Annotated in this window: 42 protein-coding genes (1 of these 42 only partly in view); 19 read left to right on the top strand and 23 right to left on the bottom strand. The window is 70.3% G+C overall.

Going from position 1 to position 44,981, the window contains the following annotated elements:
• Positions 1–47 precede the first annotated feature (47 nt).
• The 4 genes from NGF19_RS24545 to NGF19_RS24530 all read left to right on the top strand — a co-directional run bounded on the left by NGF19_RS24545 (position 48) and on the right by NGF19_RS24530 (position 4,035).
• Entirely contained in the window at positions 48–1,259 is a 1,212-nt protein-coding gene (locus NGF19_RS24545) for a pyridoxal phosphate-dependent aminotransferase (RefSeq protein WP_252427480.1), read from the top strand.
• 122 nt (positions 1,260–1,381) lie between these two features.
• Entirely contained in the window at positions 1,382–1,807 is a 426-nt protein-coding gene (locus NGF19_RS24540; RefSeq protein ID WP_252427463.1) for an SCO4983 family protein, read from the top strand.
• 342 nt (positions 1,808–2,149) lie between these two features.
• A complete protein-coding gene (locus NGF19_RS24535) occupies positions 2,150–2,764 on the top strand; it encodes a tetratricopeptide repeat protein (RefSeq protein ID WP_252427462.1) in 615 nt (204 codons plus the stop codon).
• The gene (locus tag NGF19_RS24530; RefSeq protein ID WP_252427461.1) at positions 2,761–4,035 is read left to right on the top strand and encodes a glycosyltransferase; all 1,275 of its coding nucleotides are present in this window, start codon (positions 2,761–2,763) and stop codon (positions 4,033–4,035) included. The genes NGF19_RS24535 and NGF19_RS24530 overlap by 4 nt, the downstream gene beginning before the upstream one ends.
• Positions 4,036–4,096: 61 nt before the next feature.
• Here NGF19_RS24530 and rfbD read toward each other — a convergent pair whose 3' ends face one another.
• The 6 genes from rfbD to NGF19_RS24500 form a co-directional block, all read right to left on the bottom strand.
• On the bottom strand, positions 4,097–5,077 hold the full coding sequence (gene rfbD / locus NGF19_RS24525; RefSeq protein WP_252427459.1) for a dTDP-4-dehydrorhamnose reductase: 981 nt from the start codon (positions 5,075–5,077) through the stop codon (positions 4,097–4,099).
• Positions 5,077–6,048, bottom strand: a complete 972-nt coding sequence (gene rfbB, locus NGF19_RS24520; protein ID WP_252427458.1) for a dTDP-glucose 4,6-dehydratase — start codon at positions 6,046–6,048, stop codon at positions 5,077–5,079. The genes rfbD and rfbB overlap by 1 nt, the downstream gene beginning before the upstream one ends.
• A 157-nt stretch (positions 6,049–6,205) precedes the next feature.
• Entirely contained in the window at positions 6,206–6,763 is a 558-nt protein-coding gene (locus NGF19_RS24515) for a hypothetical protein (protein ID WP_252427457.1), read from the bottom strand.
• Between the two features lie 273 nt (positions 6,764–7,036).
• The gene (locus NGF19_RS24510) at positions 7,037–7,636 is read right to left on the bottom strand and encodes a dTDP-4-dehydrorhamnose 3,5-epimerase family protein (RefSeq protein WP_252427455.1); all 600 of its coding nucleotides are present in this window, start codon (positions 7,634–7,636) and stop codon (positions 7,037–7,039) included.
• Positions 7,633–8,580, bottom strand: coding sequence for a glucose-1-phosphate thymidylyltransferase RfbA (rfbA, locus tag NGF19_RS24505; protein ID WP_252427453.1), 948 nt, complete (start codon positions 8,578–8,580; stop codon positions 7,633–7,635). Before rfbA ends, NGF19_RS24510 begins: the two co-directional genes overlap by 4 nt.
• 209 nt (positions 8,581–8,789) lie before the next feature.
• Complete coding sequence (locus NGF19_RS24500) at positions 8,790–10,622, bottom strand: phosphoenolpyruvate carboxykinase (GTP) (RefSeq protein WP_252427451.1); 1,833 nt, start codon at positions 10,620–10,622, stop codon at positions 8,790–8,792.
• Between the two features lie 320 nt (positions 10,623–10,942).
• Here NGF19_RS24500 and trhA point away from each other — a divergent pair, with 320 nt between their 5' ends.
• From trhA to NGF19_RS24480, 4 genes are all read left to right on the top strand, one after another.
• Complete coding sequence (gene trhA, locus NGF19_RS24495) at positions 10,943–11,656, top strand: PAQR family membrane homeostasis protein TrhA (protein WP_252427449.1); 714 nt, start codon at positions 10,943–10,945, stop codon at positions 11,654–11,656.
• Between the two features lie 144 nt (positions 11,657–11,800).
• Positions 11,801–13,366, top strand: a complete 1,566-nt coding sequence (locus NGF19_RS24490; protein ID WP_252427448.1) for an MFS transporter — start codon at positions 11,801–11,803, stop codon at positions 13,364–13,366.
• Positions 13,363–14,022 (top strand): TetR/AcrR family transcriptional regulator, encoded by a 660-nt coding sequence (locus NGF19_RS24485; protein ID WP_372505781.1) that lies wholly within the window; start codon positions 13,363–13,365, stop codon positions 14,020–14,022. The genes NGF19_RS24490 and NGF19_RS24485 overlap by 4 nt, the downstream gene beginning before the upstream one ends.
• A 25-nt stretch (positions 14,023–14,047) precedes the next feature.
• Positions 14,048–14,779 (top strand): Mut7-C RNAse domain-containing protein, encoded by a 732-nt coding sequence (locus NGF19_RS24480; RefSeq protein ID WP_252427445.1) that lies wholly within the window; start codon positions 14,048–14,050, stop codon positions 14,777–14,779.
• 22 nt (positions 14,780–14,801) lie between these two features.
• Here NGF19_RS24480 and NGF19_RS24475 read toward each other — a convergent pair whose 3' ends face one another.
• On the bottom strand, positions 14,802–16,913 hold the full coding sequence (locus tag NGF19_RS24475) for a thioredoxin domain-containing protein (RefSeq protein ID WP_252427443.1): 2,112 nt from the start codon (positions 16,911–16,913) through the stop codon (positions 14,802–14,804).
• Positions 16,894–17,478: a winged helix-turn-helix domain-containing protein gene (locus NGF19_RS24470; RefSeq protein ID WP_252427442.1), complete on the bottom strand. Its 585-nt coding sequence runs from the start codon at positions 17,476–17,478 to the stop codon at positions 16,894–16,896. The genes NGF19_RS24475 and NGF19_RS24470 overlap by 20 nt, the downstream gene beginning before the upstream one ends.
• Positions 17,479–17,570: 92 nt before the next feature.
• On the opposite strand from NGF19_RS24470, the gene NGF19_RS24465 reads away from it, so the two are divergent.
• Positions 17,571–17,990, top strand: a complete 420-nt coding sequence (locus NGF19_RS24465) for a hypothetical protein (protein WP_252427440.1) — start codon at positions 17,571–17,573, stop codon at positions 17,988–17,990.
• Between the two features lie 94 nt (positions 17,991–18,084).
• Positions 18,085–21,282 (top strand): tetratricopeptide repeat protein, encoded by a 3,198-nt coding sequence (locus NGF19_RS24460; RefSeq protein WP_252427439.1) that lies wholly within the window; start codon positions 18,085–18,087, stop codon positions 21,280–21,282.
• 93 nt (positions 21,283–21,375) lie between these two features.
• On the opposite strand, the gene NGF19_RS24455 is transcribed toward NGF19_RS24460, so the two are convergent.
• Entirely contained in the window at positions 21,376–21,636 is a 261-nt protein-coding gene (locus NGF19_RS24455; RefSeq protein ID WP_252427437.1) for a hypothetical protein, read from the bottom strand.
• A gap of 12 nt (positions 21,637–21,648) precedes the next feature.
• Positions 21,649–22,521, bottom strand: a complete 873-nt coding sequence (gene mca / locus NGF19_RS24450) for a mycothiol conjugate amidase Mca (RefSeq protein ID WP_252427436.1) — start codon at positions 22,519–22,521, stop codon at positions 21,649–21,651.
• Between the two features lie 155 nt (positions 22,522–22,676).
• Here mca and NGF19_RS24445 point away from each other — a divergent pair, with 155 nt between their 5' ends.
• Both NGF19_RS24445 and greA read left to right on the top strand, forming a co-directional pair.
• Positions 22,677–23,075, top strand: coding sequence for a DUF4307 domain-containing protein (locus tag NGF19_RS24445; protein ID WP_252427434.1), 399 nt, complete (start codon positions 22,677–22,679; stop codon positions 23,073–23,075).
• 169 nt (positions 23,076–23,244) lie between these two features.
• Entirely contained in the window at positions 23,245–23,742 is a 498-nt protein-coding gene (greA, locus tag NGF19_RS24440) for a transcription elongation factor GreA (protein WP_252427433.1), read from the top strand.
• A 131-nt stretch (positions 23,743–23,873) separates the two neighbouring features.
• On the opposite strand, the gene NGF19_RS24435 is transcribed toward greA, so the two are convergent.
• The 3 genes from NGF19_RS24435 to ilvA form a co-directional block, all read right to left on the bottom strand.
• Positions 23,874–24,725 carry an ABC transporter permease gene (locus NGF19_RS24435; RefSeq protein WP_308288528.1) on the bottom strand — a complete coding sequence of 284 codons (852 nt, stop codon included), beginning with the start codon at positions 24,723–24,725 and terminating at the stop codon, positions 23,874–23,876.
• Entirely contained in the window at positions 24,722–25,738 is a 1,017-nt protein-coding gene (locus tag NGF19_RS24430) for an ATP-binding cassette domain-containing protein (RefSeq protein WP_252427432.1), read from the bottom strand. Before NGF19_RS24430 ends, NGF19_RS24435 begins: the two co-directional genes overlap by 4 nt.
• Positions 25,739–25,926: 188 nt before the next feature.
• The gene (gene ilvA, locus NGF19_RS24425; RefSeq protein WP_252427431.1) at positions 25,927–27,156 is read right to left on the bottom strand and encodes a threonine ammonia-lyase; all 1,230 of its coding nucleotides are present in this window, start codon (positions 27,154–27,156) and stop codon (positions 25,927–25,929) included.
• Positions 27,157–27,303: 147 nt separating this feature from the next.
• On the opposite strand from ilvA, the gene NGF19_RS24420 reads away from it, so the two are divergent.
• From NGF19_RS24420 to NGF19_RS24410, 3 genes are all read left to right on the top strand, one after another.
• Positions 27,304–27,828: a MarR family winged helix-turn-helix transcriptional regulator gene (locus NGF19_RS24420; RefSeq protein ID WP_252427430.1), complete on the top strand. Its 525-nt coding sequence runs from the start codon at positions 27,304–27,306 to the stop codon at positions 27,826–27,828.
• 139 nt (positions 27,829–27,967) lie between these two features.
• Entirely contained in the window at positions 27,968–28,477 is a 510-nt protein-coding gene (locus tag NGF19_RS24415; RefSeq protein WP_252427429.1) for a sigma factor-like helix-turn-helix DNA-binding protein, read from the top strand.
• Positions 28,478–28,574: 97 nt separating this feature from the next.
• Positions 28,575–28,787: a hypothetical protein gene (locus NGF19_RS24410; protein ID WP_289737114.1), complete on the top strand. Its 213-nt coding sequence runs from the start codon at positions 28,575–28,577 to the stop codon at positions 28,785–28,787.
• A gap of 31 nt (positions 28,788–28,818) precedes the next feature.
• Here NGF19_RS24410 and NGF19_RS24405 read toward each other — a convergent pair whose 3' ends face one another.
• Positions 28,819–29,973 (bottom strand): cystathionine gamma-synthase, encoded by a 1,155-nt coding sequence (locus tag NGF19_RS24405; protein WP_252427427.1) that lies wholly within the window; start codon positions 29,971–29,973, stop codon positions 28,819–28,821.
• A 175-nt stretch (positions 29,974–30,148) separates the two neighbouring features.
• Between NGF19_RS24405 and NGF19_RS24400 the strand changes: the two genes are divergently transcribed.
• Both NGF19_RS24400 and msrA read left to right on the top strand, forming a co-directional pair.
• Positions 30,149–31,267, top strand: a complete 1,119-nt coding sequence (locus NGF19_RS24400) for a hypothetical protein (protein WP_252427426.1) — start codon at positions 30,149–30,151, stop codon at positions 31,265–31,267.
• 132 nt (positions 31,268–31,399) lie between these two features.
• Positions 31,400–32,113 carry a peptide-methionine (S)-S-oxide reductase MsrA gene (gene msrA, locus NGF19_RS24395; RefSeq protein WP_252427425.1) on the top strand — a complete coding sequence of 238 codons (714 nt, stop codon included), beginning with the start codon at positions 31,400–31,402 and terminating at the stop codon, positions 32,111–32,113.
• A gap of 28 nt (positions 32,114–32,141) precedes the next feature.
• On the opposite strand, the gene NGF19_RS24390 is transcribed toward msrA, so the two are convergent.
• A complete protein-coding gene (locus NGF19_RS24390; protein WP_252427424.1) occupies positions 32,142–33,077 on the bottom strand; it encodes a DUF5996 family protein in 936 nt (311 codons plus the stop codon).
• Between the two features lie 528 nt (positions 33,078–33,605).
• Here NGF19_RS24390 and NGF19_RS24385 point away from each other — a divergent pair.
• A complete protein-coding gene (locus NGF19_RS24385; protein ID WP_252427423.1) occupies positions 33,606–34,334 on the top strand; it encodes a DUF2637 domain-containing protein in 729 nt (242 codons plus the stop codon).
• Between the two features lie 79 nt (positions 34,335–34,413).
• On the opposite strand, the gene NGF19_RS24380 is transcribed toward NGF19_RS24385, so the two are convergent.
• From NGF19_RS24380 to NGF19_RS24355, 6 genes are all read right to left on the bottom strand, one after another.
• Positions 34,414–34,800 (bottom strand): VOC family protein, encoded by a 387-nt coding sequence (locus NGF19_RS24380; protein WP_252427422.1) that lies wholly within the window; start codon positions 34,798–34,800, stop codon positions 34,414–34,416.
• A gap of 168 nt (positions 34,801–34,968) precedes the next feature.
• Positions 34,969–38,262: a S8 family peptidase gene (locus NGF19_RS24375; RefSeq protein WP_252427421.1), complete on the bottom strand. Its 3,294-nt coding sequence runs from the start codon at positions 38,260–38,262 to the stop codon at positions 34,969–34,971.
• 191 nt (positions 38,263–38,453) lie between these two features.
• The gene (locus tag NGF19_RS24370) at positions 38,454–39,137 is read right to left on the bottom strand and encodes an ABC transporter ATP-binding protein (RefSeq protein WP_252427420.1); all 684 of its coding nucleotides are present in this window, start codon (positions 39,135–39,137) and stop codon (positions 38,454–38,456) included.
• An 84-nt stretch (positions 39,138–39,221) separates the two neighbouring features.
• The gene (locus NGF19_RS24365; protein ID WP_252427419.1) at positions 39,222–40,676 is read right to left on the bottom strand and encodes an ABC transporter permease; all 1,455 of its coding nucleotides are present in this window, start codon (positions 40,674–40,676) and stop codon (positions 39,222–39,224) included.
• 174 nt (positions 40,677–40,850) lie between these two features.
• A complete protein-coding gene (locus tag NGF19_RS24360; protein WP_252427477.1) occupies positions 40,851–42,107 on the bottom strand; it encodes a L,D-transpeptidase in 1,257 nt (418 codons plus the stop codon).
• A 219-nt stretch (positions 42,108–42,326) separates the two neighbouring features.
• A complete protein-coding gene (locus NGF19_RS24355) occupies positions 42,327–42,680 on the bottom strand; it encodes a hypothetical protein (RefSeq protein WP_252427418.1) in 354 nt (117 codons plus the stop codon).
• A 120-nt stretch (positions 42,681–42,800) separates the two neighbouring features.
• On the opposite strand from NGF19_RS24355, the gene NGF19_RS24350 reads away from it, so the two are divergent.
• Positions 42,801–43,100, top strand: a complete 300-nt coding sequence (locus tag NGF19_RS24350) for a hypothetical protein (protein WP_252427417.1) — start codon at positions 42,801–42,803, stop codon at positions 43,098–43,100.
• A gap of 125 nt (positions 43,101–43,225) precedes the next feature.
• On the opposite strand, the gene hutH is transcribed toward NGF19_RS24350, so the two are convergent.
• Positions 43,226–44,767, bottom strand: coding sequence for a histidine ammonia-lyase (gene hutH, locus NGF19_RS24345; RefSeq protein WP_252427476.1), 1,542 nt, complete (start codon positions 44,765–44,767; stop codon positions 43,226–43,228).
• A gap of 122 nt (positions 44,768–44,889) precedes the next feature.
• Positions 44,890–44,981: the 3' portion of a GGDEF domain-containing protein gene (locus tag NGF19_RS24340; protein ID WP_252427416.1), read on the bottom strand. 1,048 nt of this gene lie beyond the right edge of the window; the window shows 92 of its 1,140 coding nt (coding positions 1,049–1,140); its start codon lies off the right edge, out of view — the gene reads right to left on this strand; the stop codon is at positions 44,890–44,892.

The following is a 44,981-nucleotide window of genomic DNA, read 5'->3' as shown; positions in this document are numbered from 1 at the left end:
TGCAGAACACGCGGCGCGCGGCGCCGCACGGCCGTAAGCTCACGGGCATGCAGGTGATCCAGTCCACGAAGCTCGCCAATGTCTGCTACGAGATCCGGGGCCCGGTTCTCGAGGAGGCGATGCGACTGGAGGCGGCGGGTCACCGCATCCTCAAGCTCAACACCGGCAACCCGGCCGCCTTCGGCTTCGACTGCCCGCCCGAGATCCTGGAGGACATCCTCCGCAACGTCTCCACGGCGCACGGCTACGGCGACGCCAAGGGCCTGCTCGCCGCCCGCCGGGCCGTGGTGATGCACAACCAGACCCTCGGCATCGAGACGGACGTCGAGCACGTCTTCATCGGCAACGGCGTCTCCGAGCTGATCGTGATGGCGATGCAGGGCCTGCTGGACGACGGCGACGAGGTCCTCGTACCGGCCCCGGACTACCCCCTGTGGACGGCGGCGGTCTCCCTCTCGGGCGGCACCCCCGTCCACTACCGCTGCGACGAGCAGTCGGACTGGATGCCGGACCTCGCGGACGTCGAGCGGAAGATCACCGACCGCACCAAGGCGCTCGTCGTCATCAACCCGAACAATCCGACGGGCGCGGTGTACGACGAGGCGATGCTCCGCGGCCTCACGGACATCGCGCGGCGGCACAACCTCCTGGTGTGCTCGGACGAGATCTACGACAAGATCCTCTACGACGGCGCCACGCACACCCCGACCGCGTCGGTCGCCCCGGACCTGATGACCCTGACCTTCAACGGCATGTCGAAGGCCTACCGGGTGGCGGGCTACCGGGTGGGCTGGATGTCGGTCTCGGGCCCCCGGGCGCACGCGACCTCGTACCTCGAAGGCCTGACGATCCTCGCGAACATGCGCCTGTGCGCGAACATGCCGGGGCAGCACGGCGTGGTGGCGGCGCTCAGCGGGCGCCAGTCGATCAAGGATCTGGTGCTGCCGGGCGGACGGCTGAAGGAGCAGCGGGACACGGCGCACGAGCTGCTGACCCAGATCCCTGGCGTGACCTGCGTGAAGCCGAAGGGTGCGCTGTATCTGTTCCCGCGCCTCGACCCGAAGGTCTTCAAGATCAAGGACGACCGGCAGATGGTGCTGGACCTGCTGCGCCGCGAGAAGATCATGGTCGTCCAGGGCACCGGCTTCAACTGGACGGAGCCCGACCACTTCCGGGTGGTGACCCTGCCGACAGTGAGCGACCTGACGGCGGCGATCACCCGCATCGGGCACTTCCTGGACGGCTACAGCCAGCCCTGACGCTGGTACGCAGCCCTGGCGCTCACCGCGCGCGTACGCCTCACACCGTTGCGCGACCCGGCTCAACTTTAGACGAGTTCTAAGCTAGGATGGCATCCTGTCACGGCACAGGAGGCCTTCCCATGTACGAACCGATCCGCACCAAGTCGGTCCACACCATGGCCGGCCCCACCCCCGACTTCCCGCACCGCTCACGCGAGGAGGAGCTGGACATCCAGCTCGCGGGCCATCTGGCGGCGCTGCTCACGGTGACGGACGAGCTGTGCGCACTGGCGCCCTCCCCTGATCTGCGCACCGCCGCCGAGCGGCTCGCGGAGCAGGTGGCGCGGCTGCGCGGCGAGGTGCCGCCGGTCCGCGCGACGACGGCCGCGCACGGCAGCGAGCCGCAGATCGCGGCGCTCCACCAGCGCGCCCACGCGCTCGCCGGCCGCGCCCTGGTGGTGGCGGCGTCCCGCGCGGACACCGCGGCGGCGATCCTGGCGGCGCGGCGCATGGACGCGCACACCGCCGCGCTCGCCGAGCGACGGAAGCCGATCACCACCGGCTGACCCTCCCCGAGCCGCCCCCCACGGCTCCCTTCGACGGCCCCGGTCCGCGCGCACCCGCAGCGCCGCGCGGACCGGGTGCCCTTCCACCTGCCCGGCTCGACGCCTCAACGCCCGACACGGCTCGGCCGGTTGAGGCCGGTGACCTCGGTGATACGTGCATTCGGGTGGTCTGCACGCCCAAGTGCCTGCCGCGCGGCGGCGCTTCCGGAGCGGGCTCGTAACGTCGGCGCACATGACGGTGGTTGGGCCGTCGATACCGCCGGCCTCGCCACGGTCTTCTCAGCGCCCCCACCGGTGATCAGCCGCATTCATCCATCCCCCGCACTTCCGAGATGTGACACTGTGAAACGTAGGAGATTGTGGGCAGGGCTCATCGGCTCGGCGGCGATGGCCGCGGGCGTGACCGTCTGGGCGACGCAGTCCCACTCGACAACCACCCCGGAATCCAAGCCCGCGTCGACGGTCTCGAAGGTCCGGCAGGCCGACGCGCTGCTGCAGCAGGCCCAGCGGATCCAGAACCCCAAGGAGGCGGCCGGGGCCTTCAGGCGCGTCCTCGATCTGGACCCCGACAACAAGCTCGCCTGGTACAGCCTCGGGATCATCGCGCTGAGGGACCGCAAGGCGACCGAAGCCCGCGCGGACTTCGACAAGTCGCTGAAGATCGACCCGAAGTTCGCCCCGGCCCTCTTCAGCGAGGCCGTCCTGCTGAGGGCCAGCGAACCCGAGCGCGCCATCGACCTGCTGAAGCGCACCGCCGCGGCCAATCCCAGGATGGCCCCGATCGCCGACCTGCAACTCGGGGCGCTCCTGGCGGAGAAGGGCCGTGACGACGAGGCCACGGCCGCGTTCCGTCAAGCCGTCGCGGCGGAGCCCTCGTTGGCCTCCCGGGTACCGGAACGCTTCAGGAAGTCCGTCAGCCCCTCACCGACATCGAGCCACGCAGGGAGCGCCAGATGACGTCGGCCGCGACACCGAGGTTCTCCGTCTTCACCCCCAGCCACCGGCCCCGTTTCCTCGATGAGTGCCTCACCTCCCTTCAGGCGCAGACCTGTTCGGACTGGGAGTGGATCGTCCTGCTCAACAACGGCGCCCGATGGCGGCCGGAGCAGCCCGACGACCGGGTCCGGGTGGAGATCGCGGACGAGATCCGCGGCGTCGGGGCGGCCAAGCGCCGGGCCTGTGAACTGGCGCGCGGCGAGATCCTCGTGGAACTCGACCACGACGACATCCTGGCGAAGGCGTGCCTGGCGGAACTCGGCGAGGCGTTCGACTCGAACCCGGAGGCCGTCTTCGTCTACAGCAACACCGCGCAGATCACCGAGGACGGCAAGCGGGACGACAGCCGCTTCGACGAGACCTGCGGCTGGCGCTACGAGGAGGTCGACGTCGACGGCCGTACGGTGCTCCAGGTCATCTCCCTGGAACCGACGCCGCACAACGTCTCGTACATCTGGTACGCACCCAACCATGTGCGGGCCTTCCGCAAGGACGCCTACGAGAAGACCGGCGGGTACGACGCCACGCGTACGGTCCTGGACGACCAGGATCTGATGTGCCGCCTCTTCCACCTCGGCGACTTCCACCACATCAACCGCTGTCTGTACCTCCAGCGGGTTCACTCGGCGAACACCCAGTCCGACCCGGAGATCAACGCGCACATCCAGCGCGAGACGGTCGCCCTGTACGACAAGTACATCGAGGCCAACTCCCTGGCCTGGACCGCGCGGCGCGGGCTGCTCGCGCTGGACCTCGGCGCGGCCCACCGCAAGCCGGTCGGCTACCTGGGCGTGGACCAGTATCCGGGAGAGGGCGTCGACATCGTCGCGACCCTGCCCGGGAAGCTGGATCTGCCGGACGACTCGGTCGGTGTGATCCGGGCGGTGGACTTCCTTGAGCATGTACCGGGGAAGGTGCCGCTCATCAACGAGCTGTACCGGCTGCTGGCGCCCGGCGGCATGCTGATCACACTGACGCCCAGTTCGGACGGGCGGGGCGCGTACCAGGACCCGACCCATGTCGCGTTCTACAACGAGAACTCGTTCTGGTACTACACGAACAACCAGCACCGTGCCTTCGTGCCCGAGATCAAGGCCCGGTTCCAGTCGTCGCGGCTGGTCACCTACTTCCCGACCGAGTGGCACTCCCAGAACGACATCTCGTACGTCGTCGCCAACCTCATCGCGATGAAGGACGGCGCGGCGCGGTGCGGCGGGCCGCTGCTGGTGTAGGCCCGGTCCGACAAGGCGCCCCGCGGGAACAGTCGTTCCCGCGGGGCGCCTGTGCGTGCGCTCAGGTCCGGGACGTGGACGCTGACGTGGACGCGGACGCTGACGTGGCACCCCGATCGGTGGACGCGCGCGCCGCGGTGGCCAGTGCGGCGAAGGCCGGGGTGCTCATGGCCTCGGCGAGCTGGTCCTCCCACCGGGGCAGGGGCGGGAGCCCGGCGCGCGGCCAGGCGCCGTGGCCCAGTACGCCGTACGTCGGGCGGGCGGCCGGGCGCGGGAACGCCGCCGAGCCGACCGGGCGGATCCGCTCGGGGTCGAGTCCGCCGAGCCGGAAGGCCTCACGGGCCAGGCCGTACCAGGTGGTGTGACCGGCCGCCGTGCCGTGGTAGACGCCTGCCGGTGCCTGTCCGGCGAGTGCGGCCCGGCCCAGGATCGCCATCTGCCGGGCCAGCGCGCGGGACCAGGTCGGCTGGCCGTGCTGGTCGGCGACCACGTCCAATGTCGCGTTCCGGGCGGCGAGTTCGAGCATGGTGGCCACGAAGTTGCGGCCGTGCGCGCCGTAGAGCCAGGCCGTGCGCACGATGTAGCCGGTGCGCGGGAGGAGTTCGGCCACGGCCCGCTCTCCCACCAGTTTGCTCCGCCCGTACGCGTTCACGGGTCCTGTCGGCGCGTCCTCGGGGTACGGCTGCGGGATGTCGCCCGGGAGCACGTAGTCGGTGGAGAGATGCAGCAGGAGTGCGTCGTGCTCGGCGCAGGCGCGGGCGAGATCGCGAACAGCCCTGCCGTTCACGGCCGTTGCGGCCTGCTCCGATCGCTCGGCGCCGTCGACGTCCGTCCAGGCCGCGCAGTTGACGACCACGCGCTGCCCGGCGACGGCGGCGCGCACGGCGGTCGGGTCGGTGAGGTCGAGCTGCGCACGGCTCGGTGCCGTGACCGTGGCGCCCGGGTCGGTGGCGAGTTCCTCCACCATGTCCCGGCCGAGGAGCCCACGCGCCCCGGTCACCAGCCAGTTCGTGGTCGTCTTCCTGGTCGTCTTCGTGGTCATCACAGCCCTGCCCTGCGCTTGAGCGGCTCCCACCAGGCGCGGTGCGCGCGGTACCAGGCGACCGTCTCGGCCAGCCCCTGCGCGAAGGAGACTTGCGGGACATAGCCGAGCTGTTCGCGGATCTTGCTGTCGTCCAGCGAGTAGCGCAGGTCGTGGCCCTTGCGGTCGGCCACGTACGCAACCCGGTCCCAGTCCGCCCCGGCCGCGTCGAGGAGCAGGCCGGTGAGCTTGTGGTTGCTGAGTTCGGTGCCGCCGCCGATGTGGTAGATCTCCCCGGCCCTGCCGCCGTGCAGCACCAGGTCGATGCCCCGGCAGTGGTCGGAGACATGCACCCAGTCGCGGATGTGGCGGCCGTCCCCATATAGCGGCACCGTCCGCCCGTCGAGCAGATGCGTGATGAAGAGCGGGACGACCTTCTCGGGGAACTGGTACGGCCCGTAGTTGTTGGAGCACCGGGTGACGACGACGTCCAGGCCGTGGGTGCGGTGGTAGGCGAGGGCCAGCAGATCGGCACCTGCCTTCGACGCGGAGTACGGGGAACTCGGCGCCGGTGGCCACTCCTCGGTCCAGGAGCCTTCGCCGATCGAGCCGTACACCTCGTCCGTGGAGACCTGGACGAAGCGGCCGACGCCGTGGCGGTGAGCGGCGTCGAGGAGCACCTGGGTGCCGAGCACGTTCGTACGGACGAACGGACCGGCCCCCTCGATCGACCGGTCCACATGGGACTCGGCCGCGAAGTGCACCACCGCGTCCTGCCCCGCCATCACCTGGTCGACCAGCTCCGGGTCGCAGATGTCTCCCCGGACGAAGCGATGGCCCGGGTGGTGCGCCACCGGGGCCAGGTTCTCCTCGACGCCCGAGTAGGTCAGCTTGTCCAGGACGGTGATCCGCTCCGCCGGATCCGCGCTCAGCCGTCGGCGGACGTATTCCGAACCGATGAAGCCGGCGCCGCCGGTCACGAGGATGCGCATAGCTCTCCGAGTTGTCCGTTGTCCTGCCGCCCCGCGTGCGGTGCGGGACGGACGATGATGTGTGCCGCCCGGCGCGGACCTGCCGCGCCGGGAACGCGAACGGTGCCCGCCAGACCGCAGCCCGGGGGCAGCCTGGGGGCACCGACGCTCAGGCGGCTCAGTGGCCGCAGATCACGTAGGCCTCGATCCTCGAGCCGACGGTGGTGGTGGCCTGCCACCCGAGGGCACGGTGGTCGTCGGTGCCGGGGATCGGCTTGTTCTCCACGGGGATGAATGCGATGCCGGTGCCGACCTCGTTGTATCCGCCGCCGATGGCCGTGTCACCGTCGTGGCAGTGGACGGTCGACTGCACTCCGGGCGGCCCGGTCAGGACGTAGGTGTTGGCGAAATCGGCCGACGCGCCCTGGGCGCCCTGCGGGCCCTGGGCGCCGACGCCCTCGGCGCCCTGCGGACCCTGCGGGCCCTGGGTACCGACGCCCGTCGCGCCCTGCGGGCCTTGCGGACCCTGGGGGCCCTGAGGACCCTGGGGGCCGCGGCCATGGTCCTTGCCGTGACCCCCGCCACCGCGCGCGCCGTCCGCGCCGTTCGGGCCGGGGACCGCCACAGCGCTGTCCGCGCCGGACCGCTGGATCGCGTCGGCGACGGCCGCCGCACTCGGGGCGACGTTGAGCGCCAGGGCCACCGCACCCGCCGACACCAGAGCGGCGGACCTCACGCGTGACCTACGAATCGTCTTACGGTTCACCGAAGAGCCTTTCTCCTGCACTGGGAGTGACCACGCCGCGAGTTCGCGCACGCGATGCGCGTCGCATACGTGTTCCGTCGCCGATATTGATGGCCACGGATGCGGATCAGTGTTGACGCTGCGTCATGGAATGATTACCGACAGATCCGTATTCGTGCACAGGATCACCCGTACGGCACTGAGCGGGGAAACGGGGCATCGGCCGCCTCCTCGACCGGCCCCGCCTCCACGACCCACCCCGCCTCAGCCGCCGGTCACCAGGCTTCTGCGATACGCACCGCAGCTCTCGAAGGAGGGGAGCAGGCCCTTGCGTTCGACTTCCGCCAGCGTGGGCGCCGCCGCGTCCTTGTCGGACAGGCGCGGCGCGATGCCCTCGGGCCAGGCGATCCCCAGGGCCGGGTCCAACGGGTCGATGCCGTACTCGCGTTGTGGCGCGTACCCCTGTGAACACAGGTAGACCACCGTGGAGTTGTCCTCCAGCGCCATGAAGGCGTGGCCGAGCCCTTCCGAGAGATAGACACAGCGATGCGTGATGTCGTCGAGCCGCACCGCCTCCCAGGTGCCGTACGTCGGAGAGCCGGTACGGATGTCGACCACCACATCGAGAACCGCGCCACCGACGCATGTGACGTATTTGGCCTGACCCGGCGGGACCGAGGCGAAATGGATGCCCCGGAGCGTTCCGCGCGCGGAGCGGGAGCAATTGGCCTGCTGGAGGTCGAGCCCCTGACCGACGGAATCGCGGAACCTGTCGCCCTTGAACCACTCGTGAAATCTGCCCCGGTCGTCCGCGAACACGGTGGGTGTGTCCACCCAGGCCCCTTCGATGCCCAGCGGTTTCACGTGACTGATTCCTTCCGTACGGGAGGAGAAGGGGCAGGGGAAGAGGACGGAGCCGGAGCCGGCAGTCGCATGGCAGCTCGGGAGTCCTCCAGCAGCCGCAGCAGGTAGTGGCCGTATCCGCTCTTGAGCAACGGCTGGGCCAGCGCGCGGAGTTGCTCGTCGTCGATCAGGCCCGCCCGCCAAACTGCCTCCTCGACGCAGCCGATCTTGAACCCCTGGCGTTCCTCGACCACGCGGACGAACTCCGCGGCGCGGACCATGGAGTCGAAGGTCCCGGTGTCCAACCACGCGGTGCCCCGGTCGAGTCGGGTGACCTGGAGCGTCCCGGCCTCCAGACAGGCGCGGTTGAGGTCGGTGATCTCCAACTCGCCCCGGGCGCTGGGCACCAGGCCGCGGGCGATCTCCACGACGTGGCGGTCGTAGAAGTACAGTCCGGGCACGGCGTACCGGGACCTCGGGCGGTCCGGCTTCTCCTCGACGGAGAGCGCCCGGCCCTGCGCGTCGAACTCCACCACGCCGTAGGCCGAGGGGTCGGCGACCTGGTAGGCGAAGATCCTTGCGCCCTTCACGTCGCGATGGCGGGCCAGCCGTGTGCCGAGGCCGCTTCCGTGGAAGATGTTGTCGCCCAGGATCAGCGCCACGGACGCGTCGCCGATGAAGTCCGCTCCCAGGACGAACGCGTGGGCGATGCCCTCCGGTCGCTCCTGTGCCAGATAGGAGAGACGCAGGCCCAGTTGACCGCCGTCGCCGAGCAACCGGCGGAACTGGTACTGGTCTTCGGGGGTCGTGATGATCAGGATCTCCTGGATTCCGGCCATCACGAGTGTGGAAAGCGGGTAATAGACCAGGGGCTTGTCGAAGACCGGCAGGAGTTGCTTCGACACCGAGCGGGTCAGCGGCCATAGCCGCGAGCCGGTGCCGCCGGCCAACAGAATTCCGCGCATGCCGTCACGATAGGCGAATTGCCCTTGAATGCTGGCGAATGCTACTGAATGCGGCCTGTACGGGTCACGCGAAGGAAACGCGACAGGGGCGGGGTCCCGTACTCGTTCGTACGGAACCCCGCCCCTGTCGTCTTGTCGTCACCGCGGCCGGTACTGGCGACGTCGCAGGTCAGGGCAAGTCCGACCGGCCGCGGAGCGTGCGGTGGGCGTCAGCCCAGGCGCTGCACCAGCGCGCGGTACTGGTCCCACAGCTCCTTCGGCGTGTGGTCACCGAAGGTGTTGAGGTGCTCGGGGACCAGCGCGGCCTCCTCGCGCCACACGTCCTTGTCGACGGTGAGCAGGAAGTCCAGGTCGGAGTCGGACAGGTCAAGACCGTCGGTGTCCAGAGCCTGCTTGGTCGGCAGGATGCCGATCGGGGACTCGACACCCTCGGCCTTGCCGTCCAGGCGCTCGACGATCCACTTCAGCACGCGGCTGTTCTCGCCGAATCCGGGCCAGACGAACTTGCCCTCGTCGTTCTTGCGGAACCAGTTGACGTAGTAGATCTTCGGCAGCTTGGACTGGTCCTTGTCCTTGGCCACGTCGATCCAGTGGGCCATGTAGTCGCCCATGTTGTAACCGCAGAAGGGCAGCATGGCGAACGGGTCGCGGCGCAGCTCGCCGACCTTGCCCTCGGCCGCGGCGGTCTTCTCGCTCGCCACGTTGGCGCCGAGGTAGACACCGTGGTTCCAGTCGAAGGACTCGGTCACCAGCGGGACCGCGCTGGCGCGGCGGCCACCGAAGAGGATCGCCGAGATCGGCACACCCTTCGGGTCCTCCCACTCGGGGGCGATGATCGGGCACTGCGAGGCCGGGACGGTGAAGCGGGCGTTCGGGTGGGCGGCCGGGGTCTCGGACGCGGGCGTCCAGTCGTTGCCCTTCCAGTCCGTGAGGTGGGCCGGGGCCTCCTTGGTCATGCCCTCCCACCAGACGTCGCCGTCGTCGGTGAGCGCGACGTTGGTGAAGACGGAGTTGCCCCACATCGTCTTCATGGCGTTGGCGTTGGTGTGCTCGCCGGTGCCGGGCGCGACCCCGAAGAAGCCGGCCTCGGGGTTGATCGCGTACAGCCGGCCGTCCTCGCCGAACCGCATCCAGGCGATGTCGTCACCGATCGTCTCGACCGTCCAGCCGGAGATCGTCGGCTCGAGCATGGCGAGGTTGGTCTTGCCACAGGCGCTCGGGAAGGCGGCGGCGACGTACTTCGCCTCGCCCTGCGGGGGCGTGAGCTTGAGGATCAGCATGTGCTCGGCGAGCCAGCCCTCGTCGCGCGCCATGACGGAGGCGATGCGCAGGGCGTAGCACTTCTTGCCGAGCAGGGCGTTGCCGCCGTAGCCGGAGCCGTACGACCAGATCTCGCGGTCCTCGGGGAAGTGCGAGATGTACTTGGTCTGGTTGCAGGGCCAGGGGACGTCCTCCTGGCCTTCCGCCAGCGGGGCGCCCACGGTGTGGACGGCCTTCACGAAGAAGCCGTCCTCGCCCAGCTCGTCCAGGACGGCCTGGCCCATGCGCGTCATCGTGCGCATGGACACCGCGACGTAGGCGGAGTCGGTGATCTCGACGCCGATCGCGGACAGCGGCGAGCCCAGCGGGCCCATGCAGAAGGGGACGACGTACATCGTGCGGCCCTTCATGGAGCCGCGGAAGATGCCGCCCTTGCCGTCCTTGCCCTGGAAGATCTCCCGCATCTCGGCGGGGGCCTTCCAGTGGTTGGTCGGGCCCGCGTCCTCTTCCTTCTCGGAGCAGATGAACGTCCGGTCCTCGACGCGGGCGACGTCGGACGGGTCGGAGGCCGCGTAGTAGGAGTTGGGGCGCTTGACCGGGTCGAGCTTCTTGAAGGTGCCCTTGCGGACGAGCTCCTCGCAGAGACGCTCGTATTCGGCCTCGGATCCGTCACACCAGACCACGCTGTCCGGCTGGGTCAGTTCGGCGATCTCGTTGACCCACGAGATCAGTTCCTTGTGCTGGGTGAGGACGGTCGAGGGAGCCGCGATGTCGCGCGCCACGATTGCTCCTAGAAGAGGGGTTTTTTATTGATTGCCCCGTGGGGGCCTCGACCCGGATGCTTCGTAGCCGCTCATCCGGTGCCGACTGCACTCATTTGATCATCCGCCGAAAACGCCCATCTGTCCAGGGGAGCGCACACCTGAGCAACGTGAGAATCGCCACGCCACCAGCCGTTTCCCCTTACCCGGACCACACCCGGCTTGAGGGAGTCTTTGCGTTCCACGCCCCTCGCGGACCCCAGGCATACAGGGGACGAGTCGGCCAATATCAACCGCCCCCCTGATTCGCAACTTACGACCCCGTAGGTACCATGCCCCGCATGACTGCGTCCGTCCCCGACGCGCCCACGGACTCGCCGGCAGTCGGCCGCGGTCCCGTCGCGCCCTCGCTGCCCCATCCGGCCAAGCCGAAGCTCCGCGGCTGGCTGCATCTGGGCATGTTCCCCGCCGTCCTCGTCGCGGGCCTGACCCTCACCGCCCTCGCCAACTCCACCCGCGGGCGCATCGCTTGCGGTATCTACGTCCTGACGGCCTGTCTGCTCTTCGGCGTCAGCGCGCTCTACCACCGCGGCGACTGGGGCCCGCGCATGAGCGGGGTGCTGCGCCGGCTCGACCACGCCAACATCTTCCTGATCATCGCGGGCACCTACACGCCGCTGACCCTCCTGCTCCTGCCGAGCGCGAAGGGGCAGTGGCTGCTGTGGGGCATATGGGGCGCGGCGGCGGCCGGGATCGTCTTCCGGGTCTTCTGGGTCGGCGCCCCGCGCTGGCTCTACACCCCCTGCTACATCGCGATGGGCTGGGCGGCCGTCTTCTTCCTCCCCGACTTCATGCGCGCGGGTGGGATCGCCGTCCTCGTCCTCGTCATCGTCGGCGGACTGCTCTACAGCGTGGGCGGCGTCATCTACGGGATCAAGCGCCCGAACCCGTCGCCACGCTGGTTCGGCTTCCACGAGGTCTTCCACTCCTTCACGCTCGCGGCGTTCGTCGTGCACTACGTGGGGATCTTCCTGGTGGCGTACCAGCACGCATAGCTCTCCCTCTCCCCTTCCTCCCATGGCCACGGCTGCTCGAGCCGTGGCCATTTCTCATGCGGTCCTCAACTCCCTGCCACCCTCTCACTCCTGAAGGTCACTAGTCATTGACATTCCCAATCTTTTGAGAGTTACTCTCATTTCATGGCTACTGTCACTCACGACAACGAGGAGCGGCGTGACCCGCGCCGCTGGTGGGCCTTAGGTGCCCTGATCGCGAGCATGCTCGTGCTCGGCTTCGACTCGACGATCCTCAATGTGGCGCTGCCGACGATGGCCCGTGAACTGGGCGCGTCCACAGGGCAGCAGCAGTGGATGGCCGACGCGTACGTCGTCGTGTTCGCCTCGCTGATGCTCCCGGCGGGCCTGCTCGGCGACCGGTTCGGGCGGCGCCGGATGCTGATCGCGGGGCTCGCGGTGTTCTTCGCCGGTTCCCTGGCGGGCTCCTTGGCCGGCGACGCGACCTCGGTGATCGCCGCCCGCGCGGTCATGGGCGTCGGCGCGGCGCTGGTGATGCCGCTCGCCCTGGCCGTCCTGCCCTCGCTGTTCGCACCCGACGAGCGCACCAAGGCGGTCGGCGCCGTCTCGGCCGCGTCCGCGCTGGGCATGCCGCTCGGACCGATCGTCGGCGGCTGGCTGCTCGACCACTTCTGGTGGGGCTCGGTGTTCCTGATCAACCTGCCGATGGTCGCGATCGGCGTCACCGCCGGTGTCTTCCTGCTCCCTGAGACCTGCGACCCCTCCTCGCCCAAGGTCGACGCCGTCTCGACAGCGCTCACCGCCGCCGGGCTGGGCAGCCTGATCTACGCGATCATCGAGGCCCCGAGCCGCGGCTGGGGCGACCCGCTGATCCTGGGCCTGCTCGCCGCCTCCGGGATTCTGCTCACCCTGCTCGTCCTGCGTGAACGGCGCAGCGTCCGCCCGATGCTGGACCTAGCCCTGCTCGCCCGGCGCGACCTGCTACTCAACACGCTGGCCGCGACCCTGGTGATGTTCGTGCTGTCCGGGCTGATGTTCGTGCTGCCGCAGTATCTCCAGGCGGTCCGCGGACACGACGCGTTCGCGACCGGGGTGCGGATGCTGCCGATGATGGGCGGACTGCTGATCGCCGCGCGGGGTACGGCACCGGTCGTCGCCAGGTTCGGACCGCGCCCGGTGATCAGCGCCGGGCTGACCGTGCTCGCCTTCGGCGCGTTCCTCGGCAGTCGTACGAGCGTCCACGACGGATACGGCTTCACGGCGCTGTGGCTGTCGCTCGTGGGCCTCGGCTTCGGCTTCGTGGTGGTCCCGGCGATGGACGCCGCGCTGGGCGCGCTGCCCACCGACCGGGCGGGCAGCGGGACCGGGCTGGTGAGCACCGTCCGCCAGGTGGGCAGCGCCATCGGCATAGCCGTGTTCGGCTCACTGCTGGCAGGCGCGTACACCGACCGTCTCGACACCTCCGCTCTCCCGCACGGGGCGGCGCGGGCCGCCTCCGACTCCGTGGTCGGCGCCCATGTCGTCGCCGACCGCCTCGGCGACCGGGCACTGGCCGCGTCCGCGAACACGGCGTTCCTCCACGGAATGAACCTGGTCCTGCTGGTCAGCGGCATAGCGGCACTGGTCTCCGCGCTGCTGGCAGCCGCGCTCCTGCCGCGCCGGGAATCCGCGCGGACCCGTGCCGAGAAGAACCCCGCCATGGCCAGGGCCCCCGAAGATGTCCGACAATGATGACCATGGCCGCCACCGCACACCGCTCGAACCCCGCTGCCGAACCCCGGCTGGGGCTGCGCGAGCGGAAGAAGATCAAGACTCGTATGGCGATCCGCACGGCGACGTACCGGCTGGTCGAGGAGCAGGGGTACGACGCCACCACCATCGAGCAGATCGCGGACGCGGCCGAGGTCTCCCCCTCCACGGTGTTCCGGTACTTCCCCACCAAGGAGGACATCGTCGTCACCGACGAGTACGACCCCCTCCTGGAGGAGGAGCTGCGTGCGCGCCCCGAGGGCGAGCCCCTGGTGGAGTCCCTGCGCCATGTGGTGCACCGCGCCGTCGAGCGGAGCGCGTCGGGCGAGTACGGGACGCCCGCGGAGATGCGGCTGCGCAGCCGTCTGATGGTGGAGGTGCCCGCGGTCCGCGCCCGGACGATCGAGAGCATGGCCTCGACCGGCCTGACGCTGTGCCAAGTGGTGGCCGACCGCACCGGGCGCGACCCCAGCGACCTGGAAGTGCGCGTGTACTGCATGAGCGTCGTCGCCGCCCTCACGGAAGCCTCCCGGTACTGGACCGAACACGGACAGCGAGGGCACATGGGCGACTACGTCCAGCGCGCGCTGGACGTTCTGGAGCACGGTCTCGAGCCACGGAATTCCAAGTCCCCCTGAGCCGCCCCCATGCCATCCTGACCCCGTGAACGCACCTGAGATCCACGTCGAGTTCGCCCCCGAGCTGGGGCTCTTCATCCCGCACGGACGGCGCGGGCATGCCACGAAGGTCGTCACCGACGGCGCCTCCACGCTCGGCCATGTCGTCGAGTCGCTGGGCGTGCCGCTGACCGAGGTGGGCGCGCTCCTCGTGGACGGTCGCGCCACGGCTGTCTCCCATGTACCGGCCGACGGCGAGTCCGTCGAGGTACGCCCCGTCGAACGCCCCCAGCGGGTGCCCGGCGCCCCGCTCCGCTTCCTGCTGGACGTCCACCTCGGCACCCTGGCCCGGCGGCTGCGGCTGCTCGGTGTGGACACGGCGTACGAGTCCACGGACATCGGTGACGCGGCGCTCGCCACCCGCTCGGCCGCCGAGCAGCGTGTGATGCTCAGCCGCGACCGCGGACTGCTGCGCCGCCGGGAGCTGTGGGCGGGCGCGTTCGTGTACAGCACCCGGCCGGAGGAGCAACTGACGGACATACTCGACCGGTTCGCGCCCGAGCTGAAGCCGTGGACCCGGTGCACCGCGTGCAACGGGCTGCTGCGCGACGCGACCAAGGACGAGGTCGCCGACCAGCTCGAACACGGCACGCGCCGCACCTACGACGTCTTCGCGCAGTGCCGTGACTGCGGTCGCGCGTACTGGAAGGGCGCGCACCACCAGGAGTTGGAGGCGATCGTGGAACGCGCCCTCGCGCGCGGGTCGGGCACGAGCTGAACCCCCTCCGCGGCCCGGGGATTCATCCGCTCAGCACCCTGCGGAGCTGTTCCGGATCCGTGGTCGGGGCGTCGCAGGTGAAGTGACGGCAGACGTAGGCAGTCGGTCGGCCGTCGACCAGCGGCCGGTCGGCGAGGAGCGGGAGTTCGCCGTCCTCCCCCGTGCCGACGGCCACGACCGCGCCCGGCGCGGTGCCCAGAAGGGCCGTGCGGTGCAGGGCCTTGGTGGCGGGATCGTCCAGGGCGGGGCCGACGATCGCGACCTCGCGCGGCCCGTCGAGCAGCGCCTCGGCGACGGCGAGACCCCAGCCGATGAAGCGGGGCACACGCGGCCCGACCGTCCCGACGACGCCCAACGCCCGCTCCGCGGCGGTGCGATGAGCTGCGGAGCCGGTCTGGGCGGCGTACGACAGAAGGGCTCCGGCGGCGGCGCTCCAGCCGGACGGGGTGGCGTTGTCGGTGGGGTCCTGGGGGCGGCGGATGAGCTGCTCCGCGTCGGCGGCGGTGTCGTACAGACCCCCGCTGTCGTCGGTGAACTGCGCCAGCACATGGTCGAGCAGCAGTCCGGCGAACTCCAGCCAGACGCCCTCCCCGGTCACCGAGGCGAGTGCGAGGAAGCCCTCGGCCACATCGGCGTAGTCCTCCAGCACGCCCGCGTTCGCGCCGACACGGCCGTCCTTGGACGTACGGGCGAGACGCGCGTGTTCGTCCAGATGCACGCGTACGAGGAGGTCGGCGGCGGCGATCGCGGCGTCCACGAGATCGGGGCGGTCGAAGTAGGCGCCGGTCTCGGCGAGGGCGGCGATCGCGAGGCCGTTCCAGGCCGCGACCACCTTGTCGTCACGGCCGGGGGCGGGGCGCAGGGCGCGTGCCTCGAAGAGGCGGTGCCTGATCGACTCGACCTTCTCCGCGTCGAACACGCGCTCGTGCTGCGGGAGTTGGAGGACCGAGCTGCCGTGCTCGAAGGTCCCTTCCTCGGTCACGCCGTAGTACTGCGCGGCGAGTTCGGCGTCCTGCTCCCCGAGGACCTCCACCAGACGGCGCGGCGTCCACACGTAGTACGCGCCCTCGACGGGGTGACCCGCGATGCCCTGCTGCCCGCCGGGCGCTTCTTCGCGTGACACCCCTTCACAAGGCACCCCTTCACGTGACGCCCCTTCGCGAGGCGCCTCCTCTTCGCTGTCGGCGTCGAGCGCGGAGGCGAACCCGCCTTCGTTCGTGCGCAGTTCGCGCACCATGAAGTCGGCCGTCTCCAGCGCCACCCGGCGCGCGAGATCGGAGCCGGTGGCCCGCCACAGATGCGCGTACACGCGACACAGCAGCGCGTTGTCGTAGAGCATCTTCTCGAAGTGCGGCACGACCCAGTCACGGTCGACCGAGTAGCGGGCGAACCCGCCACCGAGCTGGTCGTAGATACCGCCGCGCGCCATGCGCTCGCAGGTGTCCTGCGCCATCTGCAGGGCGCCCTCGGAGCCGGTGCGGGCATGATGGCGCAGCAGGAACTCCAACACCATGGACGGCGGGAACTTGGGCGCGCCGCCGAAGCCGCCGCGCTGCGCGTCGTACTCGCGCGTGAGGCCGAGAAGGGCCTGGGCCAGCTCCTCCTCGCCGGGCGGCCGGGTGCCGCTGTCCGCGAGTTCGCGGCCCGCGAGATCACGGACGATCTTTCCGGCGACCTCCGTCACCTCGTCCCGGCGCTCGGCCCAGGCCCGCCGCACCCCTTCGAGGACCTGTGGGAAGGACGGCATGCCCCGATGCGGCGCGGGCGGGAAGTACGTACCGAAGTAGAACGGCTCGGCGTCCGGGGTGAGGAAGACGGTCATGGGCCAACCGCCCTGTCCGGTGGCCGCCTGGACGGCCTCCATGTAGACGGCGTCGACGTCGGGACGCTCCTCGCGGTCCACCTTCACGCTGACGAAGTGCTCGTTGAGATACGCGGCGATCCCCGCGTCCTCGAAGGATTCGTGCGCCATGACATGGCACCAGTGGCAACTGCTGTATCCGACGCTCAGCAGTACGGGCACGTTCCGGCTGCGGGCCTCGGCGAAGGCCTCGGCCGACCAGGGCCACCAGTCGACGGGGTTGTCGGCGTGCTGGAGCAGATACGGGGACGTCTCATGGGCCAGTCGGTTCACCGTTCCACTCTGTCACGAGGTCGGGGACCGCGTAGAACCGCAGACTGACCGGGCGCGCCTCGTCGGGGGCCTCCTCGCGCGGATGGCCGTAGCGTTCGAGGAGCGCGTGGTAGTCGCGTACGAAGTCCAGCAGTTCCTCCTTGGTCATCCAGGTTCCGGCGCGCATGACCTGGGCCCAGCCCTCCGGGCCTCGGTACTCCTCATGGGCGCGGCGGAAGAGCGCGGTGTCCACGTCGATCTTGAGGATCGCCAACTGCTCGGCGGCGGCGTACTCCGCGGGGGTCATCGTCGCCGGGTCGGGCGTGGTGTGCTGGAAGGGCAGCGCCCGCCACCAGCGCTCCCGGCCGCCCGACTTCTCGGGGATCTCTTCGATCAGGCGCTGCTCGGCCAGCTTGCGCAGGTGGTAGCTGGTCGTGCCGGAGCTCTCGCCGAGTTCCTTGGCGAGGACCGTCGAGTTCGCCTCGCCGTGCCGGCCCACGTACTCGAGGATCCGGCGGCGCAGCGGATTTCCGAGGGACTTGTAGAGCGCCGTGCGCTCCACGCTGGTCAGTTCTTGCTCCGGCATGGCCACCACGGTACTCGCCACCCACCAGATCCCCAGAGAGATTTCTGCAGAATTCTCTTTGCAGAGAGAGTTCTGCGGTCTAGTCTGGTGCCATGCGAGCGATCGAGACTCATGAGCGGTCGGGCGCCGCCGCCGTGCGCCGCTGGACCCTGGTGGCGCTGGGCGCGGCGGCCGTGGGCCTCGTGCCCTGGATGATTCTTTTGGCCCACACGCTCCCGGCCAGCCAGGAGGTGCGGCACTGGCAGGTGGCGTGGGTGGGACTGGACGTCCTGCTGGCGGCGGGCTGCGCGGCCACGGCGGCGCTGGGATTCCGCCGTGACGGGCATGCGCGACTGACCGCCTCGGCGACGGCCGCGATCGCGGTCCTGGACGCCTGGTTCGACATAACCACCTCCCTGCCGGGCGCGGATCTCCTCCAGGCCTTCGCGTGCGCGGCGGCTGAAGTGGCCCTGGCGGGGGCATGTGTGTTCCTGGCGGTGTCGAAGAGGACAGGGGGCATGCGATGCGGGTGACATCACCGATGCCATGACGGTCGGCCGCCTCGCGCGCTCTCCCCCTCGAACGACACCGAAAGACAACGGAGTTGACGCGGGAGGGGGACGTGACATGCGGGACGGCCATCGGGTGGAGGCCGAGAAGCTGCTGGCACGGGCCGTGGAGGAGGAGGTACGCCGCTCGGGCGGTCGCACCGACGGGGCCGTGCTCCTGTCGCGGGCGCGCGGCGCGCTCGACGCCATCACACAGACAGCCACCGAGGAGTACGAGGCCTACACCCAGGCCCTCGACAAGACAGAAGCCGGCCGGCTGACGTTCGGGCAGCGCTATGCGCGCGAGGGGGCCGGAACTCCCCTGCTGACAGCGGGCGTTGCCGCGCTGGCCGCCTGTGTGGCGGACCTCGCGCTCGGTACGGGCACGGGGACGGCGCTCGGCGCGGGCGCCGCGGTCGGTGTCGTGGGCGCCGCCACCACCGTGGCGAAGGTGACCGCCTCCCATCTGCCCGCGGCCCACCGCCGGGCCGGAGCGCTCGGCCAGCCCGGCGGACCCGAGCAACTGCGCCTCCAGTGGCTGACCGCCCTGGAAGTACGCGGCATCCGCCCCTTCCTCGACCAGCAGCGCGTGATCGCCTCCTCCACGGCCCAGAAGCAGACACCGCCGCGGCTGCGCCGGGGCGACAAGAGCGCGGCGGCCCGCAGGCGCACCGTCCTGGAGCAGTCCTTCGCCCATCTCCCCGAACCCCACGGCCCGTTCGCGGGCAGACGACAGGAGCTGGGGCGGATCCGGCAGTGGGTGCGAGCGGCCCGCGCGAGCGCGGAGACCGAGCCGACCGTGGTGATCCTGCACGGCGTACCCGGCTCGGGGCGCACGACGCTCGCGATCCGCGCCGCGCACGATCTGAAGGACCACTTCCGCGGGGCGTGCGTCGTCGATCTGCGCGGCGACAGCGCCGGGGAGCCCCCACTGTCCACGCGGGACGCCCTGCTGCATCTGCTCAACCGGCTCGGCGCGCCCCGCGAACAGCTTCTGTTCCGCGAGCGCTCGGCACCGGACCAGCAGGTGGAGCGGCTGAGCGAGCTGTACCACCAGTACCTGACGGGCCTGCCGGTCACGATCGTGCTCGACGACGCCTCCGACCCCGAGCAGGTGCGCGCCCTCGTCCCCGAGCACTCCGAGAGCCTCGTCCTCGTCACCACCCGGGAGCCCCTCGACCTGCCCGGCGATCTCCCCGCGCGGGTGCACCGGCTCCCGGTCGAGGCGCTGGACGCGGCGGGCGCGGAGGAACTGCTCGGCGCGGCGGCCCAGGACGACTCGGGGCCGTACGACGCGCAGTCCGCCGACCGCGTCCGCCACCTGTGCGGCGGCCTGCCCCTGGCCCTGCGCGTGGCGGGCTCCTCCCTCGGCCCGCGCACCCCGCTCCGGCTCGCCACCGACCTCGGCGCCTACGGCCCGGTGGAACCGGTGGAGCGCGCCCTGTGGCTGCGCTACACGGACCTGCCCGAAGCGGCCCGCTGCCTGCTGCGCCGGCTCGCGCTGGCGGGGCGTGCCTCGCTCGGGGCAGCCGCGGCAGCCGCCCTGCTCGCCACGGACGAGCAGGAGGCGACGCGGCAGTTGCGCACCCTGGCCGAAGCGGGCCTGATCGACCATGTCCGCGGCAGCCGCTACCGGCTGCACGACGTCGTGCGCGCCTTCGCCCAGGCCCGGCTCGCGGACGAGGAGGAACCGGCCGCGCGGACGGCGGCGCACGAACGCCTGATCGTCAACTACGCGGAACTGGCCGACTCGGTGCTGCGCCTGGTGGACGGCAACATGTCGACCCGCTCGGACCGCTTCGGCCCGCACGGCTTCACGTCGCTGGACGCGGCGCTGCGCTGGCTGGACGACGAGTCCAGCTTCATCACCGCCGCGCTGCGGCACACGGAGGGCGTCGACCAGTCGGCGGTGCTGCATCTCCTGGGCGCGCTGTGCGACTACTGCCTGCTGCGCGGCGACCTCTACCGGCTGGGCGAGATCAGCGAGCTGACCCAGGCCGTCGACCAGGGCCTGCTGACGCGGTCGGTGCAGTGGCGTACGGGCATCGCGGCCCGTCAGCTCGGTGAGCTGGACAGGGCCCGTACCACCCTGGCCTCCGTGGTGGACCTCTACCGCGAAGCGCATCAGGACGCGGGAGCGGCCAGGGCGCTGTGCTCCCTCGGCATCACCCTGCACCATCAGGGCCAGCTCTCCGAGGCGGCGGCCAAGCTCCAGGAGGCCATGGATCTCCAGGCGTCCCCCGCGCTGGCGGCGGACCGCGCCTGGACCATGCACGCGCTGGCCGCGGTGGAGCGCGACCGCGCCCGCCCGGCCGAGGCCCTCGGCCTGCTCACTCGCGCCCTGGACCTGCATCGGGAGAACGCGTCGGTGCACGGCGAGGCCTGGGCCCACTTCCAGTTGGGCCAGCTCGCCCTGCGCATGGGCGACGTCCCCCGCGCGGAGAGCGAACTGCGCACCGCGCTGGACCTGTACACCAGCACTCACGACGCCCGAGGCGAGGCCTGGGCGCTGACCCAACTGGCCCGCGCCCGCCTGATCTCCGGCGACGCGTCCACGGCGGCCGAGGCCCTGCGCCAGGCGCTCGGGCGCCACCGGGACAACGAGGACGCGCGAGGCGAGGCCTGGACGATCTACTACCTTGGCCAGGCCCTGGAGGACACCGGCGACCTGGACCGGGCGGTGCGCGAGCTGGAGCGCTCCCGGACGATGTTCTCCCGGATGCGGGACGGATACGGCCTGGCGTGCGCCCGCCATCACTCCGGACGCGCGACGCGGGACCAACAGGCGGCGCGGACAGGCTCGTTGCGCAACTCCGGCTATGCCCGCCAGCTCCTGGCGGACGCGAAGACGGACTTCCGGCGCATCGGTGTGGCGCACGGCGAGGCCTGGACCTGCCTGGAGCTGGCCGTGGTGGACGCGGGCAACGCGCGCACCCCGCAGGCCCTGGCCCTGTGCGACGAGGCGGTGGACCTGTTCGCCTCGTACGGCGATCTGCGGGGCGAGGAGTGGGCCCGCTTCCTGCGCTGCACCCTCCTGCCCTACGCCTCCCCCGGCGGCGCGGAGGTGGGCACGGCCGTGGCCCAGGAGGAGCTGGCCCAGTTGTCCCGTACGAGCGGGCCCACGCGGGACGCGAAGCTGGACGGCTGCCTGGCGGCCTACCGGCTGCTGCTGGAGCGGGGCGTGAGCCTGGAGAGCGGCTGGCAGGCCTGGCAGCTCGGACTGGTGCCGGGACGGCACGCCCGGGAGGTGATGGGGGTGGTGACCGCCCGGAGCTGACGCATGCGCGGCCCCGGATCGCGCGCCCCGGCTCGCGGCACACCACAGAGCGGGGCCGCGCCTCTCACGGGCGCAGCCCCGTCGGGGCAGTCCTCAGCCGCGCTGGGGCTTGGGCGCGCTCGCGGGCGCACCCTTCGTCCCGGCCTCCCCACCGGAGCCGGAGGCGGCGTCCTGGTGGAAGTCGACCTTGCTCATGTGCTTGTTCATGGACTTCATCAGGCCCCACACCGCCAGGCCCATCACCGCGAAGACGATGAAGCCGAGGACACCGGGGGTGACCTTGTTCTCGTCGAACTCGGCGAGGGGGATGAGGTGGGTCACGGCCAGGCTCACGCTTGCGCTCATGTCAGGCATTCTCCCTCAGCATCAGCGGATGCCTGCAAAGAGGTCGTCCTCCGGCAGCGACGTGGCCACGAGCGACTTCGCCAGCTCGTACTCCTCGGTCGGCCAGACCTCCTTCTGCAGGTCCATCGGGACGCGGAACCAGCCGCCGTCGGGGTCGATCTGCGTGGCGTGCGCGATCAGCGCCTTGTCGCGGACCTCGAAGAAGTCCGCGCACGGGATGTGGGTGGTCAGCGTGCGGTCGGCGCGCTGGATCTCGTCCCACCGCTTCAGCCAGTCCCCGTAGGGCGACTCCAGGCCGCGCTCGAGCATCGCGTGGTGCAGCGCCTCGGTGCGCGGACGGTTGAAGCCCTGGTTGTAGTAGAGCTTCTGCGGCTGCCACGCCGGGCCGAACTCCGCCTCGGGGTACTTCTCGGTGTCCGCCGCACCTTCGAACGCCACCATCGAGATCTTGTGGGTCATGATGTGGTCGGGGTGCGGATAGCCGCCGTTCTCGTCATAGGTGGTGATCACCTGCGGACGGAACGCGCGAATGCTGCGGACCAGCTCACCGGCCGCCTTGTCGACGTCCTCCAGGGCGAAGCAGCCCTCGGGGAGCGGGGGCAGCGGGTCGCCCTCCGGCAGCCCGGAGTCGACGAAGCCGAGCCACTCCTGCTCGACACCGAGGATCTCCCGGGCCTCGTCCATCTCCTTCTTGCGCACCTCGTGGATGTGTTCCTCGACGTACTTGTCACCCTGGAGCTTCGGATTGAGGATGGAGCCTCGTTCTCCGCCCGTGCAGGTCACCACCAGCACGTCCACCCCCTCGGACACGTACTTCGCCATGGTGGCCGCGCCCTTGCTCGACTCGTCGTCGGGGTGAGCGTGCACGGCCATCAGTCGCAGTTGGTCAGTCAAGACTCGATCCTCAGTAAGTCGGCAGGTCGGCGCCCGGTGTGAAGCGGTGCGTCGGGCGGCTTCTATAGTGACCGAATCGGGGGGCGAAAAATTCCGGGCGCGGTCGGTGGAGATCCCTTCGGGACTTCCGTACCGCCCCTGCCGAGAGGACGATCATGACGACGGCGAGCACGCGGCTGCCAGAGGGCCGCTACGGGCGCTCCGCGGACGCGCGCACCGACCGCACTCTCAAGATCGTCGGCTCTGCGCTGGCGGCGGTCATGCTCCTCGTCCTCGGCTGGTTCGCCTACCACTACGTCGTGCAGAACAAGATCAGCGCCGAGGTCATCTCCTTCGAGGTCACGCCCGACGCGATCAAGGCGCACCTGGAGGTGCGCAAGGACGCGGACGCCTCCGGCTACTGCACGCTGCGCTCCCAGGCGAAGGACGGCGCCGAGGTGGGCCGCGCGGACTTCCGGTTCGACGGGCACGCCACCCGCATCGACAAGACCGTCACCCTGCGCACGACGTCCCCGGGCGGCACCGCGGAGCTGCTCGGCTGCCACGCCGACTGACGTCATCCTTCTCACGTACCCCACTGACCTGCGCTGACGTAATTCTCGTGGCTTATGTCCTCCCCCTTTCGCCGCTGAATTGTTAGGCTCGTGGTTTCGCCCACCCATGGAGGAACATTCTTCTGGGTAGGGCGATGCTTTGTATTCCAAGTACCGACGAGGAGCACCTGTGACCCAGACCAGCGAGAACGTCACCTGGCTGACCCAGGAGGCGTACAACCAGCTCAAGGCCGAGCTGGAGTACCTTTCTGGTCCTGCGCGCTCGGAGATCGCCGCCAAGATCGCGGCCGCGCGCGAGGAGGGCGACCTGCGTGAGAACGGCGGGTACCACGCGGCCAAGGAGGAGCAGGGCAAGCAGGAGCTCCGCGTGCGCCAGCTCACCCAGCTCCTGGAGAACGCCAAGGTGGGCGAGGCTCCGGCAGCCGATGGCGCGGTGGCCCCCGGCATGGTCGTCACCATCGCCTTCGACGGTGACGAGGACGACACCATGACCTTCCTGCTCGCCTCGCGCGAGTACGCCAGCTCGGACATCGAGACCTACTCGCCGCAGTCCCCGCTGGGCACCGGCGTGAACGGCAAGAAGGTCGGCGAGGACGCCGAGTACGAGCTGCCGAACGGCAAGAAGGCCATGGTGAGGATCCTGAAGGCCGAGCCCTACCAGGGCTGAGCTGCCCCGACGCCTTCGACGAGCCCCCGACGCCTTCGCGGCGCCGGGGGCTTCGTCATGTCCGGCTCAGCCGAATCAACCGAATCAGCCGGATCAGCCGGATCAGCCGGATCAGCCGGATCGACTGTCGCTCACGCCGTCGCGGAGCGGTACTTGCGCACCGCCAGCGTGCGGAAGAGCAGGATGATCGCGGCCGACCAGATCAGCGAGGCCCACACGGGGTGCTGCATGGGCCAGGCGCCGGGTGTCCGGAAGCCCGGGGGGAGGTTGCCGAACAGTTCGCGGCACGCCTGCACGGTGGCACTGAACGGGTTCCACTCCGCGATGTGCCGCAGGAAGGTCGGCATCTTGTTCGCGTCGACGAACGCGTTCGAGATGAAGGTCAGCGGAAACAGCCAGATCAGACCGCCCGAGGTCGCCGCCTCAGGGGTACGCACGGACAGGCCGATGAGCGCACCGATCCAGGAGAACGCGTACCCGAAGAGCAGGAGCAGGCCGAATCCGGCGAGCACCTTGCCGAAGTTCTCGTGCGTGCGCCAGCCGACGATCACGGCGACGACCGCCAGGACGACGAGGGTGAGCGCCGTCTGCACGAGATCGGCGATGGTGCGGCCGGTGAGCACCGCGCCGCGTGCCATCGGCAGGGAGCGGAAGCGGTCGATGAGGCCCTTGTGCATGTCGTCGGCGATGCCCGCGCCCGCGCCCGCCGTGGCGAACGTGACGGTCTGGGCGAAGATGCCCGCCATCAGGAACTCGCGGTACGCCTCCTTGGACGTGGAAGCACCGACCTGGACCGAGCCGCCGAACACATAGGTGAACAGCACCACGAACATGATCGGCTGGAGCAACCCGAAGACGAGCATCTCGGGAATCCGGGCCATGCGGATCAGGTTGCGGTGGGCTATGACCAAGGAGTCACGGACGAGCTGACTGACGGGGTTCGTACGGGCCGCGACCGGCGCGGCGTCGTGGACGGCACTCACTGCGCGGGCTCCTTCGTGTGCTTGCGATGGGACTTCGGGTCTTGCGGATCCTCGCCGCTCTCGTCGGCGTTCTCCTCGGCGACATGGCCGGTCAGGGAGAGGAAGACGTCGTCCAGGGTGGGGCGGCGCAGGCCGACGTCGTCCATCTGGATGCCGCGGGAGTCCAGCTCGCGGATGACCTCGGCGAGGAGCTTGGCGCCGCCCGTGACGGGGACGGTGAGCTTGCGGGTGTGCTCCTCGACCGTGGTGTCGCCCTTGCCGAAGCCACGCAGGACCTCGGCGGCTGCCGCCATGTGCGCGCGGTCGCGCACGACGATCTCGACCCGCTCCCCGCCCGTCTGGGCCTTGAGCTGGTCGGAGGTGCCGCGGGCGATGACCCGGCCGTGGTCGACGACGCAGATGTCATGCGCCAGATGGTCGGCCTCTTCGAGGTACTGGGTGGTCAGCAGGAGCGTCGTCCCGCTGGAGACGAGCTGCTTGATGACGTCCCACAACTGCTGGCGGTTGCGGGGGTCGAGGCCCGTCGTGGGCTCGTCCATGAACATCACGGGCGGCCGGACCACGAGAGCCGCCGCGAGGTCGAGCCGACGGCGCATACCGCCGGAGTACGTCTTGGTGGGGCGGTCGGCGGCGTCCGTGAGGTGGAACTGCTCCAGCAGTTCGGCCGCACGCGCCTTGGCCGCCTTGCCCCGCATCTGGTAGAGCTGGCCCACCATCTGGAGGTTCTCGCGGCCGGTCAGATACTCGTCGACCGCCGCGAACTGCCCGGACAGGCCGACCGAGCGGCGCACCGCGTCGGGGTGCTTGAGGACGTCGATCCCCGCGACGATCGCCGTACCGCGGTCGGGGCGCAGCAGGGTCGTCAGACAGCGGACCGTGGTGGTCTTGCCCGCGCCGTTCGGCCCGAGGAGGCCCAGCACGGTGCCTTCCGGGACATCGAGGTCGACGCCGTCCAGAGCTTTCACGTCGCCGAAGTGCTTCACCAGGCCTTCGGCATAGATGGCGCCCGGCATATGCGTTCTCCACGTCGTTGGGGATCAGGGCAGGCGGCTCTTGTGAGCACGTCTTCTGAGCGGTCTTCTTGTGGCGCTTCTTCGGACACTTCTTCGTGTGGCGCTTCTTCGTGACGAGACCTCACCATAACGCGATGTATCGCGTCTCTCATGCGATTTTCCAGATGACCACGAACAGCCCTTCGACCTCAGTCGATGACCGTGTAGCCCGCGTCCCGCAGCACCCGGCCGACCTCCGCGCAGTGCTCCGGGCCCTTCGTCTCCAGATGCAGTTCGACCTCCGCCTCCGTGAGCCCCAGCCGCGGGTCCGTCCGCACATGGCTCACATCCAGGACGTTGGCGTCGGTCCCCGACAACGCCCCGAGCAGTGTCGCGAGGGCGCCGGGGCGGTCGGTGAGCCTCAGCCTGACCGCCAGGTAGCGGCCCGCGGCGGCCATGCCGTGCCGCAGCACACGCTGGAGCAGCACGGGGTCCACATTGCCACCGGACAGCACCGCCACCACCGGGCCCTCGAAGGCGTCCGGCTCGCGCAGCAGCGCCGCGACGGAACTCGCGCCCGCCGGTTCGACCACCAGTTTGGCGCGTTCCAGGCAGAGCAGCAGCGCGCTGGAGAGGTTGTCCTCGGCGACCGTACGGATCTCGTCGACCAGGTCGCGGACGATCGCGAACGGCACCTCGCCGGGCCGCCCCACCCTGATCCCGTCCGCCATCGTCACCGGATGATCGACGGACACCGGATGCCCGGCCGCCAGCGAGGGCGGATACGAGGCCGCGCCCTCGGCCTGCACACCGACCACCCGGACGTCGGGGCGCACCGCCTTCACCGCGGTGGCGATACCCGCGATCAGCCCGCCGCCACCGACGCCGACGACGATCGTCCGCACCTCGGGGCACTGCTCCAGGATCTCCAGGCCGACCGAGCCCTGGCCCGCGATGATGTCCGGGTGGTCGAACGGGTGGATGAACACCGCCCCCGTCTCGGCGGCGTACTCCTGCGCGGCGGTCAGCGTCTCGTCCACCACCTGGCCGGACAGCCGCACCTCGGCGCCGTACTCACGCGTGGCGCTGATCTTGGGCAGCGGGGCGCCCTTCGGCATGAAGACCGTCGAGTGCACCCCGAGCAGCGAGGACGCGAGGGCCACGCCCTGCGCGTGATTGCCCGCGCTGGCCGTGACGACCCCCGCGGCGCGCTCCTCGGGCAGCAGTCCCGCGATCCGCACATACGCGCCGCGCAGCTTGAACGAACCGGTCCGCTGGAGGTTCTCGCACTTGAGGTGCACCGGCGCGCCGACCAGCCGGGACAGATGCCTGCTGCCCGCCATGGCCGTGACGCGCGCGACGCCGGACAGCATCTTCTGGGCACCCCGGACGTCGTCGAGGGTCACCGCTGCCAGGGGCCCCACCGTGCCGTAGCTCATGACCACCAGTTTCGCAGCTAGTACCGCCGCACACCGGGTATGACCAGGCGCCTGCCACAGGTTTGCGCACGGCCGGTACGACGCGCGCCCCGGGCGCGTACTCTGTCCCCCATTCCAGCCCCCGACGCATGAAGTGAGCCTCCGGCCATGCCCACACCACCTGATACGTCGATGGACATGACGACCGCCGGTGACACCGGTCTCCTGGACCTGTTGCAGCACGAGGTCGCGCTGTTCGCCCGTCGCGCCGAACAGACCCGGCTCGGCGGGGTGGGGCAGGTGCGCAACTCCATGGACCGTGCCGCGTATCTGCTGCTCAACCGCCTCGACAAGGAAGGTCCCATGGGCGTCAAGGCGCTCGCCGCGAGCATGGGGATCGACTCGTCGACGGTCACCCGGCAGGTGGCGCCTCTGGTCGACACCGGTCTCGTCAAGCGCACCTCGCACCCGGAGGACGGGCGCGCGGTGGTGCTCCAGCTCTCCCCGCGCGGGCAGGCGCGTCTGGAGGAGGTGCGCTCGTCCAGGCGGCAGCTCATGGGCGAACTGACGAGCGAGTGGACGCCGCAGGAGCGTACGGCGTTCTGCACGCTGCTCACGCGGTTCAACGCCGCCCTGTCCGCCTTGCAGGGCGCACCGGGGGCCCCGGCGGCGGAGTCCGAGCCGACGACCTGAGCCCGGGGGCCGCACGCGCGCGGGACGCGGCCGGACTCTTGACCGGGAGACACGGCCGGACTCATATGAGTCGTACGAGTTCTGTACGCGTCGCATCCGAGTCGTACGGATCCGGGGTCGCTCTCAGACGGGAGGCGCAGTGCGAGAACGGCGTGCGTCCCAAGGCGCCCGTCGTGCCCGGGAGTTCGAGGCGTTCGTCGCGGGCGCGGCCGGGCGGCTGCTGCACGCCGCCACCCTGCTCACCGCGGAGGCCCCGGACGACAACCCGCGCGCGCGACGTCTGCTGACCCTGGCCCTCGCCCACACGTACGCGTCCTGGGACAGCCTGCGCGGCGAGGACCCGTACGCCCGTGCCCGCCAGTATCTGGCCGCCCGTTTCGCGCACGGGGTGTGGCACCGCTACGGGGTGCTCGGCCGGCATCGCCCGGACGCGAGCAGTGTCCTCGCGCGCCTGTCGCCCCAGGAGCGGCTGATCGTGGTCCTCCGGCTGTACGAGGGCGTCGCCGAGGAGCAGGCGGCGGCGCTGCTGGGGCTGCCCACCGAGCGGGTACGGACCATCTGCGCGCGGGCGATCGCGACGCTGCTGCATCCGCCGCGGAAGGCGGCACCGGCGGTGCCGGGCGCCAATGCAAAGACGGTGCCGTCGTGAGGGCGCGGGACGGACGGGCGAGCCGCACGCGTACGACGCCGTACGGGAACGGAGGCGGCCGGTGAAGCCGCTCGAGCGGGAGGCGGCCGTGCGCCGGATGCTGGAGAGCACTCCACCGCAGGTGCCGCCGGGCCTCACGGCGGAGGTGCTGCGGCGCGGCGGTCGCCTGCTGCGTCGCCGCCTGGTGGCGCGCCGCCTGCTGTGGCTGGCACTGCTGGCCGCGGCCCTCGCCTTCACGATCTGGGCGTGGACGGCGCGCCCCTGGGTGGAGCCGCCGTCGACGACGACTCCACCGTTCGGTACCTGGTGACCGGGCGGCGAAGGCGCCGCCCGGTGGCCGACTAGGCCAGGGCCTGCTGGAGGTCTTCCAGCAGGTCGTCGATGTTCTCGATGCCCACGGAGATGCGGACGAGGTCGGCGGGGACCTCCAGGGCGGACCCGGCCGCGGACGCGTGCGTCATGCGTCCGGGGTGCTCGATCAGGGACTCCACGCCGCCCAGCGACTCGCCGAGCGTGAACACCTTGGCGCGGTTGCAGACCTCGACGGCCGCCTCCTCGCCGCCCTCGACCTGGAAGGAGACCATGCCGCCGAACGCCTTCATCTGCTTCGCGGCGATCTCGTGACCGGGGTGCTCCGGCAGACCCGGGTAGAGCACGCGCGTCACGCGCGCGTGCCGGGTGAGCATCTCGGCGACCCTGGCGGCGTTCTCGCAGTGCCGGTCCATGCGCACGGACAGCGTCTTGGTGCCGCGCAGCACCAGCCACGAGTCGAAGGGCCCGGCAACCGCGCCCATCGCGTTCTGGTGGAACGCCAGTTCCTCGCCCAGCGCCTGGTCGTTCACGATCAGGGCGCCGCCGACGACGTCCGAGTGGCCACCCATGTACTTGGTCAGGGAGTGCACGACGACGTCGGCGCCGAGGGCGAGCGGCTGCTGGAGGTAGGGGGTCGCGAAGGTGTTGTCGACGACGAGCCTGGCGCCCGCGTCACGGGCGACCTGGGCGACGGCGGCGATGTCGGTGATGCCGAGGAGCGGGTTCGAGGGGGTCTCGACCCACACGACCTTGGTCTTCGGGGTGAGCGCGGCGCGCACCGCGGCGGGGTTGCTGGTGTCGGCGACCGACCACTCCACGCCCCAGCGCGAGACGACCTTGGAGAAGAGACGGAACGTGCCGCCGTAGGCGTCGTTCGGGATGACGACGTGGTCGCCGGGGCTGAGCAGCGTGCGCAGCAGGCAGTCCTCGGCCGCCAGTCCTGACGCGAACGCGAGGCCGCGGCGACCGCCCTCCAGGGCGGCGAGGTTCTCTTCCAGGGCGGTCCTGGTGGGGTTGGCGCTCCGGCTGTACTCGTAGCCGCCGCGCAGCCCGCCGACGCCGTCCTGCTTGTAGGTCGAGACCTGGTAGATCGGCGGGACGACCGCGCCGGTGAGGGGATCTGCGGTGTTCCCCGCGTGAATCGCGAGGGTCTCGAAGTGCTGACTGATCTGCCTGTCGCTCATGGGCCTGAGGGTAATGCTCTTGTGAGAGTGATGGCGGCGCGCGGACCGGGCGCGGCGCGGAGCGACCCGCCGAGCGGCGCGCGGCAACGGTTTTCCACAGCCGCCCGCCCCCGGTTTTCCACAACCTCACGGACCAGGTTGGCCAAGTGTCCGACCGGTCTGGTTCGCTTGTGGCATGGAGATTCTCTGGGTCCTGATGGCGCTGGCCTTGTTCAGCATGGTCCTGCTCCCTGTCCTCAGGCGCAGGCGGGCGGGCATCCAACAGGTCGCGCCGGGCTCCCCGGACGCCGCGGACCCGGCGAACTACGGCTTCGTCCGCCAGGAGGAGCTGGACGTCCGGATGCCCGGCCCCGACCAGGATCTGCTGGACGTCCTGGACCTGGTGCAGCGCACGCAGGACTATCGCGCGGCCTCGCAGCTCCTGGCCGGTACGGAGCAGGAGAGCGAGACGCGCTGGCAGCGGGTGCAGGCCTTCGCGGGCGCCGCGTCCCTGGAACTGCAGCAGCGGCCGGGCGGGGTGAGCGAGACGCCGGGCGGCCAGTGGCTGCGGGTGTGGCGGGCGGAGGCCCCGAAGGACGCGGGCGGCGCGGCCGTGCAGGCGGAGTTCCTGGTGCAGCAGGCGTGGCGGACCTCGACGCCGGGGACGGACGACTTCCGGATCATCATGGAGGAGGCGAAGGCGGCGTGCGCGCAGGCGGCGCTGCTGGCCCCCGGTGACCCGATCCCGTACATCATCGAGCTGTCGGTGGCGCGTGGACTGGCCTATCCGCAGCCGGAGTTCGAGCAGCTCTGGCTGAAGATACTGGACCGCGCTCCGGCCCACATGGGGGCGCATCTGGCGGCGCTGCACTACTGGTGCGAGAAGTGGCACGGTTCGCGGGAGCTGGCGTACAACTTCGCCGAGACCGCCGCGGCCCGCGCGCCGCGGGGCTCGCTCCTGGCCGCGATGCCTCTCTTCGCGGTCTTCGAGCACCTCCCCGAGGTGCATCTGGTGCGGAGCTTCTACCAGAGCGAGGTCGTGACGAAGGCGATCCACGGCGCGCTCTTCGCGGTGCAGGCGGCCCGCCCCGACGACCCGATGCTGGCGCATGTCCGCCACCTCCTGGTGTTCTTCCTCGTCCGCAGCGAGCGCTGGGCGGAGACGATGGCCCAGCTCGTCCACATCGACGGGCACGTGGGCGCGCTCCCCTGGACCCTGACGGCCGACCCGGCCGCGGACTACACGGTGTACCGGGCGCTCGCGGTGGCCGGGTACGAGGCGAACGGCGGCAGCCCGGCGACGCTGCCGCACTGAGGCCCGCACCGAGGCCCGCGCCAAAGACGCCAAAGGCGCCGGAGGCCGGAATGCGAGCCGGTACCAGAACGTTGAGCCAGTGCCGTCCCGGCGAGAGAACGGGGGCGGCGAGAAGACGAAGGAGCCCGCGCCATGCTGTTCGGTCGTACGCCCGTCCTGCCCACCCCTGAGCAGGCGCTCGAGGGCCGCTCGGAGCCGTCCTTCCCGGTTCCCGACCGCCACACGGTCCTCGGCACCCCGCTTCTCGGCCCCTACCCCGAGGGCCTGGAGATCGCCGACTTCGGCATGGGCTGCTTCTGGGGCGCCGAGCGCAAGTTCTGGCAGCTCCCGACGGGCATCCACACGACCCTGGTCGGCTACCAGGGCGGCTTCACGCAGAACCCGACGTACGAGGAGGTCTGCTCGGGCCTCACCGGCCACGCGGAGACGGTCCGGGTGGTCTACGACCCGCGGGAGATCTCCTACGCGCGTCTGCTCCAGGTCTTCTGGGAGTCCCACGACCCCACGCAGGGCTTCCGTCAGGGAGGCGACGTCGGCACCCAGTACCGCTCGGCCGTCTACACCCACACCCCCGACCAGGCCGCCACGGCGGAGGCCTCCCGCGAGGCGTACCAGAAGGTCCTCACGGCGGCGGGCTACGGCAGGATCACCACGGAGGTGCTCCCCGCCGAGGGCCGCACGTTCTATCCGGCGGAGGGCTACCACCAGCAGTACCTCTCGGACAGCAAGAACCCCGACGGCTACTGCGGTCTGGGCGGGACGGGGGTCACGCTGGACGCCCCGTTCGAGACCAACTGGGGCGCGTCCTGCCCGACGGGGCTCGCGCCCGCTCCGACCGAGGAGTGACCGAGGGGCGCAGCGGCTCCCGGTCCGCTCAGGGGTGCGGCTCGCCCTCCAGCGCCCTCCGGTCCCAGCCGCCCGACTCCGCGGCTGCCTCGTAGCTGCTCTGGAGGAAGTCGCCCAACATCCGGTCCGGATCGTCGGCGGTGGCGGCGACCTCGTAGGGCAGGACGAACTCGCCGAGGTCACGCCGGTAGGACGCCTCCTCAGGACGGACCGCGTAGTCCGCGAAGCCCGCGGGTTCCGGATAGGCGTACGCGTAGAACGCGCCCTCCTCGCCACCCCCGGGCCAGAACCCGCAGCTCGACAGTTCGAGGGAGTAGGCCTCCCTGGTCACCCAGTCCGGGCAGTTGGGGATGCCCCCGCCAGGGTGCGGCGGGGCGGGGCGCCCGGAGAAGCGGGTGCAGGCGAGGTCCATCGCTCCCCAGAAGAAGTGCACCAGGCTCACCTTGCCGACGAAATGCGACCGGAATTTCCCCAACACCCGGTTCGCTTGCATCAGTTGGCCCCAGAACAACCACGCGGCATGCGGATCGTAGGAAGCGTGCCGGAAGTCCTCGGCGAAAGGGACGGCCTGTTCGACTTCGTTCGGCCGGGGGTTGATCCGGGTCTGGATGTCCAACTCCCCCAGCGCGCCCATGACTTCGGCGTAGAACTGGGACACCGGCTTGGGTTCCAGCACCACCTCGCGCCGTCGTCCGTCACTGACACGTATGTACAGCCGGTGGTCCACGAAGTCGAACTCGATATCGAACACCCCCGTGCGGTACGGGATCGCGGACGTGGTCAGGCCGCGCGCGCTGACGTACAGGGTGACCTGCCACCAGTGATTTGCGGTGGGGGCGTGGGCCAGCCGGATCTTGCCGACGATCTGGGTCCACATATGCAGGGTGTCCCGGGTCTCGACCCAGTCCGCCACCCGCAGCCTCGGCCAGGTCCCGACCTTCTCCGCCTGAGTACGCCCGGTCATCACACCTCCCGGCAGACGTCGTCCATCCAGCCTATGACCCGGTGGCGGGACCGACCACGCGAGAGGCGCCCCCCGCCGCACCCCTGCCCAGCCGCCGCACACGGCACCCGACACCCGGCATTCGGCACCCGGCCGCCCAGCACCCAACCACCCGTATCCCCATCCATACGCATGACAGAACGTGAAATGCTATTCATCTGACAATGCGGTGCACGCATATCCTGAATTACGTCGACCAGGTATTGTCATCCGACCGAAGAAACGATTCACCATCACTCCATTCCCCCGAATGCCGGATACCTCTCACCCCATGGCGCTCGTTAGGTGATCGTGACTTGGAACGAACCAGACGATCAGACTCCCGCCGGAAGCGGAACGGTGTGCTGCGAACCGCCCGGAAGTGACGCGTACTTCAAGGGTTGTTCGGACCTTCTCGAAGAATTCCTCCAGCGGATCGGCGAGATGGAGAGCGAATACCTGCGCACTCTGGACGGAGCGCCCTGACCAAGGGCGCGGAGGAGCTGGAGAATGGACAGGCAGCAAGGTGAATCGAGCCTCTACGACTTTCAGTTCGCCCTGAGAACCGACTACGACACATACGACACCCTGGGGCAGCACTCCTACGAAGCCGTCCCCCTGGAGACGCATCACGTCTGGGGCTCGCCCGGCCCGGACTTCATGACCAACACCTGGGACCCGGACGAGGAACTGGCCCGGATGCTGTCCGGCGTGACCACCGCAACGACCACCGCGGAACCCGCTCCGGCCCCGCTGAACGGGCCGCATCGCCACCGGATGGACCGACGGCGCCCCCGGCCGGGAGCGCACACCCTCGACACCGGTCAGCGCTTCGACCCCGGCACGATCCTGATCGCGACCATCGCGGCCTGCGCGGTGGCCATGCTGGGCTGGTCCGTCGCCTACTCGTACAACCAACTGCGCGCCATCGCCTCGATCGTCCTGCCCGCGCCGCTGGCGCAGTGGTGGCCGCTGACGGTGTACGGGCCGTGGTTCGTCGCCGCGCTGTCGATCCTGCGAGCGTCCCTTCAGCACCGCACGGCACGGCGTTCCTGGTCCGTCATCCTGATCGCCTCCGCCACGGCGGTGGCCCTCTGCGTCAGCAACTCCTCGCATTCCGCGCTGTCGATGGTGATCGTCGGCATTCCGCCGATCACCGCCTTGGTGTGCTTCCGGGAGCTCGTCGGCCAGGTCTCGTACAAGTACCGCCCCCGGCACGCCGCGCCCAGCAGGGACTGACCCGAGGACCGGCCCCGAAGGCCGACCGGGGACAGGGCGGCGCGGCCCCAGGTGTTCTGGGCACGCGCCGCCCCCGGCGTCAGTGCGGACCGCTGCCGTACGACCGCGTCAGGATCTCCAGGTTGTGACCGTTCGGGTCGTCGAAGTACGCTCCGCGACCGCCGTCCCGGTGGTTGATCTCGCCCGGCTGGTGGTGGTGCGGGTCGGCCCAGTACGGCAGGCCCGCCGAGCGGATCCGGGAGAAGATCGCGTCGAAGTCGCCCTCGGAGACCAGGAACGCGTAGTGCTGCGGGGTGATCGCGTCGCTGGTCTCCATGAAGTCCAGCGTCACGCCGTTCGGGACCTGCACCGGGATGAACGGGCCGTACTGGGGATCCACCTCCAGCCCCAGCATCTGCGCGAAGAACTGTGCCGATGCCTGCTTGTCGTGCGCGGCGACGATCGTGTGATTCAGTTCGACGGACATGGGTCGGGCCTCCTGTCGCCTGAGTGCCAGAACCACTTCCCACGCTAGCGCCCCGGGGCGAGTGATGAGACGGGCGGACGCACGGGCGGCCCGCCGGAAGCCGTGCTTCCAGGCGGGCCGCCCCTGTCGCGATCGGGTCCTGTCGCTATCGGGTCCCGTCGCTGTCGATCACTTGCCGTACAGCGCGTTGATGATCGAGATCGTCGACGTGTTGCCCTTCTTGTCGGTGATCTTGGCGCGGAACGAGAGGCCCTTGTCCTTCTTCGGGTTCTTGTAGGTGATCTTGCCCTTCTTGACCGTCACCTTGGTCCAGGTCTTGCCGCCGTTGTACGAGACGTACACCGACAGGGACTTGAGGTTCTTGCCCGCGGCCGATCCCTGCACCGAGACCGGGGTCGTGGCCTTCTTGCCGGCGGTGACGCGGCTGTCCAGGCCGGTGGTCGCGGCGAAGCGGGCCGTCGAGGCGGGCAGCTTCGCCGACGAGACCTTCTTGGACTTGAACGTCCAGGTAGCGTCGACGCGGGTGGAGGCCGCGGCGACCTTGGCGCTGCGCGAGACCGAGGTCGTCAGCTTGTACGAGGCCTCGCCGGCCGGGACCTTGAAGCTCTCGAGGCCGAACAGCGGGTCGTCGTTCGAGCCGACCTTGGTGCCGTTGCGGTACAGCGTCGTCTTGACCGACGTGAAGTCCGAGGACCCGGCGTGCGTCTGGCCGTCCGCGAACAGCGGCAGCGAGCCGGAGATCTCGTTGCCGTCACGGAAGATGCCGTAGTAGGTGCCGACCCTCGGCCCGAACACGGCCGTGTTGAAGGTCTTGGTGTAGCTCTTGCCCGCCTTGAAGGTCTGCGGGTCGCCGAGCGTGTAGAAGGCCTCCGGGACCGGGAAGCCCTCGGCGTCCTTCTTGCCCGAGAACTGGGTCACGTCGAGCGACCACTTGACCCGCTCACCGGTCGAGACGTACAGCGTGCGCGTGCTGCGCAGCTTCTGCGCGACCCCGGTGTTATAGCCGACGTCCGTGGGCAGTTCGGCGGTGGCGCCGACCGCGCCGGTCTTGCCGCTCGTCGGCGACCCGAGCTTCACCTTGAGCGTGGCCAGTTCGCTCGCCTTGTAGTGGCGCACGTGCGCGCCCTGCAGCTTCGTCACCTTGGCGGCGGTGAACACGTCGTACTCGGCCGCGCCGCCCTTGCTCCACTGCCCGAACCAGCTCTGCCGCAGCCCGGAGGCCAGCGAGCCGCCGACGTGCGCGACGCGTACGTCCTTGAAGGACGGCGCCATGAGACCGGTCTGGAATCCGGCCGGGTCGTAGGCGTAGGAGACCGTGGCCGACACCGGCTTGACCGTGCCCGGCACCGTGATGTCGGCGGGCTTCGCCTTGGTCAGGTCCAGGGTGACGGTGGTGTTCTTGGTGATGCTCAGCTTCGGCTGGACCAGCCAGTCGAGACCGCCCGCGAACGAGTCCGGGTTCTTCACCGACATCGAGTCCAGCAGATACGTGCCCTTGGGCACCCGGAGGGTGACGCTGGTCGCGTTGCTGTCGGAGAAGTAGTCCCCGCCCGCGTTCGCGCCCGAGGTGGCGAAGAGGTCGGTGAGGTGGACGGGCTTCTGCCCGGCGCGGTTGACGTACTTCAGGGTGACGTCGTACGACTCCGCCTCGCGCTCCACGGCCGCGGCCGTCCGTACGCTCTGGCCGCCGCCCGATGCCGTCACGTACGCCGAGTACGCGCCGTCGGTGCTGCCGCCCAGGCGGGTGTCGACGGTGACGGGCACCGACGCCGTGCCGCCGGCCGGGACGGTGACCTCCTGCGCGCCCAGCGTGAAGAAGCCGGTGGGCGCCGCCTGGCCCTTGGGGCCGGTGGCCGTCAGCGCGAGCGACAGCGTCACGTCGGTCGTACCGGTGTTGCGGTACGTCAGCTCCTTGGTGACCGGTGCGTCGTCGGTGTGCGGCCACTGTGCGACGTCGAAGCTCAGGGACGACGGCTCGGCGAGTACGGTCTGCGCGATCGCCCGGTCCACGGCGATCCGGCCCGAACCCTGCTGGAACGGCGTGTAGTTGCCGCCCTTCGCGGAGCCCACGAGCGCGGACTTCAGCTCGGCGTAGGTCCAGTCGGGGTGCTGCTGCTTGAGGAGGGCGGCGGCGCCCGCGACATGCGGGGTGGCCATCGACGTACCCGAGATGGTCACATAGCCGGCCGGCTTCTCGCCGTACTCCTTGGCGATGGCGCTGCCCGCGGCCGAGGCCGCGGTGATGTCCACACCGGGCGCGGAGACATCGGGCTTGACCGCGCCGTCGAGGCCGGGGCCGCGGCTGGAGAAGGAGGCGGGCTTGTCCGCCCCGTCGACGGCACCGACGGTGAGCGCGTCGGCCGCGCTGCCCGGGGAGTCGACGGTCCGGTCGCCGAGTTCGCCCTCGTTGCCCGCGGCGATCGCGAAGAGGATGCCGTTCTGCTCGGAGAGCTTGTTCACCTCGGCTTCGAGCGGGTCGATCCCGGGGGTGTCCGCGCCGCCCAGGCTGAGGTTGACGATGTCGGCGCCCTGCTGGGCCGCCCACTCCATGCCCGCGAGGATGCCGGAGTCGTCGCCGTACCCGTCGTCGTCCAGGACCTTGCCGCTGAGGATCTTGGCACCGGGTGCGACGCCCTTGTAGGTGCCGTTCGACTTCGCGCCGGTACCGGCCGCGGTGGACGCCACGTGCGTGCCGTGACCGACCTTGTCGGCGGTGCCGGAGGCGGTGGAGAAGTTCTTGGCCGCGATCACCTGGCCCTTGAGGTCCGGGTGGTTCGCGTCGACGCCCGTGTCCAGGACGGCGATCTTGACGCCCTTGCCGTCGTACCCCGACGACCAGGCCGTGGGAGCGCCGATCTGCGGTACGGACTTGTCGAGGCTGGCCTTGCGGACGCCGTCGAGCCAGACGTGCGCGATGCCGGAGGCGGTGGTGCGGCCGTCGGTGACGGCCCGCCACAGTTCGGGCGCCTCCTTGCGGGACGTCTGCAGCGCGTCCGCGTTCAGGGACTTCAGGTTCCGGCGGAGCGTGCCCGCCTCACGGACGTCGGCCTTCGCGGTGTTCGCCGCGCCCTTGTAGCCGACGATGACCTTCAGGCCGTCACGCTGATTCTCGCGGCTGCGGGCGGAGTTGAGCCCCGTGACGTCGAACAGCCGCCGGTCCAGCTTGCCGGTCGCGACCATGGCGGACGCGTCGGCCGGGATCACATAGGTGTGGCCCTGGATCTTGCGCACCTGGACCGGGACGTTCTCACGGCCCTTCGCCCGCTCCAGGCCGACGACCCGGCCCTTGGCGTCGACGGCGACCCGGTCTCCGGTGATCAGCGTGATGCGGTGCTCGCCCGCGAGGGCGGCCGAGCCGCGGCCGGAGAGGGTCTCGGGCTGCGCTGTCGCCGGGCTGGTCATGCCCGCCGCCAGCGCCACGGCGGCGGCCGTGGCCACGGTCGCCGCGCATGCTTTCTTCACTTGTCTGCGCACATCTCCCCCTGGAGAAGAAGGTCCGGGCACATCCCCTGTCACCCGGCCGGAGGGGGTCTCGAACAGACGCGCGTCGCACGCACGTACGTCAACCCCCAGGCGAGCAGTATGCCTGGGGGGTGATCAATGCCTCAACTCGCCCCGCGGGGTACGAGTTGGGCGGTCCGACCGACGACGTTTCAGGACGTCACGTTCTCCTTGACCGTGATCTTCCCCTTGCGGATGGTCGCGAGGCGCGGCGCCTTCCTCGCGATCGTGGAGTCGTGGGTGACCATCACGAAGGTGAGCCCGTGCTCCTTCCACAGGGTGTCCAGGACGCCCATGATCTCGTCGCGCGTGGACTCGTCGAGGTTCCCCGTCGGTTCGTCGGCGAGCAGCACCTTCGGCCGCTTCACCAGCGCTCGGGCGATGGCGACGCGCTGTTGCTGACCGCCCGACAGTTCGGCGGGCAGATGCCCGAGCCGCTCGCCGAGACCGACCGACTCCAGCGCCTCGGCGGCCCGTTCGCGGCGCTCCTTCCCCTTCACCCCGAGCGGTACGAGGGCGGTCTCGACGTTCTCCTGGGCCGTGAGCGTCGGAATGAGGTTGAAGCTCTGGAAGACGAAGCCGATGTTCTCGCCGCGCACCTTGGTGAGCCGGGCCTCGGAGAGCCGGGCGAGGTCGGTGCCGTCGAGTTCGACGCTGCCCGAGGTGGGCTGGTCGAGCCCGCCGAGCATCTGGAGCAGCGTGGACTTGCCGCCGCCGGTGGGTCCTTGGATGACGAGGCGGTCGCCGTCGCCGATCGTGAGGTCGACTCCGTCCAGGGCCTGGACGGTCTCCTTGCCCCGCGTGTAGCGCTTGGTGACGCCTCTGAGTTCGTACATGGTCCAACTCCTGGATGACGAAAGGGGGTTGGGGCCTACGGTCAGGGCAGGCCCCAGGTCGCGCGAGCTATGACGCCGCGGGTGCTACTCGACGCGGCGCAGGGCGTCCGCGGGGCGCAGCCGCGAGGCGCGCCAGCCGCCGAAGCCACCGGCGACCAGACCGCCCGCCACCGCGAGGCCGACGGCGAGGCCGATGGTGGTGAGGCCGACCGGCGCGGTGAGCGCGACCTCCAGGGTCTTCGCGGCCCCTCGGCCGGGGCCGCCGAAGCCGCCACCACCGCCACCGGGACCACCGCCGAAGCCACCGCCGCCACCGCCGATCTCGGCCTGCAGCGTGGGGCTGATCGCGGTGACGGCGTAGGCGCCCGCGAGGCCGAGCGCGATGCCGAGGGCGCCGCCGACCAGGCCGTTGACCATCGCCTCGCCGATCACCTGCCGGGTCACCCGGCCCGACTTCCAGCCCAGCGCCTTGAGCGTGCCGAACTCGCGCACCCGGCGGGAGACCGCGGAGGAGGTGAGGAGTCCGGCGACCAGGAACGCGGCCACGAGCACCGCGACGGACAGCCACTTGCCCACGTTGGTGGCGAGGCCGGACGCGGTGGACAGGGAGCCGGAGACGGTGCTCGCGAGGTCGGCGGAGGTGGTGACCGTCGTCCCCGAGATGTTCTGCTGGATGGTCTTCTTGACGCTGTCGATCTGCTGCGAGTCCGTCGCCTTGACGTAGATCGTCGTGACCTTGTTCTTGGCGTCGGCGAGCGTCTGGGCCTGCTGGAGCGGCACGTACAGGTCGGCCGCGGAGTCGCCGCTGTCGGCCGTCGCGATGCCGACGACCTTGAACTTGACGCTCTTGATGGTGACGGTGTCACCGACCTCGATCTTGTTCTTCTTGGCGTACGCCGAGTCGACGACGGCGACCTCCGCGTTCGTCTCCGACGTCTTGAACGTACGGCCGCTGGTGATCTTCGAGGAGGTCAGCGGGCCGAGCGCGGACTTGGTGACGTCGGTGCCGTAGACCGAGTAGTTGTTGACGTCGAAGTCGGCGCCGCCGCCCTCGACACGGCCCTGCGGCGCGCCGCCCGGCATGCCCGTCCGGCCGCCGCCGCCCTGGTCCCGCTTGAACTCGCCCTGCTTGAACTCGCCGCTGATCTTGATGACTTGCAGGCTCAGCCCACCGACGGCGTCCGACACGCCCTTCTGCGCGCCGACCTCGGCGACCGTGCTGTTCGCCAGGGTCTGGAAGCCCTGCACCATCACGCGATCGCTGCTCTGCTTCTCCTCGGAGTCGCTGCCACGGGCGCCGAAGCGGAAGCGTGGCCGCTGCGCGTCGCCGCTCTTCGGGGACTCGGCCGCCTTGGTGACGGTCATGTCGGTGCCGAGTCCGTACAGCGATTGCAGAACCTTGTCCTGCGCCTTGCCCATGCCGGAGGACACGGAGTTGACCACGATGACCAGAGCGATGCCCAGGGCGAGCCCGGAGGCGACGACGAGCGCCGCCTTTCTCCGGCGGCGCAGTTCGCGCCTCAGGTAGGTGAAGAACATGGTCGAAAGCTAGGCAAGCACCCTGATGAACCCTTGAGCCCGCGCTGAGAGAACGATGAGAACCCGCGTTCCGCGAGCGCGTACAGCAGGACGCCCGCCGTCCCTGGGGGCGGCGGGCGTCCTGGTGCGGTCAGGCGTCTCGTGAAGTCACAGGAGAACGCGGGGAGTTCGGCGTCAGACGGCCGAACCGGCCTTCCACTGGGCCCAGTCGAGGTTCCAGCCGTTGAGGCCGTTGTCCGGGGCGACCGTCTTGTCCCCGGTGTTCTTGACGACCACGACGTCACCGATGAGCGAGTGCTCGAAGAACCACGCGCCGGAGGTGTTCGGGTCGTTCGCGCCCTTGGCGTCCGACAGGCCGACGCAGCCGTGGCTGGTGTTCGCCACGCCGAAGACCCCGCCGCCCCAGTAGCTGCCGTGGATGAAGGTGCCGGAGGTGGTCAGGCGCATGGCGTGCGGCACGTCCTTGATGTCGTACTCGCCCTTGCCGTCGCTGTCCTTGAAGCCGACCGTCGCGCCGTTCATCCGGGTCTCCTTGAACTTCTGGGAGATCACCATCTGGCCCTGGTACGTCTTGTTCTGCGGCGAACCCGCGGAGATCGGGATGGTCTTGACGACCTTGCCCTCCTGGGTGACCTTCATCTGCTTGGTGCTCGCGTCGACGTACGAGACCTGGTTGCGGCCGATCTTGAAGGTGACCGTCTTCTGCTGCACGCCGTACACACCGCTCGCGCCCTCGACACCGTCCAGGTCGAGTTTCAGGGTGACGGTGGAGCCCGCCTTCCAGTAGTCCTCGGGGCGGAAGTCGAGCCGGTTGGCGCCGAACCAGTGACCGACGACCTCCTGGCCGCTGCTGGAGGTCACGCTGATCTTCTTCTGGACGGCGGCCTTGTTGCTGATCGCCTTGTCGAAGTTGATCGAGACCGGCATGCCCACGCCGACGGTGGAGCCGTCCTCCGGCGTGAAGTTGCCTATGAAGGAGTGGGCCGGGGCGACGGTCGTGAAGGAGGCGTTCTCGTGGGCCTCGCGGCCCGAGGAGTCCTTGGCCGTCGCGGTGACCTTGTAGGTGGTCGCCCGCTCCAGCTTGGTGCTGGGGGCCCAGCTCTTCTTGTCGGCGGATATCTGCCCGTCGACGGCCGTGCCGGAGGCGGTGGTCATGGAGACGTTGGTCAGCGTCCCCTTGGCGACCGTGACCTTGGCGGCGTTGTTGATGGAGGCGTTGTCGGAACCGTCCGCGGGCGCGATCTTGATCTGTGCCTCGGAGGCCTTCTCGGCCGCCGCCTCGTCCACCTTGGCCTGCGAGGTGGCATCGCCGTTACTGGCCGCTTCGCTGCCCCCGCCGCATGCCGTGAGTACGAGCATCCCGCCGAGCAGTGCGGACGCGGCCGACAGAACCTTGCGCCGCCTACTGTCCGTCTTCACATGCTCCTCCATCATCGCCGAATTCCCGTAAGAGCCCATGGGCCCACGCAGCAACCTCAACGCTCCGACCGGTTCGTCCCGTTCCTCGTTCGGGAAGATGTGGGGAACGCCACGTCGGATCGAGGGATACGCGACCGGTCTCGGCCGCACGGGACACCAGGGAGCGCCCTGAGAGACGACAGGACCCCGGGTGTCGGTTGCCACCCGGGGTCACGATTTCCCCAAGACTTCTCAGCCGAGCCGGACCACCTCCCCTTCCTCGGCGTCGTCCGCCTCGTCCTCCGCGTCGAGGGCCCAGTCCGGCGAGTCCGGGTCGTAGTCGATCGACTCGCTGCTCCAGGAGGCCTGGGCGAGTTCGACCCCCGGCAGGTCGCCGAGCAGGTCGGAGGGGTCTACGAGGTAGGCGAGGGCCTCGGCGGCGTCGTCCGCGACCGCGCCCTCGGTGTACGCGCGCTCACCCTCGGGCATGTCCGGATCCTCGGCGATACGGCACAGCGCGGCCTTGGTGACGGCGCCCGCGTCGTCGACCTTGACGACCAACTCCGTACGAATACGGACATACCGCGATGTCTCTGGAGTACTCATGGCGGGCAGCGTACGGCCCGGAGCAAGCCGGGACGGGCCGCGACTTTCCCGCGGCCCGCGCCTTTCACTAGCATCGACCCACACGCCAATTCGCAAGCGTCACAAGAGGATCGGTATTTGGTGTCCGCCGCACGTCGATCGTCGTCCACCCCCCGCAGGACGTTGCTCACCGCCACCCTCGCGGGAACCCTGCTGGGGGCCCTGTGGTTCGTCCCGTCCGCGGGTGCCGCCCCGGACCCCTCCGGGCAGCCGGCCACGACCGGGAGCACCGCCGCGGAACCGGCGAGCACGGAGACCCGGCTCGCCGACACGGGAGCCGTGGACACGACCCCGTACGTGGTGGGCGGGACGCTCTTCCTGTGTCTGGGCGCGGGGTTCGTGACGTACTCGGTGCGCAGGGAGCGCCTGGGGGCGTCCTAGTACTACGGACTAGGAGTACGGACTACGGGCTGCGAGGGACTACAACCGCGTAGGGCCTGTTCCGGGGGCCGCCGTCGTCTTCGCGTCGGCGGCCCCCGTCATGGTGCTCAGGCCTGTGCCCGTGCTCAGGTCAGCGGTCCGGTGACCCGCTCGACGGCCGACACGAGCCGACCCGCCCGGACGAACCCGTCCGCCGCCGCGAGGTCCGGGGCCAGGAAGCGGTCCGGACCCGGACCCTCGGCGCCCGCCTCGCGCAGCGCGTCGATCGCCGCCCGGGTGGCCGGGGCCGGGGTCAGACCCTCGCGCAGTTCGACGGCCCGCGCCGCCGTGTACAGCTCGATCGCGAGGACGCGGGTCAGGTTGTTCACGGCCGTGCGCAGCTTGCGCGCCGCCGACCAGCCCATCGAGACATGGTCCTCCTGCATCGCGGAGGACGGGATGGAGTCGGCGGAGGCCGGGACCGCGAGCCGCTTCATCTCGCTGACCAGCGCCGCCTGGGTGTACTGAGCGATCATCAGGCCCGAGTCGACGCCCGGGTCGTCGGCCAGGAAGGGCGGCAGGCCGTGCGAGCGGTTCTTGTCGAGCAGGCGGTCCGTGCGGCGTTCGGCGATCGACGCCAGGTCCGCCGCGGCGATCGCGAGGAAGTCGAGGACGTAGGCCACCGGCGCGCCGTGGAAGTTGCCGTTGGACTCGACGCGCCCGTCCGCGGGCAGGACCACCGGGTTGTCGACCGCCGAGGCCAGTTCGCGCTCGGCGACCAGGCGGGCGTGCGCCATGGTGTCCCGGCCCGCGCCCGCGACCTGCGGTGCGCAGCGGACCGAGTACGCGTCCTGCACGCGCGGCGCCTCGTCCTGGTGATGGCCGGTCAGACCCGAGCCCTTGAGCACCGCGAGCATGTTGGCGGCCGACGCGCCCTGGCCGGGGTGGGGGCGGATCGCGTGCAGCTCGGGCGCCAGGACCTTGTCCGTGCCGAGCAGCGCCTCCAGCGAGAGCGCGGCGGTGACGTCGGCCGACTTGTACAGCGTCTCCAGGTCCGCGAGCGCCATGATCAGCATGCCGAGCATGCCGTCCGTGCCGTTCAGCAGGGCGAGCCCCTCCTTCTCGCGCAGCTCCACGGGGGCGATGCCGTGGGCGGCGAGGAGTTCGGCGGCGGGCCGTACGGTGCCGTCGGGGCCCTCGGCGTCACCCTCGCCCATGAGCGTCAGGGCGCAGTGGGACAGCGGGGCCAGGTCGCCGGAGCAGCCGAGCGAGCCGTACTCGTGCACGACCGGGGTGATGCCCGCGTTGAGGATGTCCGCCATGGACAGGGCGACCTCGGGGCGCACACCGGTGTGTCCCGAGCAGACGGTCTTCAGCCGCAGGAACATCAGGGCGCGTACGACCTCCCGCTCGACCCGCGGGCCCATGCCGGCCGCGTGCGAGCGGACGATGTTGCGCTGCAGCCGGGTGCGCAGCTCCTGGCCGATGTGCCGGGTCGCCAACGCGCCGAACCCGGTGCTGACCCCGTAGACGGGGTCCGGCTTGGCCGCCAGCGCGTCCACGATCGCGCGAGCCTCCGCGAGGGCCGCGAGGGCCTCTTCGGACAGCTCGATCCGGGCGTTCGCGCGGGCCACGGCGAGCACGTCGGACGCGGTGACTCCGGACGTCCCCACCACCACAGTGTGCATATCCATATTCAGGAGCGTACGCAGTGAATTCGATGATGTCACTAGGTGATTGGCGAGCGGCCCTCGCCTGAGCGAAGGGGGCCTGGGGTGGTCCGGGGGCGGTCCGGGCGAGACAGTCGCGCTCAGGACGGACGCCCGCGGAACCGGCGGCGCTCGCCCGTGGGCGGAGGCGTGTCGGCCAGGCGCACCACCGGATCCTCGGGCCCCTCGCGCC

Source organism: Streptomyces macrolidinus, assembly GCF_023887685.1.
Classification (GTDB): Bacteria; Actinomycetota; Actinomycetes; order Streptomycetales; family Streptomycetaceae; genus Streptomyces; species Streptomyces macrolidinus.
This window is presented reverse-complemented; position numbering and strand designations above follow the sequence as displayed.

Excerpts from the sequence above, each read along its gene's own strand:
- NGF19_RS24545 (WP_252427480.1), top strand. The coding sequence starts at position 48 with ATGCAGGTGATCCAGTCCACGAAGCTCGCCAATGTCTGCTACGAGATC.
- NGF19_RS24540 (WP_252427463.1), top strand. The coding sequence starts at position 1,382 with ATGTACGAACCGATCCGCACCAAGTCGGTCCACACCATGGCCGGCCCC.
- NGF19_RS24530 (WP_252427461.1), top strand. The coding sequence starts at position 2,761 with ATGACGTCGGCCGCGACACCGAGGTTCTCCGTCTTCACCCCCAGCCAC.
- rfbD (WP_252427459.1), bottom strand. The coding sequence starts at position 5,077 with ATGACCACGAAGACGACCAGGAAGACGACCACGAACTGGCTGGTGACC.
- rfbB (WP_252427458.1), bottom strand. The coding sequence starts at position 6,048 with ATGCGCATCCTCGTGACCGGCGGCGCCGGCTTCATCGGTTCGGAATAC.
- rfbA (WP_252427453.1), bottom strand. The coding sequence starts at position 8,580 with ATGCGCGGAATTCTGTTGGCCGGCGGCACCGGCTCGCGGCTATGGCCG.
- trhA (WP_252427449.1), top strand. The coding sequence starts at position 10,943 with ATGACTGCGTCCGTCCCCGACGCGCCCACGGACTCGCCGGCAGTCGGC.
- NGF19_RS24490 (WP_252427448.1), top strand. The coding sequence starts at position 11,801 with ATGGCTACTGTCACTCACGACAACGAGGAGCGGCGTGACCCGCGCCGC.
- NGF19_RS24485 (WP_372505781.1), top strand. The coding sequence starts at position 13,363 with ATGATGACCATGGCCGCCACCGCACACCGCTCGAACCCCGCTGCCGAA.
- NGF19_RS24470 (WP_252427442.1), bottom strand. The coding sequence starts at position 17,478 with ATGCCGGAGCAAGAACTGACCAGCGTGGAGCGCACGGCGCTCTACAAG.
- NGF19_RS24465 (WP_252427440.1), top strand. The coding sequence starts at position 17,571 with ATGCGAGCGATCGAGACTCATGAGCGGTCGGGCGCCGCCGCCGTGCGC.
- NGF19_RS24460 (WP_252427439.1), top strand. The coding sequence starts at position 18,085 with ATGCGGGACGGCCATCGGGTGGAGGCCGAGAAGCTGCTGGCACGGGCC.
- NGF19_RS24455 (WP_252427437.1), bottom strand. The coding sequence starts at position 21,636 with ATGCCTGACATGAGCGCAAGCGTGAGCCTGGCCGTGACCCACCTCATC.
- NGF19_RS24445 (WP_252427434.1), top strand. The coding sequence starts at position 22,677 with ATGACGACGGCGAGCACGCGGCTGCCAGAGGGCCGCTACGGGCGCTCC.
- NGF19_RS24430 (WP_252427432.1), bottom strand. The coding sequence starts at position 25,738 with ATGCCGGGCGCCATCTATGCCGAAGGCCTGGTGAAGCACTTCGGCGAC.
- ilvA (WP_252427431.1), bottom strand. The coding sequence starts at position 27,156 with ATGAGCTACGGCACGGTGGGGCCCCTGGCAGCGGTGACCCTCGACGAC.
- NGF19_RS24420 (WP_252427430.1), top strand. The coding sequence starts at position 27,304 with ATGCCCACACCACCTGATACGTCGATGGACATGACGACCGCCGGTGAC.
- NGF19_RS24410 (WP_289737114.1), top strand. The coding sequence starts at position 28,575 with ATGCTGGAGAGCACTCCACCGCAGGTGCCGCCGGGCCTCACGGCGGAG.
- NGF19_RS24405 (WP_252427427.1), bottom strand. The coding sequence starts at position 29,973 with ATGAGCGACAGGCAGATCAGTCAGCACTTCGAGACCCTCGCGATTCAC.
- NGF19_RS24400 (WP_252427426.1), top strand. The coding sequence starts at position 30,149 with ATGGAGATTCTCTGGGTCCTGATGGCGCTGGCCTTGTTCAGCATGGTC.
- msrA (WP_252427425.1), top strand. The coding sequence starts at position 31,400 with ATGCTGTTCGGTCGTACGCCCGTCCTGCCCACCCCTGAGCAGGCGCTC.
- NGF19_RS24390 (WP_252427424.1), bottom strand. The coding sequence starts at position 33,077 with ATGACCGGGCGTACTCAGGCGGAGAAGGTCGGGACCTGGCCGAGGCTG.
- NGF19_RS24385 (WP_252427423.1), top strand. The coding sequence starts at position 33,606 with ATGGACAGGCAGCAAGGTGAATCGAGCCTCTACGACTTTCAGTTCGCC.
- NGF19_RS24380 (WP_252427422.1), bottom strand. The coding sequence starts at position 34,800 with ATGTCCGTCGAACTGAATCACACGATCGTCGCCGCGCACGACAAGCAG.
- NGF19_RS24370 (WP_252427420.1), bottom strand. The coding sequence starts at position 39,137 with ATGTACGAACTCAGAGGCGTCACCAAGCGCTACACGCGGGGCAAGGAG.
- NGF19_RS24365 (WP_252427419.1), bottom strand. The coding sequence starts at position 40,676 with ATGTTCTTCACCTACCTGAGGCGCGAACTGCGCCGCCGGAGAAAGGCG.
- NGF19_RS24360 (WP_252427477.1), bottom strand. The coding sequence starts at position 42,107 with ATGGAGGAGCATGTGAAGACGGACAGTAGGCGGCGCAAGGTTCTGTCG.
- NGF19_RS24355 (WP_252427418.1), bottom strand. The coding sequence starts at position 42,680 with ATGAGTACTCCAGAGACATCGCGGTATGTCCGTATTCGTACGGAGTTG.
- hutH (WP_252427476.1), bottom strand. The coding sequence starts at position 44,767 with ATGCACACTGTGGTGGTGGGGACGTCCGGAGTCACCGCGTCCGACGTG.